The organism is Streptomyces sp. NPDC057474 (assembly GCF_042802555.1).
Classification (GTDB): Bacteria; Actinomycetota; Actinomycetes; order Streptomycetales; family Streptomycetaceae; genus Streptomyces.
In genome coordinates this window covers 1-42,037 of sequence record NZ_JBHVDX010000071.1, presented here as the reverse complement: position 1 = coordinate 42,037, position 42,037 = coordinate 1, and the positions used below count along the sequence as shown (strand labels likewise).

The window sequence follows — 42,037 nt, the reverse complement described above, 5'->3', positions numbered from 1 at the left end:
CCCGGTGTACACCGGGCGCCCCCTCTCCGTGTGCGCTGCTTACGCGATGTGGTCCTCTTCCAGCTCCGCCGTGTGGCGGTTGGTGAAACGGTTGACCATGCGCTTCGACTCCTCGGCGGGGAGGGTGACGCGGAACTCGGCCTGCACGTTGTCGATGAACTCGCGCGGCGTCGGATAGCTGCCGTTTATCGACTTCTTGAAGACCTGGTAGTACGACTCCTCGTCCGGGGCGGCCGGTTCGGGGATGCCGCCGCCGTCGCCCAGCTCACGGGTGCGGCCCGGGCCGGCCGGGATGGGGAAGCTGCCGGTCTCCTCCGGGGAGGGTTCCGGGGCCTGGAGTTCGGGGGCCTCGAACTGTTGCTGCCGGTAGCGGGGGTCCCGGGGGTCCGGCTCGAACTGCTGGTACTGCTCCGGGTCCTGCTCGTCGTACCAGTCCTCGTACTGTTCCTCGGGGTTGTACGAGGGGTCGTAGCCGCCCTGGTAGGGGACCTCTTGGGGGTGCCGGGCGTGTAGCCAGGGGCTTTCGTCCGGGGCGGGGGCCTCGGGCTGCGGTGCCTGTTCCCGGTGCTCGGTGTACTCCGACTGCTGCGTGGGGGTGCTCTCCAGCTGGGGGCGCTGCTCGCTGGGAGGTGCCGCTCTCTGTGGGACGGGTGCCGCCCCAGCGGCACGATTGCCCGCAGCCGGGGCGAGTTCCACCGGAGGCAGTAGCGCCGGTTCTATGCCCGCCGCTGCCAGGCCCGCCGGGGCCGTTTCCGCCAGGGGGACGCCGTAGCGCGCGAGCCTCAGCGGCATCAGGGATTCCACCGGGGCCTTGCGGCGCCAGGATCGGCCGAAGCGGGAGCGGAGGCGGGCCTGGTAGACGAGACGTTCCTGCTCCAGCTTGATGACCTGGTCGTAGGAGCGGAGCTCCCAGAGCTTCATACGGCGCCAGAGCAGGAACGTGGGGACGGGAGAGAGCAGCCAGCGGGTGAGGCGGACGCCTTCCATGTGCTTGTCGGCGGTGATGTCGGCGATGCGGCCGACCGCGTGGCGGGCCGCCTCGACCGAGACGACGAACAGGATCGGGATCACCGAGTGCATGCCGACGCCCAGCGGGTCCGGCCAGGCCGCCGCGCCGTTGAACGCGATCGTCGCCGCCGTCAGCAGCCAGGCCGTCTGACGGAGCAGCGGGAAGGGGATCCTGATCCAGGTCAGGAGGAGGTCCAGGGCCAGCAGGACGCAGATGCCCGCGTCGATGCCGATCGGGAAGACGTACGAGAAGTTCCCGAAGCCCTTCTGGAGGGCCAGCTCCCGTACCGCCGCGTACGAACCCGCGAAGCCGATCCCGGCGATGATGACGGCGCCGAACACGACCACGCCGATGAGAACGCGGTGCATTCGAGTCAGCTGCATTGGCGCGGCCACCCGTACTCCCCTCCCCTTGCGTGTTGTTGCGCGCAACAGAGTGGCACATGTGTACGGCAAACGGGTTGCCGGAGGGCACCGGGCCCGGCCCTCACGGGGACCGGGCTCGGTCGAAACACCAGGTGAAGTGGAACTACGACTTGCGCTTCCTGCTGCCGGACGTGGAGGAGCCCGAGTCCGAATCGGTATCCGAGTCGGAACTCACGTCCGCGCCCGAACCACCCGACGACGACGCCTTCGTCGGGGCCTTCGACGGCGTCTTGGAGGCGCTCTTCGACGGGGACGCCGACGCGTCCGTACCGTCGTTCGCGTCCTCGACCGCCTCCACGGCCTCCTTGGCGACGGACTTCGCGGACTTCAGCAGCGCGGCCGCGTCCGGCGTCTTCTCACCGGCCAGACCGGCCCCGTTGTAGTCGAGCGTGATGACCACGTTCTCCGTGCGCACCACGATCGTCTGCTGCTTGAAGGTGTCCCCGTCCTTCTTCAGGTCGTACGTGACCACCGTCGCCTGGTCGCCCGTGCCGGTCACCGGCTCCGTCTTGACGCTCTTCGCCCCGTCCACGGCCTTCGCCGCGGTCACCTTCGTCTCGTACGCCTTGGCCGCGCGGTCCTCGCCGGGGCCGTTCGCCGCGTTCGAGGCCAGCAGGTGCAGGGACACGCTCAGCCAGCGGTACTGGGAGCCGTCCACACCGTTGTTGTCGAGGCTGATCCAGCGGCAGTCGCCGGTCACGTTCTCCTCGGCCTTGTTGATCGCCTTCCCGGACTTCACACCCTCCGGTACCACCGACTTCAGCGTCTTGTCGGAGAACACCTCGCACGCGTCCGGCAGCGACGCGTACTTCGCCGCGACCACCTCCGGCGTGGGGCTCTCCTCCGCCGCCTCGTTCAGGCCCGCCGGCGTCTCGTCACCGGAGGCACTGTCGGAGCCGGAGTCCGACGAACAGCCGACCGCCAGCAGCATCACCGGCACGACCGCCGCGCCCACGAGAACCCGGGCCCGGCCCGGACGCCCGAGACGCCCGACGCGCGCCACCCGCGGCGAACGCGCGACGCGCGGCGACTGATGCTGATCTGACTCTGCGGCTCGTTGCATGGTTCCTTCACTCATGACGCTCATCACGCTCGCGGTTCCTGCGGTCTGCTTGCGGTGTTCCTGCGGGCTTCCTGCGTACTTCCTGTGGCATTCCTGCGATCGGATCGGGTCCGAGGGGCCACGGTACGCGGTGATGAAGAAGTGCGGTCCTGACTGAGGGGGTTCACGCGGACGCCCGAACCGCCCCCGAGCGCCCCTCAGTCGTCGAACGCCTCGGCCAGCCGCTCCGCCAGATTCCGGGCCCTGTCCTGCAGTTCCGCACTGTCCGGCACCACCGTCGTGGTCGTCGGCTGCTCCTCGTACTCCACGGTCACGATCACGTTCGACGTGCGGAACACCACAGTCACCGTCCGCTGCTTGCTCGTCCCGAGGGCGTCGTCGAGGAACGCCTCGTCGCCGAGATCGCCGAGCGTGCGGGGCTGGAGAGAGGCGGGGGTCCCGGACGCGGTCGCGGACGGCGACGAGCCGGAGGGGGTGGAGGAGCCGGAGGGCGATACCGAGCGGGACGCGGAGGTCGAGGGACTCGCCGACGGATCGGCGGTGGCCCCTCCCGTCTCCTCCGGCTCGTCCGTCGCCTCGTCCGTCGCCTCGCTCTCCTCCTCGGAGACCGTCGGCGTCGGCTCCGGGAGGTCCGCCGCCTCGACCTTGCCGCCGTACACCTCCTGCGCCTTGCTGTCGTCGCTGACCGCGTTGTCGTAGGACACGACACGCTCGAAGTCGACGAACAGATAGTGGGTGGCGTCCGTGGACTCCACCTTCCAGCGGCAGCCGGCCTTGCGGTCCGTGTCGTACGTCTGCGTCGCCTCGCCCTCGTACGCCTGCTCGCGCTGGGTCGCGTCGGTGAGCTGCCTGATGCCGGGGAGGAGGGTGTCGAGGGTGCCCTGGTCGACCGAGCCGCAGGGTACGGGGAGCGTGTCGTAGCGGCCGGGCTGGGCGACGGTGGCCGACGTGGTGGCCTCGCCCGGGCGGGGGTCGTCGGTCGAACCGCTGTCGTCCGATCCCGTGCACGCGGTCAGCAGTGCCGCGAGGAGCACGGCGACGCCGGGTACGTACGCCTTCCGCTGCACGGTGGGGCTCCTCTCGACGGGGTCCCTCGGGACGCCTGCGCTGTCCTGCCTGTGGTTATTCACTTGCCGCCGGGGGGTGACCCCCGGGCACCATGTGTATCGCACGCACTGCCGTGGACGCCGGTCCGGCATCCCTTTCCTTGGCCTTGGCGCCGGTTTTGCGTTTTGAGACTTTTATCTGTTCTTCGGGGGAATGAGGGCGTTATGTCGTACGTCGAGATACCGGGCGCGAAGGTACCCATCCGTATGTGGACCGACCCCGCGTCGGTCGAGGAGGGGGCCCTGCAGCAGCTCCGCAACGTGGCGACCCTGCCGTGGATCAAGGGTCTGGCCGTCATGCCGGACGTGCATTACGGCAAGGGCGCGACGGTCGGGTCAGTCATCGCGATGCAGGGGGCTGTCTGTCCCGCGGCGGTGGGCGTCGATATCGGGTGCGGGATGTCGGCGGTGAAGACCTCGCTGACGGCGAATGACCTGCCGGGGGATCTGTCGCGGCTGCGGTCGAAGGTTGAGCAGGCGATTCCGGTGGGGCGGGGGATGCATGGCGACCCCGTCGATCCGGGGCGGCTGCACGGGTTCGCCGCCGCAGGGTGGGACGGGTTCTGGGGGCGGTTCGACGGGGTTGCGGAGGCGGTTAAGTTTCGGCGGGGGCGGGCGGCTCAGCAGATGGGAACGCTGGGGGGCGGGAACCACTTTGTCGAGATCTGCACTGATTCGACCGGTTTCATCTGGCTGATGCTGCACTCCGGTTCCCGGAACATCGGCAAGGAACTGGCGGAGCATCACATCGGCATCGCCCAGAAGCTCCCGCACAACCAGGGCCTGGTCGACCGTGACCTCGCCGTCTTCGTCGCGGACACCCCGCAGATGGCGGCGTACCGCAACGATCTGTTCTGGGCGCAGGAGTACGCGAAGTACAACCGCTCGATCATGATGGCGCTCCTGAAGGACGTCGTCCGTAAGGAGTTCAAGAAGGCGAAGCCGACCTTCGAGCCCGAGATCAGCGCGCACCACAACTATGTGGCCGAGGAGCGCTACGACGGCATGGACCTGCTGGTGACCCGTAAGGGCGCGATCCGTGCGGGCTCCGGCGAGTACGGGATCATCCCGGGCTCGATGGGCACCGGCTCGTACATCGTGAAGGGCCTCGGCAACGAGAAGGCCTTCAACTCCGCGTCGCACGGCGCCGGTCGGCGCATGAGCCGGACGGCGGCGAAGCGGCGCTTCTCGACGAAGGACCTGGAGGAGCAGACGCGGGGCGTGGAGTGCCGCAAGGACTCCGGCGTCGTGGACGAGATTCCGGGTGCCTACAAGCCGATCGAGCAGGTCATCGACCAGCAGCGGGACCTGGTGCAGGTCGTGGCGAAGCTCAAGCAGGTGGTGTGCGTGAAGGGTTGACGCCCGAGGCCCCCCGGTGGAGACCGGGGGGCAGTGTCGGCCGCTAGAAGAAGTACGCGTCGCCCGTGTCCAGGGCCAGGACGCGTTGGGGGTCGTCTGGGTGGTGGCGGTCGGCGGGGGTGTCGCTGCGCCAGATGGTGTCGAGTTGGAGGACTACTTCGGAGGGCGTGCCCTGCAGACGGACGTGGAGGGCGAGGGCGTCGCCGGGGGCGTCGGCGGGCAGGGGGCCGGTTTCGCAGATCAGGGCGCGGGTGCCCGAGCGGGCGCAGGACGGGGGGAGTTCCTGGCGGTCGGTGAGCGGGGCCGACCAGCGCAGGCGCAGGGTCGCGGCGGTGACCGGGTGCGGGCCGTGGTTGCGCGGGGTGAGGTGGACGTCGACGCGGCCGGCGGTCATGGCGACCGAGCCGTGGTAGGCGAGGCCGTCCTCTGAGGGCGGTGCCGACGCGGCGGCGGGCGGGGCGATGCCGACGAGGAGGGCTGTGCCCAGTACACCTGGCGTCCGCAACGACAACCACCTCCTCCTACTCATTGGCACGACAATCACTTGTCCTACTCATCCGGTCGTCCTATGAGGCGCATGCCTCCGTGGGTCACCGCATGTATCCCACGTGAGCGCCCGCTCAGGCGTCCCGTCCGGCAAGAGCCCCCGCCCGGAGCACCGTGCGAGGCTGGGGGCCATGGTCATCGCCCGTTCCGCCGCCCTGTTCGTGCTCGCCGCGCTGTTCGAGATCGGTGGGGCCTGGCTGGTGTGGCAGGGGGTGCGGGAGCACCGGGGGTGGGTGTGGATCGGGGCGGGGGTCGTGGCGCTGGGGGCGTACGGGTTCGTGGCGACGTTCCAGCCGGACGCGCACTTCGGGCGGATCCTCGCCGCGTACGGCGGGATCTTCGTCGCCGGGTCGATCGCCTGGGGGATGGTCGCGGACGGCTACCGGCCCGACCGCTGGGACGTGACGGGCGCGCTGATCTGCCTCGCGGGCATGGCGGTGATCATGTACGCGCCGCGCGGTGGGTGACTGCGGCTGCCGCTACGAAGGCTGGGCCAGTTCCTCCGGCAGCAGGCCGAGCTGGTTCAGGAAGTCCAGCTGGTCGAAGTAGAGCCGGTAGCTGGCGATCTGGCCGTCCCGGACGGTGGCGAAGTCCACGCCGCGCATCCTGATGTCCTTCTGGGTGGCGGGGATCGACGTTCCGTCGGGGAACGCCAGCGGGCCGGTGTTCCTGCCGCTGAAGACGCCCTCGTCGATGGCGGTGTCGCCGACCTCGAACGAGGCGAGCGACTCGTACCTGGCCTCGGGCACGGCGTCCGTCATCTGCCGCCAGTACTCGGCGATGTCGTCCCGGCCGTGGAGCTCTCCGCCGTCGGGGGTGTAGGCGACCGCGTCCTCCGCGAAGAGGTTCGCGATGGTCTTGGGGTCCTGGTGTGTGGTGAGCGCCTCGGTGAGCTGGTCCATCAGCTCGCGCGCCTGTCCCATGATCCACCTCCTGTGCAGGGGATCACCCGTCTCATTGTCTCACCGCCCGCCTATCCTGGCCGGGCAGAGACCGACGTTCGATTCCGTACCGCCTCAGGAGCAGCTCATGGCCACCGCCGTACCGTCCGCCGCCTCCCGCATCGCCATCGTCACCGGTGCGAGCAGCGGGATCGGCGCCGCCACGGCCCGGCAGCTCGCCGCTGCGGGGTATCGCGTCGTGCTGACCGCCCGCCGCAAGGACCGTATCGAGGCGCTGGCCGAGGAGATCAACGGCGGTGGCGGGCAGGCCGCGGCGTACGCCCTGGACGTCACGGACCGCGCGGCGGTCGACGAGTTCGCATCCGCCTTCAAGACGATCGGTGTGCTGGTCAACAACGCGGGCGGCGCGCTCGGCGCCGACCCGGTCGCGACCGGCGACCCGGCCGACTGGCGCACGATGTACGAGACGAATGTCATCGGCACGCTCAACATCACCCAGGCCCTGCTGCCCGCGCTGACCGCGAGCGGTGACGGCACGGTGGTCGTGGTGTCGTCGACGGCCGGGCACGGGACGTACGAGGGTGGCGCGGGCTATGTCGCCGCCAAGCACGGCACGCACGTCCTCGCCGAGACACTGCGGCTGGAGATCGTCGGCACGCCGGTCCGGGTCATCGAGGTCGCGCCCGGCATGGTGAAGACGGACGAGTTCGCCCTGACCCGTTTCGGCGGCGACGCGGACCGGGCGGCGAGTGTCTACGAGGGCGTCGCGGAGCCCCTGACCGCCGACGACGTCGCCGACACGATCACCTGGGCGGTCACCCGGCCCAGCCACGTCAACGTCGACCTCCTCGTCCTGCGCCCCCGCGCCCAGGCCTCCAACACCAAGGTCCATCGGGAGCTGTGATGGCGGAGGCGGACGGCCCATCGCCCGGAGGCGAGCTGACGCCCGAGAAGCGCCGCCTCGCCGAGGAGAAGAAGAACGAGCGGTATGTGTGGTGGTACCTCGCCTACTTCCTCTTCGGTATCCACATCGTGGCGTTCGTGATGATCTACGCGGTCATGCACGCGAAGTAGGCGGAGACGGGACCGACACCGCTTCCGCGTACGCCGTCGGCGGTACCCCCACCGTTGCCGTGAAGTCGCGGACGAGGTGGGCCTGGTCGGCGTAGCCGAGGTCGGCGGCGAGGGCGGCCCAGTCGATCGCCCGGTCGGTCTCGGCGCGTTCCAGGGCCTCGTGGATGCGGTAGCGGAGGATCACCCACTTGGGGCCGACGCCCACGTACGCGGAGAACAGGCGCTGCAGGAGCCGTACGGACATGCCCTCGGCGCGGGCGAAGTCGGTGACGCGGCGGATCGTGCGGTCGGTGCGGATGCGGTCGACGAGGGCCATGGCGAGGTGGGCCTGGGGGTCGGGGCGGGGGGCGAGCCCCGTCAGGAACGCGTCGAGAGCGGCGACGCGGGCGTCCTCGTCGTCGGGGGCGAGGATCGCGGCCGGGTCCGTGGCGCGGAAGGCCTCGGGGAACGCCTCGGGCTGTCGTACGCGGCGGCCGGTCCAGGTGGTCGCGGGGTGGGACGGGGTGAAGGGGCGGAAGCCGCCGGGGCGGAACTGGATGCCGCAGACCCGGCCCCTGCCCTCCAGTTTCTGGGTGAAGAGGCCGAGGCCGATGCCGGAGATCTCGGCGAAGGGCTCCTGTCCCTCGTACCGCTGGAAGACGACGTTCACCGAGGGGTGCGGGACGACCTGGGAGACGAACGGCTCGGGCAGGTCCCAGTCGATCAGCCAGTAGTGCTCCAGATATGGGCGCAGCGGCTCGGCGGGTTCGCGGCGGCGGAAGCGGACCCGGGCGAAGAGCTCCGGGGCGTCGACGATGCCTCGGGTGTCACGGCGTGGGGCGGCCATGAGGAGATCGTAAGGACGACCACTGACACCGGAGGAATAGTGGGGAGGGGGCCCTCGTTCATGGGTATAGTTGAATCGTGAACAACCTGGGAGGGTGGCAGCGATGATGCAGTTCGGGATCTTCAGCGTCGGAGATGTGACGCCGGACCCCACCACGGGCCGGACGCCGACCGAGCGCGAGCGCATCAAGGCGATGGTCGAGATCGCGCTGAAGGCGGAGGAGGTCGGGCTCGACGTCTTCGCCACCGGTGAGCACCACAACCCGCCGTTCGTGCCGTCGTCGCCGACCACGATGCTCGGTTACGTCGCCGCGCGGACCCAGAAGCTGGTCCTCTCCACCGCGACCACCCTCATCACCACCAACGATCCGGTGAAGATCGCCGAGGACTTCGCGATGCTTCAGCACCTGGCCGACGGGCGGGTGGACCTGATGATGGGGCGCGGCAACACCGGGCCCGTCTACCCCTGGTTCGGGCAGGACATCCGGCAGGGCATCAACCTCGCCATCGAGAACTACGCGCTGCTGCACCGCCTGTGGCGCGAGGACGTCGTGAACTGGGAGGGCAAGTTCCGCTCGCCCCTCCAGGGCTTCACCTCCACGCCCCGCCCGCTGGACGACGTACCGCCGTTCGTCTGGCACGGCTCCATCCGCTCGCCCGAGATCGCCGAGCAGGCCGCGTACTACGGCGACGGCTTCTTCCACAACAACATCTTCTGGCCGGCCGAGCACACCCAGCGGATGGTCGAGCTGTACCGGCAGCGGTACGCGCACTACGGGCACGGCACGCCCGAGCAGGCGATCGTGGGGCTCGGCGGGCATGTGTTCATGCGGAAGAACTCGCAGGCCGCGGTGCGGGAGTTCCGGCCGTACTTCGATGTCGCGCCGGTGTACGGCAACGGGCCGTCCCTGGAGGACTTCGCCGACCAGACGCCGCTGACCGTCGGTTCGCCGCAGCAGGTGATCGAGAAGACCCTGGCGTTCCGGGAGTACGCCGGTGACTACCAGCGGCAGCTGTTCCTCGTCGACCACGCGGGGCTGCCCCTGAAGACCGTCCTGGAGCAGATCGACATGCTCGGCGAGGAGGTCGTGCCGGTGCTGCGGGAGGAGTTCGCCAAGGGGCGGCCGACGGATGTGCCGGACGCGCCGACGCACGGGTCCCTGCGGGCCGCGGCGGAGAAGGAGAGCGTGGCATGAAGCTTGTCGTGGTCTCGGCCGGGCTGAGTGTGCCCTCGTCCACGCGGCTGTTGGGGGACCGGCTGGCCGCGGCGGTGGTGGGTGTCGACGCCTCGGTGGAGGTTCAGGTCGTCGAACTGCGGGACCTCGCCGTGGAGATCGCGCACGCCTTCGCCAGCGGGTTTCCGGGGCGAAAGCTGGCCGCGGCGATGGAGGCGGTGGCCGGGGCTGATGGGCTGGTTGTGGTGACGCCGGTGTTCTCGGCGTCGTACAGCGGGCTTTTCAAGTCCTTCTTCGACGTGCTCGAACGCGATGCGCTGGTGGGGAAGCCGGTGTTGATCGCCGCTACCGGGGGGTCGGCTCGGCATTCGCTGGTGCTGGAGCATGCGATGCGGCCGTTGTTCGCGTATCTGCGGGCTGTGGTGGTGCCTACGGGTGTTTACGCCGCGTCCGAGGACTGGGGTGCGGAGGGGCTGGCCGGGCGGATCGAGCGGGCGGCGTCGGAGTTGGCCGGGTTGATGGGCGGGCTCTCTCGGAGGGTGGCCGCGCCGGTCGAGCCCGAGGGGTTCGTTGTAGTTCCCTTCGAGGAACAGTTGGCGGCGTTGAGAGGCTGAGAACGGCCGTCGGGGGTGCGGAGGGGCGTCAGGCCGCGGGCTGTTTGTGGTTGCCCGCGCAGTTTCCCGCACCCCTGGAAATCGATGCTGCCCCAGCCCGAGTGCGCACCCTCTTGCGCAGCCAGGTCCTCGCCCTCGTCGACTCTCGTTCCCACGTGCGCTGGAGCCTTGTCGTGCGCAGGTCGGCGAACAAGTGCTCGTACCTGGTGACGATCGGGGCCGGGTCGTAGCGGTGGGCGCTTGCCAGGGCGGCTCGGCCCATGGCGCGGCGTAGGGCCGGGTCGGCGGTGAGTTCGAGGATGGCGTCGGCGAGGGCGTGGGGGTCGTCGACGGGGACGAGGCGGCCGTCGGTGCCGTCGGTGATGATCTCGGCGGGGCCGAGCGGGCAGTCGGTGCTGACTACCGGGACGCCACAGCGCATGGCCTCGACGAGGGTCATGCCGAAGGACTCGGCCTCGGAGGCGCTGACGACGATCGAGGCGCGCGCGAACTCCTCCTCGATGGGAGTGTGCGGGCCCATCAGATGGGCCCGGTCGGTGAGACGGAGGTCCTCGATGAGGGTCTCCAGACGGTCCTTCTGCTTGCCGCCGCCGTAGATGCGCAACTGCCAGTCCGGTTCCTTCGCGGCGACCTTCGCGAACGCCTCAAGGAGGAGGTCGAAGCGTTTGCCGCGGGCGAGGCGGCCGGCGGCCGCGATGACGGGAGCCGTGCCGTCCGACGGGGTGACCCCGGCCGCCGGGACGATGTTGGGCACCGACATCACCCGAACGCCCGGCAGTTTCATCCGTGCGCGGTACACCGCCGCGTCCGCCGCCGTGGTCGTGACGACCGCGTCCAGGGTGCGGTAGTGGCGGGCGAGGACCTTGCGGAGCTGCTTGGTGTGGGCGTCGTGGCGCAGGTGCTCCTGGCCGATGCGCAGGGCGCGGCGGGGTGCGAAGCGGGAGACGTAGACGTTGATGCCGGGGCGGGTGCCGATGACGACGTCCGCGCCGCAGCGGGCCAGATAGGCGCGGACCCGGAGGTCGGTGAGGCGGCTGTACTGGCGGTGCCGCTTGTCCTCCGCCGGGAAGTCCGTCGCGGGCTGCACCTGGGCCGGATCGCACAGGTCGGGGCTGTACGGGCGGATGTCCACCAGGGGGACGAGCGTGACTCTCGGGTCGACCGTGAAGCGCGGTTCGTCCAGGTGACGGGACATCGAGGCGATCTCCACGTCGTGGTGGTCCGCCAGCGCCGACGCCAGGTTCAGCGTCGTACGGACGGTGCCGCCGATGGCGTACGCGTTGTGCAGCAGGAACACGATCTTCATGCGGCGGCTCAAGGCCCTACCTTCCCGACGGCGTGAGCGGTGCGGTGACGCGGTGATGCAGTTGTACGGGTGATGCAGTCGTGCGGATGACGCAGTTGTACGGATGGCGCAGTTGTACGGATGACGCAGTGGTGCGGGTGACGCAAGTGGTGCGGGTGACGCAAGTGGTGCGGATGGCGCAGTGTCCGGTGATGCGGGTGGTGGTGACGGTTTGACTGGTTCGGACCCTTTGTACTCCATCTGCTCGCTCTGCCCGGGTTCCCGTGCGGACAGGTGTCACACGGACACGCTGCTCCGGAGTGGTAAGCCCGACGCGCGGCCGGGGTGAGAGGCCGGTAAGAAGGGCGGCCCGGTGCTCCTGAGGTGGTGGTGGGCGCCCGCGACCTTGGCAGACTGGTGGGGTGCCCCAGAACGTGCTGCTCGCCGAGGACGACCGCGCCATCCGCCATGCCCTGGAACGCGCGCTGACCCTGGAGGGGTACGAGGTCACGGCGGTAGCCGACGGCGTCGAGGCGCTCGCCCAGGCGCACCGCACCCAGCCCGACGTGCTCGTGCTCGACGTGATGATGCCCGGCATAGACGGCCTCCAGGTCTGCCGGGTGTTGCGCGCGGAGGGCGACCGGACGCCGATCCTGATGCTCACCGCGCTCGTGGAGACCGCCGACCGGATCGCCGGCCTCGACGCCGGAGCGGACGACTACGTCGTCAAACCGTTCGACGTGGAGGAGGTGTTCGCGCGCTTGCGGGCGCTGCTGCGGCGGACGGGCAACTCGGACGGATTCGCGAAGCCGCTCCCGTCGGCGGCCGGGGCGTCCCCCGCCGCCGGAGGGGCCGCGGGCCAGGACGCCGGTGGACTGCTCACGGCCGCCGGGCTGCGGATGGACGTACAGGCGCGGCGGGCGTGGCGCGGGGTGCGTGAACTGGAGCTGACGCGGACCGAGTTCGACCTGCTCGAACTGCTCGTCCGCAACGCGGGCATCGTCCTCGACCACGCGACGATCTACGACCGCATCTGGGGCTACGACTTCGGCCCCGGCTCCAAGAACCTCGCCGTCTACGTCGGTTATCTGCGCCGCAAGCTCGACGAGCCCGGGGCGCCGGCGCTGATCCACACCGTGCGGGGTGTGGGGTACGCGCTGCGGGAAGACTGAGGGCGGCGCGCGGTGCCGCCGCCCCGTCTCGTCCGGGTGTTGTCCCGGCTGCTCTCCCGGCTGAAGCCGGTCCCCTCGCTGCGGGCGACCTTCACCGTGTCGTTCGCGGCGGTGGCGTGTGTCGTCACCGTCCTCGTCGGGATCCTCAGCTACAGCGCGGCCGCGCGGCTGGTGCGGGTCGACGAGCAGACCGTGTTCGCCGAGGTCGTTCGTGATCTGCGGGAGCTGGTCGAGCAGGACCCGCTGGCGCCGGAGGACTTCGCGCCCAGCGGCAGCGGTGGCCCGCGCGACGACCTGATCCGCTCCGGCCGTACGGACGTCCAGGTGCTCGGCCCGAACGGGGAGATCCTCGACAAGGGTGCTCCCGGCCTGCCCGTACGGGAGGCGGACCGTCGTACGGCCGGCGCGGCCCTGGCCGGTGTGATGGTCGAGCACGGCGAGGTCGAGGTCGGCGACGACCGCTACCGGGTGGTGACCGTCGCGCTCGGCGGCGGTCGGGGTGCCGTGCAGGTCGCGCAGGAGTTCAGCGACACGGAGGACCTGCTGCGTGAGCTGCAGCAGCGGACCCTGTTGTTCGTCTCCGGCATCGTCATCTCGGCCGGGTTGTTCGGGTGGTGGCTGGCGCGGCGGCAGACCCGGCGGCTCGTGCAGTTGGCGGGGGCGGCGGAGGACGTGGCCCGGACCGGGCATCTGGGCATCCAGGTGCCGGTCGCGGGCCGGGACGAGGTGGGGCGGCTCGGCCGCTCCTTCGACCGCATGCTGGTCCGCCTCGCCCAGTCCGAGGAGGACCAGCGGCGGCTGGTCCAGGACGCCGGACACGAACTCCGCACCCCCCTCACCTCCCTCCGCACGAACATCTCGCTCCTCCGGCGCATCGACGAGCTGCCGCCGCGCATGCGCGAGGAACTCGTCGACGACCTCTCCCAGGAGGCCCTCGAACTGACCGACCTGGTCAACGAGTTGGTCGACCTCGCGGCCGGGCAGTCGAGCACCGAGCCCGTGCAGCGGGTGGAACTGGCCGACCTCGCGGAGGACGTCGCGGGGACCGCCCGCCGGCGCACCGGGCGCGAGGTCGCCGTACGGGTGGCCGGCGACACGACCGTCGAGGGGAGGGCCGGAGCCCTCCAGCGGGCCATCTCCAACCTGGTGGAGAACGCGGCGAAGTTCGACCGCGGCGGATCGGGAGCGATCGTGGTCGTGGTCGCGCGGGGGCCTGCGGGAACCCTGGGAGAGCTGGGAGAGCTGGGAGAGCTGGGCGAACTGGGGGTGCTGGGCGGAGACCTCGGCGAACCGGCGGAGGGCCCGGACGTCGTCCGGGTCGAGGTGTTGGACCGGGGGCCCGGAGTCCCCGACTGCGACCTGGAGCGGATCTTCGACCGCTTCTACCGGGCCCCTGACGCGCGCAGCCTGCCCGGGTCCGGGCTGGGGCTGTCGATCGTCCGCGCGGTGGCGGCCGCACACGGCGGGGCACCGTTCGCGTTCCGGCGGGCGGGCGGGGGGTTGGTCACCGGGTTCACGGTGCGCGGGGTTGCGGGGTGACTGAGCCGGTCACGGGTGAGTGCCGGGGCAGGAGTGAGCGCGGCACGTGTGAATTCGAACGACTCAGTGGGTCAATCGAGGGCCGTGTACTCGGCCGGTGGGTCGGCCAGTTCGGGGTGTTCCCTCGTGTAGCAGGTGCCGTGGAGCGTCAGCATCGCCCAGTGCCATGCCTCGTCGTGGAAGGCGAGCCCGCGGCACGGCTGGTCGGCGGGCTCGTACGGGTAGGAGTCCAGTGCCGCTGCCCAGGACTCCGTGAGCGTCAGGCCCCCGTAGCGCCGCATGACCCACGCGTAGCGGCGCCGCTCGCCCTGGAGGAGGTCAAGGTACTTGTCCTCGGCCTCCCACCAGGGGTTATCTGTCATGCGGCGGTGCGGGACGCCCCCGCGCTCCAGCGGCCGAGTACCGGTTCGGTGAGGGTGCGGGCGGTCCAGCAGAGGGTCTGGCCGTGGCGTGCGAAGAGGTCGTCGCGGTCGTCGAAGTGGCCGAGGTCGGCGACGACCTGGGCGGAGAGGTCGCACGCGGTGCCGGGCGCGGTGCCGCAGGTGTCCCACCGGACGCCGGTACGGGCGACCGCGTCGAAGAGGGTCTCGCCGCCCTTGTTGGCGAAGCCGCCGGGTTCGGGGGCGTCGAAGAGTTCGCCGATCGGGACCCACGCGCCGCTGATCCTGAACTCGGGCCAGGCCAGCAGGACCTGCTCCGGCACGAACGGCTTCAGCCGCGGAAACCGTGGATACCAGAAGGTCCCGTCCACGAGCAGCCCGCGCACCCGCGTCCGTACGCGGACGGCCCGGGCGACCGCCTCCAGTGCCGCCATCCGCTGACTGCACGAGCCGCGCCCGAGCCGCAGCGTCCGCGACACGCGCCGGCGGTCCTCGACCGAGTACACCGGCCGTACGTCTCGCGCGATGAGCCGGTGCGCGGTCCGCAGCGCGTCACGCGGCGTCGCCTCACTCAGCACCCGGCGCGCGACCGCCCCGACCAGCGGGTCATCGTGGTCCAGGATCGCCGTGGCCCGCGTGGACCCGACCACGTCCTCCGCCTCCCGGGCCGGCACGCCGGCCCGTTTGGCCTGTGCGTCGTACGACATGAGCAACCGACTGGTCATGACAGTTCCGTCCCCGTACCCGTTCTGTTCCCGCTCCCCGGGGGAGCGCCGCCCGTCCCCTGCGGGCACCCTCGGCCCATCATCACACGGCGTGCCGGCGGGCCGCGGGCCACTCAGGGTGAGGGTCGGGCCGAGGCTGCCGGGCGTCCGGCGACGCGCTTTCGTAGTACTTCCACCGACCCCATTGCGGCGGCGCGAACACGCCGACTACGGTCATTCCTGCGCTCACGGAGAGTGCTCAACTGATTACTTATACGCATCTCGCCTGCATCTCGCCTGTATCTCGCCTCGTTCTCAGTCTCGCCGCTCATCCGGAGTCCGTCCGCAGTCCGTCCGCAGTCCGTCCGCAGTCATCCGTAATCCACCCCTGCGTACCGCCAGTTGAAAGCGCGCCCCGGGCCGTCGACACCCGAGGAGGAGCCACCGACGCGGTAGGGACCCGAGCAATCCCTTCTCGTCGCAATGGAGTTGATCACCCATGACCGAAACTGCCCGTGACCTTCCCTCCCCAACCCCAACCCCAACCCCAACCCCGACCGCGATCCCGGCATCGGCCCCGATCCCGAGCCGCGTCCCCTGGCTCTCGCCCACGGCGACGACGTACACCCTCTTCTGTCCGCCCCTCGACTCCTCCCCGCACATCGCCCGCGACTTCGTCACCAGCGTCCTGCGCGCGCTCGACCTCGATGCCCTCGTCGACGCGGCCGCCCTGTGCACATCCGAGCTGGTCACGAACGCCTGTGTGCACGCCAAGGGTGGAGGGTCGGTTCTCTGGCTGGCGGTGGAGGCCTGGCGGGTCAGGGTGATCGTCTACGACGGTGACGAGAACCCGCCGGTCATAAGGGAGTTGACCCCGGACGGGTGGGAGGAGGGCGGACGCGGCCTCTACCTCGTGGACGCCCTCACCGAGGGGCACTGGGGAACCGCCGCCGCCCTCCCGAACGGCGGTGGCCTCGTCCACCCCGACGGCAAGGCGGTCTGGTTCGACCTGGCGGCGCCGAGCGGATCGATGTCGAGGTGACGGTGTGGGGCCTCGGCAGAGGGCGTGGGGCGTGGGGCGTGAGGGCATGAAGGCTGGGAGGGTCACTCCGTGGTGCGTACGGCGTGGTGCCAGGCCGTGTCGCGGGCCTGGCAGGCGGCGAGGACCTCGGCCGGGTCCTCGGTGACGTACACCCCGAGTGCGATGTCCTCGTCGTCGAAGGCGAGCCGGGCCAGGATCTTCGAGTCGAAGAGCCAGAAGTCGTGGGCCGGGAGGCCCAGTTGCTCGGCGGCGGCACGGGTGAGGGTCCGGATGTCCTCGCCGTCGGTGATGTGCGCGGGCGCGACCGCGCGCAGGAACTCCTGCCCCGGCGTGGGCGGTTCGTCGACGATCCGTACGCGCTCGACCCGCTTCCCCTGACCGGTCTGCGCACGCACGTTCTCCCGCCACGCGTTCGGCCGCCCCCGCGCGATGTCCTCACCCGCCAGAAACCGGGGCCACTTCGCACTGTTCCGGTCGGCCGCGTATCCCCTACGCGTCTCCAGCCGCCACGCCGTGTGCCTGAACTCCTCGAAGAGGTGCGTGATCGAGGCGAACGGTCGGAGCCCGGGCGCCGCGCTCCTGGGCGAGTACCGGGCCAGCAGGTCACGCGGAACCCGTACGAAGCCCGCGGACTCCCTGACGTCACACAGCCGACCGAGGTGCGTCGGGTCGACCTCCCGCTCACCCCGTACGAGGATCTCGTCCGTCCCCTCGATCTCGTACAGGGAGGAGCGGGAGCGGCCGTCGTCGTCGGTCGTCCCGATGAGCCTGAGCGTCACGTCGTCCTCCGGCTGGGTCTTCACCGCCGCCCCGCTCGGGCTCGGCGGCGAGCGGTCGTGGATGTGGCTGCTGCTGGTGTGCACCTTCGCCGGCGGGGTCGGCATCACCATGGGCACGCCCATCATGAGCGCCGTCGCCGTCGCCGTCCCTGTACAACCCGTTTGTGTCCCCCCGCTCTCGCGTATTACATGCCGGGGACGATTGCCTTCGAAGGACCGTGGGCCGACCGGAAGGTGACTACATGCGGAGCAGGGCCGACTTCGTCGCGCAGGCGTATGGCCTGGGCAGTGGGGCGTGGGACATGGTGCCCGTCGCCCGGGGTGCGCTCGGGCAGATCTGGAGGCTCTCGGCCGGGGACGGCGCCGGGAGGGCGTGGGCGGTGAAGGAGCTGCTGTTCGGGTGTGATGAGCGGCAGGTGGGGTGGGAGGCGGCGTTGCGGAACGCCGCGGAGGCAGTGGGGATTTCGGCGCCACGGTTCTTTGCGGACCGTGACGGGGCGTACGTTTCGCGGTTGCCCTCGTCGTTGGGCGGGTCGTACGTGAAGTTGTACGACTGGGTCGACGGGAGCGAGGCGGATCCGACCGATCCGGAGATTCTGGGGTGGTGCGGGCGGACGCTCGCTCTGCTGCACCGGGCCGGGGAGGGGGCGGAGGAGACGCCGGGCGACTGGTACGAGCGGTGTCCCGGGGTGGGTGACTGGGCGGAGTTGTGCGAGGGGGTGCGGCGGGCCGGGGTGCCGTGGGCGGATGCGCTGGGGCGGTTCGCTGTTACTTCGGCGGTGGAGTTGGCGGGGCATGTCACCCCGTCCGGGGGCGGTGACGTGGTGACCTCCCATCTCGACATGCGGCCGCAGAACGTGCTGGTGGGGCGGTCCGGTCCGGCTCTCCTCGACTGGGACAACGCCGGGCCCGTATCGGCGGAGCGTGAACTCGCTCGTGCCGTTTATGTGTGGGCCGGTGGCAATGACTTCTGTGCGGATTCTGCCCGGCGGTTGGTGCGCGGCTATCTGGATGCCGGGGGGCGCGCGGTCATCAAGGGGGTCGAGTCGTTCTCCATGCTCTTCGCGACGGATCTGAACTATGTGCGGGTGCAGGCCGAGTGTGCGATCGATCCGAACGTGACCGACCCGCAGAGGGAGTTCGCGAGCGAGCAGGTGGTTGCCACTCTGGGGCTTCTGCCGGATCCGGCCGCCGTCTCCCGGTTGGTGGAGGCCCTGGCCGTGGAGTGGTGATCGGGTGGATGCCGACTTGAGGGCTCCTACGCCGGATACGCGTGGGTCTGCGTCGCCTTCACCGTCGCCCATACCGCGGTTCCCGTGTGGAGTCCGAGTTCGGCGGCGGCCACGGTCGTGAGGTCGGCGGTGAGGGGGAGTTCGCCCGTGAGGTCGGCACGGATCTGGTCGCCGTGGACCTCCAGGCCGGCCACCTCGCACCGCCAGAGATTGCGGGCGCTGGAGCCGGTGGGCCGGTCCCGGTGGAGGGTCACGGCGCTCGGGGGGAAGGCGACGAAGACGGGGCCGGTGAGGTCCTCGGTGGTCGTGACCACCGCCGGGTTCGGGCCCGTGCCGCGCGCGTCCGCGCCCGTGCCCTCCGCGTCGAGTCGTACGACGTGGCCCTCGGCCCGACCCCGGTACAGGTTCAGGCCGACCAGGTGGGCGATGTAGTCCGTGCGGGGATGGCGGGCGATGTCGCCCGGGGTGCCCTCCTGGACCACTCGGCCGTGTTCGACGACGACGAGCCGGTCGGCCAGGACCATGGCGTCGAGGGGGTCGTGGGTGACGAGTACGGCGACGGCCTCGAACTCGGCGAGATGGCGCCGGAGTTGGGCCCGTACATCGAGGCGGGTGCGGGCGTCCAGGGCGGCGAGGGGTTCGTCGAGGAGCAACAGGCGGGGGCGGGTGGCCAGGGCGCGGGCGAGGGCGACGCGCTGGGCCTGGCCGCCGGAGAGGCGACGCGGTTTGGTGCCGGCGTACTCGGCGAGGCCCATCCGTTCCAGCCACTCGGCGGCCTGTGCCCGGGCCGCCGCCTTGCCCAGGCCCTGGCAGCGGGGGCCGAAGGCGATGTTGTCGAGGGCGGTGAGGTGCGGGAAGAGGAGGTAGTCCTGGAAGACGACGCCGACCGGGCGGGACTCGGGCGCCGTACGCTCCAACGCGGCTCCGTCCAGCCGTAGATGGCCACCGGTGAGGGGGGTCAGACCGGCCAGGGCGCGCAGCGCGGTGGTCTTTCCGGCGCCGTTGGGGCCGAGCAGGGCCACCACGTCACCGGGGGCGGCCGTCAGGGAGACGTCCAGGCGGAAGTCACCACGCCGGACGACGAGGTGGGCGTCCAGACCGTCGGCGTTCTCGGTGCCGTCGGCGCCTTCGGCGGGGGCCGACTCGGCGGCCATCGGCACGTCACTCATCGGCACGTCGCTCACTCGCCACCCTGCTTGCTCGGCATGTCATCACCCACCGCCGCTTCGCCTGCTCGGCACCGTGTTTCCCGGCGCGGGGCTTCCCGGTACCGCGTTCCCCGGCGCGGGGCTTCCCGGCACCGTGTTTCCCGGCTCCGGGCTTCCCGGTACCGCGTTCCCCGGCGCGGGGCTTCCCGGTACCGCGTTCCCCGGCGCGGGGCTTCCCGGTACCGCGTTCCCCGGCGCGGGGCTTCCCGGCACCGTGTTTCCCGGCGCGGGGCTTCCCGGCACCGTGTTCCCCGGCTCCGGGCTTCCCCGTACCGTGTTCCCCGGCGCGGGGCTTCCCCGCATGGTGCCTGCGGCCTGGCCCACCGGGCGCCTCATTCGCTGGGCGTTCCACTCTCACGACGCCGTCATCCAACGGTCCCGCAACCCCGCCAGCACCGCCACCGACACCGCGAGCAGGACCAGGCTGAGGGAGATCGCGGCGGCCGGGTCGCTCTGAAGGGCGAGGTAGACGGCCAGGGGCATGGTCTGGGTGCGGCCGGGGAAGTTGCCGGCGAAGGTGATCGTCGCGCCGAACTCGCCCAGCGCCCGTGCCCAGGCGAGGACCGCGCCGGCGGCGACACCGGGCGCGATCAGCGGCAGCGTCACCCGGCGGAACGCGGTGAACCGGGAAGCCCCCAGCGTGGTCGCGGCCTCCTCGTAGCGCGGGTCGGCGGCCCGGAGCGTGCCCTCGACGCTGATGACGAGGAACGGCATCGCCACGAACGCCTCCGCGATCACGACCCCGGCGGTGGTGAAGGGCAGGGTGAGCCCGAACCATTCGTCCAGCAGGCGTCCGACGACCCCGTTGCGGCCGAGCGCCATCAGCAGGGCCACACCGCCGACCACCGGGGGCAGCACGAGGGGGAGGGTGACGAGGGCCCGTACGAGACCACGGCCCGGGAAGTCGACCCGGGCCAGCAGCCACGCCAACGGCACGCCGAGCACCAGGCTCACGGCCGTGGCCAGCGTCGCGCACACCAACGACAGCCGCAGCGCCTCCCACACCGCCACGCTGGTCAGCTGCTCCGGCAGGCTCGACCACGGGGTGCGTACGAGCAGCGCGACCAGCGGCAGCACCAGGAAGACGAGCCCGAGCAGGGCGGGCAGGAGCAGGGGGACGGGGACGGAGCCGCGTAGCCGCCGTACCCGCTGTGCCCGTCGGACCCCGCCCCTCGCGGTGTCGTCCGCCACGGTGTCGCCCGTCGCGGTGTCGCCCGACGTGGCGGAGCCACGGCTGCCGGAGGGCGGGCTGCCGGAGGGCTTCGTCACGGCTTCAGGAACCCGGCCCCGGTCAGGACCTGCTGGCCCCCGGCGGACCGCACCAGCTCGATGAAGGCCTTGGCTGCGTCGGCGTTGGGCGCGTCCTCGAGGAGGGCGATCGGGTAGTCGTTGACGGCGTCGGCCGACTCGGGGAAGTCCACGCCCTCCACCTTGTCACCCGCGGCCTTCACATCGGTCTTGTAGACGACCGCCGCGTCGGCCTCGTTCAGCTCCACCTTCGTCAGCGCGCTCTTGACGTCCTGCTCGTACGACACCGGCGTGAGCTTCAGCCCGCTCGCCTCCAGGGCCTTCTGCGCGGCGGCGCCGCACGGCACCTCCTTGTCGCACAGCACGACCTTGAACCCGGACTTGGTGAGGTCCTTCAGGGAGGCGATCTTGTCGGGGTTGCCCGGCAGGGTCGCGATCTCCAGCTGGTTGCGGACGAAGGTGGCGGGTGTGCCGGAGGCGTCGCCCGCGTCCGTCACGATCGCCATCGTCCTGGGGCTGGCGGAGGCGAAGACATCCGCCGGGGCGCCGCCGGTGATGCTCGCGGCGAGGGAGTCGCTGCCGCCGAAGTTGAAGGTCACCTTCGTACCGGGGTGATTTTCCTCGAACTGCTTCCCCAGCGTCGTGAAGCTCTCCTTCAGCGAGGCGGCGGCGAAGACGGTCACCGTGCCGGAGAGCTTCGTGGAGGAGCCGGAGGCGGAGGGCGACGCCTCGTCGGAGGAGGAGCAGGCGCTCAGGGTCACCAGCAGCGCGGCGGCACCCACGCCGGCGACCAGACGCGCGGAACGGATCATCACGATCTCCCTACCTGCTCCCTCGGAGCCGACCTGCCAGGCAGGCCGGACGCTACGCCGACCATCCTGACGCATATGCGAGGGGTAAGTCTTCTGTCGCATCGCATGAGCCATGTCACCGGGGGGTGGGGGCGCGCATGTGCGTTTCCGTGAGAAGGCTGTTCAGGTCCGGTCGATGTGCACGTTCGTGGACTTCACCCGGGCTGTGGCCTCCATGCCGACCTCCAGGCCCAGTTCCTCCACGGCTTCCCGGGTGAGCAGGGAGACCAGGCGGTGCGGGCCCGCCTGGATCTCGACCTGGGCCGCCACGTCACCGAGCTTCACGGCGGTGACGATGCCGGGGAAGGCGTTGCGTGCCGAGGTGTACGGGACGTCGGCCTCGTCGGCGGTGTCCGAGGCCAGCTCCACCGAGAAGGCCGCGAGGTCCTTTCCGTCGATGAGCCGGCGCCCGCTCTCGTCGCGCCGCGTCGGCACCCGGCCCGCGTCCGCCCATCGCCGCGCGGTGTCGGGGCTGACCCCGAGCAGCCGTGCGGCCTGACCGATTGTGTAGGACTGCATGAACGCCAAGATATGCGCCGCCGGGCGCCCTCTCGGCTCCGTGTCCGCCGGCAAACCTCCGAGTGCCCGCGAACGCCACGGTGTACGGCCTGGGCCTGAGCGTCCGGACGGCCGATCCCGGCCGGGGGTTGCCCTCGCCCGCCGGGTCACCAGCGGGGCCGCCTTCGTCGACGCGGTCGTCGCCGCCGACCCGCGCCTCCCCTTCGGCGGCACCATGCGCAGTGGCTACGGCCGTGAACTGGCCGCCGCGGGCGTCCGTGAGTTCACGAGCGTAGGAGAGCGAGGAGGCAGGAGCGAGGCCCAGGACGTACACCCGAGCGGTGACCCGACCGGGCGCCGAGTCGGACGAGCACGCTGTCGCCCTTATGACGTGAGTGCCCCCGCCACCAGCCCTGCGGCTCTGGCCACCAGCGGGTTGTCCGTGGGCCCTGCGGGGTCGTGCTTGGTCGACAGGACGGACAGGACGAGAGGCGGGCGGACGGGTGGCCAGACGACGCCCACGTCGTTGGCGACCCCGTACGGTGTCCCGCCGCCGGTCTTGTCCGCGAGCGTCCAGTCGGCGGGGAGACCGGCGCGGAAGCGGTACGTGTTGGTCGTGTTGGCGATCAGCCAATCCGTCAGCAGTTCCCGGTCCGCGTCCGGCAGGGCCCGGCCGAGGACGAGTCGCGCGTAGGTCCTCCCGATCGCCCGGGGGCTGGTGGTGTCGGTCTTCCGCCACGGTTCCGCCGAGTTCAACTCGGGCTCCCAGCGGTCGAGCCGGGTCGTCCGGTCGCCGAGCGAGCGGCAGAAGCGCGTGACCGCGGTCGGTCCGCCCAACTCGCGCAGCAGCAGGTTCGCCGCCCCGTTGTCGCTGTGCGAGACGGTCGCGGCGCACAGTTCCCCGACGGTCATGCCGCCCGCGACGTTCTCGGCCTTGACGGTGATCGGGCAGTAGCCCGCCGCCGTGACGTACTCCTTCGTGTAGTGGATCCGCTTGGCGAGGTACTCACCGTCGCGGTCGAGGTCCCGTAAGACCGCTCCCGCGGCCAGCGTCTTGAACACCGAGCAGATGGGGAACCGCTCGTCCGCGCGGTACGCCACCGTGCGTCCCGTGGCCGTGTCGTGGGCGAAGATCCCCAGCCGCGCGGAGTACTCCCGCTCCAGCTCACCCAGTTGCCGGGAGAGTCCCGCGTCGGCGTGAGACGAGGCGTGCGCCGTGCCCGGCCCGTCGGCCGCGTGCGCCGTCCCGGAACCAAAAGTGCCGAGAGTGCCGAGAGCACCGACAGCGCCCAAGCCGCCCAGGCCGAGCACCGTGCGACGGCGGGGGTGAGGGCGTGATCCCGTGGTTTCCAAGGTCTTCTCCGTACCTGGTCGTGATCTCTGTTCAGCTCTCAAGACGTCACCCCAGGAACACCGGTTGCTCACCTGTCGGGCGATCGCCCCGGCGGTCGCCGTTCACAGCAGCGCCGGCGCGTGGAACTCCCCGAGGCCCGAGCCGAGGTCGCGGTCGAGCCAGTAGCGGCGGGGCTCCGCGAGCATCACGTCGACGCTGGCCGTGAGGAACCGGGGATCCCGGCCAGTTCGTGGTCGATGAAGGAGGCCAGGGCGGAGCGGTCGGTGACCAGGCCGGTGGCGAGGACGGACATGTCGCTGGCGACGTGGGCGGCGAGGCGGGTCTGCGGAAGCCGGTCGATGCGGCGCATGACGTCGGGGGTCTCGCCGGGGGCGACCCGCAGCCGGAGGATCGGCTCCCCAGCCTCCCGCCCGGTGATCGAGGAGACCGCCAAGAAGGTCGACGCGACGTTGGTGCTGGAGCCGACCGCGCACGGCGCGGTGAAGACCGCCCGCAAGGGCACTGGGATCTTCAAGGTCACGGCCACCGGCGTCGAGTCACACGCCGGGCTCGCGCCGCAGGACGGGGCGAGCGCGATCCTGGCGCTGTCCGAGTTCGTGATCGCCGCCGCGGCCGTCGCCGCCCCCGAGCGGGGTACGACGATCAACACCGGCCTCGTCAGCGGCGGTTCGGCCGTCAACGTGGTCGCGGGATCGGCCACCGCGGGCATCGACATCAGGGTCGCCAGCGAGGCTGAACAGGCCCGCGTGGACGCTGAGTTCGCCGCCATCGAGGTCACCGACCCCCGCGTACGCATCGAGGTCGACCACGACTGGAACCGTCCCCCGATGACCCTCAACGCCGCCTCCGCCCCTCTTCTCGACCTCGCCCGCGAGGTCGCCCGCGACCAGGGCCGCGCCCACCTCCCCGACGCCGCCGTCGGCGGCGCCAGCGACGCCAACTTCATCGCCGCCCTCGGCCTCCCCGTCCTCTGCGGCATGGGCGCGGTGGGCGACGGCGCGCACGCCCAGGGCGAGTACATCCACCCGGACACCGTCCCCGCCCAGACGGCCCTGGTCGCCGGGCTGCTGGCCCGCCTCACACAGCCGCTGCGCGGCTGAGCGGCGGCCGGACGCGGGGATTGGCGGATGCGGGGAGGCCGGGTGCGAGCAGGACGGATGTGGGGGAGGCGGACTCAGGACAGAAGTACCGCGTCACCCAGGGCCATGGTGAAGTAGGACTTCCCCTCGGAGCCGCTCTTCGTCATGACGCAGGTGATCTGCACCTGGTCCTGGCCGGAGATGTCGACCGAGAGGGTGCGGACCGCGCTCGACCGCGTCTCCACGGGCTGTCCGATGCGGTTGCCCGCCGCGCTGCTCACCCAGACGTCGCCGACCGACTTGATGGCGTTGTAGGAGTCGGCGGCGATCCCCACTTCGGCCCGCAGGGTCTTGTAGCCGCTCACGTTGTACACGACGCTCTTGCCGGTCTCGTTGCAGTTGAGCCGGACCGCCTTCGGGTAGTTCTGCCCGAGCATGGTGGCGGGGGCGGAGACCGCGTCACCGCCGCCGGTGACCTCGTCCAGGTCCGCGAGATAGGTCTGCCGTCCCTCCCCGGCCGACTCGACGTCTCCGCCCGAGGAGTCGTCCGTCGAGTCGTCCGCCGAGTCGTCCGTCGGTGTCTCGGTCGCGCTCTGGACGTCCGGCGACGGTGTCACGGTCACCGTGGCCGTGGCGGTCACCGTGGGCGCGGACACGGGCTTGTCGTCGCCCGAGCCCCGGTCGACGACCACCACCTGGCCGCCGAAGAAGCCGCCGACCGCGGTCGCGGCCAGGACGAGCAGTTCGACCCACCGCGGAATGCCCCAGGAGCGGCGCGGAGCCGACGGCGGCTCCGGACCGCTGCCGTCGGGCTGTCGCTGTTTGTCGAGATTCATGGGCGTTCCTCTGCGAGCACCGGAATGTGACGATCACGCTAGTCACGCCGGATATGGCGTGACGGCACAGTCGTCGCTTTGGTCCCGGGCAGCGGGAGCGCGCGCACAAGAGGGGGCGCGCTCCCGACCTGGAGTGCGCCGTCGCACTCCTGCTGTCAGCCGGGTGTCAGCCGGGTGTCATCCGGGGTCCGGAAGGGACGGGGTGGTAGCCCCTGACACCAGACGCCGCATGTCCTGCTGGGCGACCGCGAAATCAGCGCGGTCCGACGACTGGAACGGGCGGAAGAACCAGTTGGGCACTCGGGTCTGCCGCAGCCGCGTGGACAGCAGGACGTCCTGGATCTGCCGTGCCAGGAACAGGAGTTGGGGTACGTCGGCCGCGGGTGCGCCCCGGGACGCGTAGGTGTGGATCCGCTCCAGGAGCACCGCCTGCGTGTGCTCCCTGGCCGTCGCCGTGTCCCGCTGGGTGATGACGATGTCCATACCGGTCAGCAGCAGCCCCAGTGACGGGACGAACCACTGCAGGAGCAGTTCCGCCACGGACATGCTCCGGGCCGCGGCGACGCCCACGCCCGTGGCGCTCCACACGGCCAGGAAGGCCAGCACCGTGGCGGCGTAGCGACGGCGTACCCGGGCTCCCCAGCCCAGGTTCTGCAGTTGGCACGCGAGGACATCGAGGGGATGGTCGAGCTCGTCCATCTCGTCGATCTCGTAGTAGTCGTACAACCGCGACTCGGCGCCCCGGTACCGGCGGGCGACCCGGCTCACCTCGTGGCCCGGCGGCGGGGATCCCGCCAGTACCTGGTTCCACTCGATGCCGAAGAGCCGTACGTCGAACATCTCCTGGACCAGGGCCGCCCGGCGCAGCTCCGGGGCGGTCCAGGCGGGAGCCCCGACGACGTGGACGACGGCCCAGACGAAGCCGGCGAGCGTGACGGGCGTCTGCATGGCCGGAACGAAGACACCGAGCGTCGCCGTGCCCGCCAGCAGGACCGAGACGGCCAGGTGGGCCGAGACCAGACGCTGGGCGCGCCGGTGCGACGTGGTCGCCGCCCTCAGGAGCAGCAGCATCTCGGGACTGTTCTGCCGTGTCAGGATCGACGCGGCCGGTGTGCCCCTCACATCGCCCCCCAGGGATGGTTCAAGGCCGGCCGGATCCGAACGGGAAACCACCGCTTTGGCAGTGATGCGCCCGCCGTCCGGAGGCACACGCGTACGGTGTCGGCCTACGTCTTCGCCTACGTCTTCGCCTACGTCTTCGCCTACGTCTTCGCCTACGTCTTCGTCAGGTCTCCCAGACGCTCAGCCCGCCCTCGCTGTCGAGCAGGGCGGCCAGCCGTCCGTCCCGGGACAGGGCGAAGTCGTTGTAGTAGCCGGACTGTTGGAGCTGCGTTCCGGCCGGCCCGGTGGTCGGGCAGACGAGCCGGCCGCGCTTCAGCCAGAGCAGGGTGCCCGTGTCCGTGCACACCAGACGCATCTGCGCCGCGCCCAGCCCTTCGAAGCTCTGCCGGTTGCCCAGGGGACTGCGGTAGACCTCCCTGCCGTCGGCCACGCTCCACACGACCACCTCCTCGAAGGTGACGCACCCCACGTGGCTGCCGGACGGAGAGACCGCGAGCCAGCATCCGGGATCCGGCAGCACGGCCTTGAACCAGGGGAGTCTCAGATACGGCAGGCTGTTCTCGGTCTCCTTCTTGAGAACCGTGCCGCCGCGCCGGTGGATCTGGACGCTCCTGGAGGTGGCCAGGGCGATCACCGAGCCGTCGGTGCTGATGGCACTGGCCGCGAGCCCGGACGGACAGGGGACCGACGCGATGGGCGCCCCGTCCTCGAAGCCGCGCACCGTCAGCTGTTTCCTGTCGTGCGTCGCGAGGACGTCCCCGCCGCTGGTGATCAGGAAGTGGTCGGCGGCGAGCCGGACGGGCGCCACCCGCTCCACACCGCCCTCCTGGGGGAAGCGCAGGATGTCCAGTTCGTCCGGGCGTGCCACGACGACGCTGTGGGTCAGGGACGACGCCAGAGCCTGGTGGCCGAGCCGGAGACCGCGCGCCTTCCCTCCCGCGCCGGGCAACTCGCTGCCCGAGACGGTCCACCGCTTGACGCCGCCTCGGCCGTCCACGACGACGACGGTGTGGTCCGGCCCGAACCCCACGACGGCCTCGGGGTCCCGTACCCCCGTCGGCGTCGTCCACAGCTGTCGGCGAGGGGCCTGGTCCGGGACGAACGTCGCGGGAGCGGCCGTACTCGGGGCGGCGAACACGGGATCGGCGAAGGAGTCCCGCTCCGGCTGCCGGAACGCGGCGTCCGGCCCGGTGCTCGCGGCGGTGCGCTTCAGCAACTCCCCGCCGGCATGGGCCGCCAGCCGCGCGAACCAGGCACGGCCCGCCTCCGGGATGGCGCTGTACGACGTGAACAGCAGGGCCCGTGCCTGGAGGCAGGCCAGGAACTGCGTCTCCCACTGGTCGCCCCAGTGCCGCTCCCGCATGATCCGCAGCGCCGTGTCCCGTACGGCGGTCACCCGTTCCACGGCCCCCGGGACGATGTTCGCGCGGTGGGTGACGGACGGGTCGACGAGGAACCGCAGCAGCGCGTGCCGCTGCTCCGGGGGCAGCGGCTCCTTCACGTAGGGCACGAGGGAGGCCAGCAGCAGGGTGGCGATGTCGATGCCGAGCGCGGACGACTCCGAGAAGGTGCACACGTCGATGAGGCGGTACTCGTCCGGCCGGGGTTCGCCCTCCCGGCTGGGCACCAGGATGTTGTCCAGGTGCAGATCGCCGTGGTTCCGTCCGGGAAGGATCCGCACCTCGGGGTCCGGCAGCCCCGGGTGGCCGCCGAACACCATCAAGTAGGGGTTGGGCAGGGGGAGTCCGTCGCTGTAGATCCACGGTGGCGACGGGTCGAGGAGGTGCAGGTCCCGGCCCCAGGTCTGGATCGTTCCGCCACTGGTCCAGGCGTCGTCGAGGTCCGCGCGCAGGAAGTCCGAGACGCGCACCGGTCGCGGGACCGTGCCGTGCTCCCGCTCCAGGGCCGGGCCGTTCCACTCCGTGAGCAGACCGCCGACGACCTTGCCCAACACCTGGTTCAGCGCCTCGTCGTCCAGAGCGCTCGCGGGGCGGCTGCCGCGCAGACTGTGACCGGCGGGCTCCTGGAACATCACGGTCCGGCCGTCGGGGAGGTCGCGCGGATCGTCCGGCTGCCCGACCAGATGCCGCCGGGAGAAGTCGGGCACGGCGTCCCACGCCCTGCCGAGGGCGGCGGGTTCGCGGCCGGACGGCCCTTTCGGCAGCACCTTGACGACGACCACCCGGGCCGGGGGCGCGACCTCCGCCGCGAGGAGGACCGCGCCGGTGTACCCCTTGCCCGGCACGCTCCACAGCGGGCGCGGCAGGGACAGCTCCCCGGCCCCCGCTTCCCGCGCCCAGGTGGTGAGTTCGGCCAGTGTGTCCGCCCCGCACTCCCGCTTGATGATCGTCGCGTCTTCCTCCGGGATACGAACCACAGGGAAACTCCTCGGCGGGACGAAAGGGTTGCGGAAGTCGCCCAGAGCACACGATGCGTCGGGTCAGTGACACAGAGTGGCACGAACGCCGCGCATACACACAGAAAATCGGCCTGGTTCACCCGCAAGTCCGCCGTCGGTCCCGACAGATGACGAGGGCGGAGCCCGAAAGCTCCGCCCGCACACCATGAAACCCCAGGTCAGGGCCAGACCAGGCAGTACGGCTGGTGTCCCGCCTCGTGCAGCCGGTGGCTGAAGTCCTGCCACTCGTGGAGGAGTTGGTAGACGTTGAAGGCGTCACGGGGGCCGCCGCGGTCCGGCACCGTCGACCAGATGAAGGCGGCCGCGCCGACCGCTTCCTCGCCGATGCCCCTGAGAGGGTCGACGACGGTCATCGGGAGCTTCACGACGGCGTAGTCGGGGTGGAGGACGACCAGTTCGAGCGGGGGCACCTTGTGGAGGGGGACGCCTTCGATGCCGGTCAGCACCATCGCGGCCATCGTCTCCGGCTTGATCTTGGTGAACATGCCGTTCATGCCGAGTTCGTCGCCGCCGAGTTCCTCGGGGCGCATCGAGATCGGGACACGGGCCGCGGTCGCGCCGTCGGGCGCGCCGAAGTATTTGTACGTCACCCCCACCCGACCACCATTCCCGCTCCCCGCCCGGAGCCGGTTGACCACGTGGTCCAGGCCGTCCACACGGTCCGCGCGGTCCGCACTCTCGATGCGGTCCGTACGGTCCTTGCGGTCCGCGCGGCTCCTGCGTTCCGCGCGACTGCTGCGATCCACCAGGTCGGGCCGGTCCATCCGGTCCGTCTGATCCATTCCGTCCACACGATTGACACGATCCACATGATCGGCACGATCCATACGGTCCATACCGTCCATACGGCTGCGCCGCCCGATCCGCTCAGGGCCACCGCTCTGGATCCGGTCGGAACCGTTGGACTGGACCCGGTCGGAACCGCTCTGGACACGGTCGCCGCCGGTCTCGGTCCGGCCGGTACCCGCTTCCGTGCGGTCCGTGCGGTCGGCGCGGTCAGTACGGTCGGCATCGCCCTGCGAACCGTGTGAGCCGTGTGAGTCGTGTGTGCCGTGTGCACTCTGCGGACCGTACACGCCCGGCTGACCCTGCGGGGCGTACGGGGGCTGTGACCCCGGCGACCCCGAGGGCGCGGGTGGTACTGGCGACCCCGACGGCGTGGGTGGTACGGACGGAACCGGCGGCACGGGTGGCACCGGCGGCGGCGCCGGCAACGAACTCTGCGGCCCCGGCCCGGTCGACCCGCTCAGCTCGCCCGGTGCGCTCCGCTCCGCGGGCGCACCGCGGTCCGTGGACCCGCCCCGGTCGGTCGACCCGCTTCGCTCCTGCCGGGTCTCCGCGGCCTCCTCCGCCTCGCGCCGGTGCCTGCCCCGCCGGGCACGACGAGGACCGAGGTCACCGGTCCCCTCGCCCAGTCCGCCACCGCGATGCATATCTCCACCCGAACGCATTTCTGGGCCGCGTGACCCCCGCCGCGCAACCCGATCATCGTGTCAGTGACCTCCCCCGCGACCGCCCGCCGAAACGTGCGCGCAAACACCAGTCGGCAGGATCTTCGGAGCCTCTGACACCATGGCCTGTGTGAGCTATCCGTACGAAGCCCCAGTTTCGCAGACTCTCTTCGAGCGCGCGGCGGCCGTCACGCCCGGCGGCGTGAACTCTCCCGTGCGCGCCTTCCGTGCCGTGGGCGGTACGCCCCGGTTCATGGTGTCCGGTACCGGTCCTTATCTCACCGACGCCGATGGTCGCGAGTATGTCGATCTTGTGTGTTCGTGGGGTCCCATGATCCTCGGGCACTCCCGTCCCGAGGTCATCGCCGCCGTCCAGGAGGCCGTCTCGCGCGGCACCTCCTTCGGTACGCCCGGTGAGGGCGAGGTCGCACTCGCCGAGGAGATGGTGGCCCGCGTCGGGCCGCTGGAGCAGGTGCGGCTCGTGTCCAGCGGGACCGAGGCCACCATGTCCGCGATCCGGCTCGCCCGCGGCTTCACCGGCCGTGCCAAGGTGGTGAAGTTCGCCGGGTGTTACCACGGTCACGTCGACTCGCTCCTCGCCGCCGCCGGGTCCGGCCTCGCCACCTTCGCGCTGCCCGACACCCCGGGTGTCACCGGCGCCCAGGCCGGCGACACCATCGTGCTGCCCTACAACGACCTCGACGCCGTACGGGCCGCCTTCGCCGCCCACCCCGGCGAGATCGCCTGCGTCATCACCGAGGCATCCCCGGGCAACATGGGCGTCGTACCGCCGCTGCCGGGCTTCAACCAGGGCCTCAAGGACGCCTGCGCGGAGAACGGCGCCCTCTACATCTCCGACGAGGTCATGACCGGGTTCCGTACCAGCCGGGCCGGTTGGTTCGGGATCGACGGAGTCGTGCCCGATCTCATGACCTTCGGCAAGGTCATGGGTGGTGGCTTCCCGGCCGCGGCCTTCGGCGGTCGCGCCGACGTCATGGCGCGCCTCGCGCCCGCCGGGCCCGTCTACCAGGCCGGCACGCTGTCCGGGAACCCGGTCGCGACCGCCGCCGGGCTCGCCCAGCTGCGGCTGCTGGACGACGCGGCGTACGCCGTCGTCGATGCCGTGTCTCGGCAGATCCAGGGGCTCGTCACGGACGCGCTCACCAAGGAAGGCGTCGCGCACACGCTGCAGAACGCCTCCAACATGTTCTCCGTGTTCTTCACGGACACGCCCGTGCGGAACTACGAGGAGGCCAAGGCGCAGGAGTCGTACCGCTTCAACGCCTTCTTCCACTCGATGTTGTCGCAGGGCGTCTACTTGCCGCCGTCGTCGTTCGAGTCGTGGTTCGTGTCGACCGCGCACGACGAGCGGGCGGTTCAGCGGATCGCCGACGCCCTTCCGGCGGCGGCGCGGGCAGCAGCGGAGGCCACAGCGGCATGAGTGACATCACCGTCGTCCACCTGATGCGACACGGAGAGGTCGCCAACCCGGACGGGATCCTGTACGGACGGCTCACCGGGTACCACCTCTCCGACCTCGGACGCCGTATGGCCGACCGGGTCGCCGAACAGCTGACGCCTCGGGACGTCACGTACGTCGTCGCCTCCCCGCTGGAGCGGGCGCAGGAGACGGCGACGCCGATCGCCAAGGCGCACGGGCTCGACCTCGCCACCGACGCGCGGCTCATCGAGGCGGACAACGTCTTCCAGGGCAAGACCTTCGGCGTCGGTGACGGCGCGCTGAAGCGCCCCGAGAACTGGAAGCATCTGGTCAACCCGTTCAAGCCGTCGTGGGGCGAGCCGTACGTCGACCAGGTCGTCCGGATGATGGGGGCGCTCGACGCGGCGAAGGACGCGGCGCGCGGGCACGAGGCCGTGCTCGTCTCCCACCAGCTGCCGATCTGGATCGTGCGGTCGTACGTGGAGCGCCGCCGCCTCTGGCACGACCCGCGCCGGCGTCAGTGCACCCTCGCCTCCCTGACCACGTTCACGTACCAGGGCGACAAGATCGTCTCCGTCGGCTACAGCGAGCCGGCGCGGGATCTGGTCCCGCCTCATCTCCTGGCCGGGGCCAAGCCGGTCAAGGGCAAGGACAAGGCGTTCGGGGCGTGAACGCTCCGCTGGAGAGCCGGGTGATCGAGGTCGTCGGGGAACTGCGGGCCGGTCGTGGTTGCTCGCGCAGTTCCCCGCGCCCCTGAAAAGATCTGCGCTCGCCGGCGATCAAAAGGAACCTTCGGGGCCGTACGTCTCTCTCACAGACGTACGGCCCCGTCCCGTGTGCCACGCATCTGGGAGTATTCAGTCAAAGAGTCCTAAATATGTGCTAGCTACGCGGAACCCCCGAGTTTCCCGGCCCCTCTAAAACGGTGTGCTTCACGTGAACAGGTGCGTGAATTGACCGTGGGGGAAGTGGGGAAGTAATGCGCGACATATCGCGAAGGGGGATGCTCGGGCTCGGCGCGGGCGCGGCCGCGGGGCTGGGGCTGGCCGGGTGCGGTACGGGGCTCGGGGGCAAACCGAGCGAGGCCGGTGGGTCCGGCGGTGGCGGCAAAAGCCTGGGGAAGAACGGGAAACCGGGGAAGACGGCGAAGCTGCTGGGTGACGGGTCGACCTCGTACACGGGGAAGCAGCCGAACCAGCCGGGGAAGCCGCAGCCGTTGGTGCCCGGCGAGACGCCGCCGCAGTTCGTGGTGTTCTCCTGGGACGGGGCCGGGGATGTCGGCAACGGTCTTTTCGAGCGGTTCCTGAAGGCCGGGCGGGATCACGACGCCCATATGACGTTCTTCCTCTCCGGGATCTATCTCCTCCCGGAGTCGAAAAAGCGCGTGTACCTGCCGCCGAACAACGCGCCGGGCGCCTCCGACATCGGTTATCTGACGGACGAGCACATCAAGTCGACGCTGGGGCATGTGCGCACGGCGTGGCTCGACGGGCACGAGATGGGCACCCACTTCAACGGCCACTTCTGCGGTGGCAGCGGCTCGGTCGGGAACTGGACGCCGAAGCAGTGGCGCAGCGAGATCGACCAGGCGAAGGCGTTCGTCAAGGAGTGGAGGACCAACAGCGGCTGGACCGACGTCGAACCCCTGCCGTTCGACTACGACAAGGAGCTGATCGGCGGCCGGGCGCCGTGTCTGCTGGGGCAGGAGAACCTGCTGCCCACCGCGCGCGAGCTCGGCTGGCGCTACGACTCCTCCTCGCCCGGCGGCCTCCAGGTCTGGCCCGGCAAGAAGCAGGGCATATGGGATCTTCCGTTGCAGTCCGTGCCGTTCCCGGGCCGCAGCTTCGAGGTCCTCTCGATGGACTACAACATCATGTACAACCAGTCCCAGAACTCCACCCAGGCCCCGCCGGCCAACTACCCGGCCTACCGCACCCAGGCGACCGGCGCGTACGTCGCCGGCTTCCAGCGCGCGTACGAGACGAACCGGGCGCCGCTGTTCATCGGCAACCACTTCGAGGAGTGGAACGGCGGGGTCTACATGGACGCCGTCGAGGAGGCCCTCAAGCACATCGCGCGGGCCAAGGAGAAGGCCAGGGACGGGGACATACGGATCGTCTCCTTCCGGCAGTTCGTGGACTGGATGGACGCGCAGACGCCGGACGTCCTGGCCAAGCTCCAGACCCTCGGGGTGGGGCAGCGGCCGACGGGTGGGTGGAAGGAGTTCCTGAGGGCCGGATCGGCCGCCTGACCTCGCCGTACGACGGCGGCTGACCCCGCCGTAAGCCCGCGAAACGGGCATGCGAAACTTTTCACATGAGTGTCCGTACGAGCCGCAGTCGTGCCGCTTTGCTCTCCGTCGGGGCCGTTGCCCTGGCGCTGGTGCTGTCCGCCTGTGCGGGCGGAGGCATCGAGGGCGGTGGCGGCGGGACCGGGTTCATCACCGGCTCCGACGGGATCGCGACGGTGAAGAAGGGGGATCGGGACGACGCGCCCGAGCTCTCCGGGAAGACCATCGACGGCGACCGGCTCGACGTCTCGTCCGCCTACAAGGGCAAGATCATCGTCCTGAACGTGTGGGGCTCCTGGTGCGCGCCGTGCCGCGCCGAGGCGCCCAACCTGGCGAAGGTCTCCACGGACCTCGCCGACCAGGGCGTGCAGTTCGTCGGCATCAACACGCGGGACACCAGCACACGGCCCGCGGTCGCCTTCGAGGAGGAGTACAAGGTCGACTACCCGAGCCTGTACGACCCCACCGGCAAGCTGCTGCTGCGCTTCGAGAAGGGCTCGCTCAACCCGCAGCTGATCCCCTCCACGCTGGTCGTCGACCGGGACGGGAAGCTCGCGGCGCGTACCCAGCAGGCGCTGAGCGAGGAGAAGCTGCGCAAGATGCTCAAGCCGATCCTCGCGGAGAAGTGACGTGCCGGGGATGTCCGCGCTCACCGCGACCACCGAGCTGACCACGACTCACGCGCTCACCACGACCGCCGCCGAGATGAACGAGACCGTCTTCAACGGGGCCCTGCTGCTCGCCCTGCCGATCGCCGTTCTCGGCGGGCTCGTCTCCTTCTTCTCGCCCTGCGTCCTGCCCCTCGTGCCCGGCTATCTGTCGTACGTCACCGGAGTCGGCGGCACCGACCTGGCCGACGCCCGCAAGGGGCGGATGGCGGCCGGGGCCGTGCTGTTCGTACTCGGGTTCACCTTCGTGTTCGTCTCCAGCGGCGCGCTCTTCGGGTACTTCGGCCGGACCCTGCTGGAGCACCAGGACATCCTGACCAAGGTGCTCGGCGGCCTCATGATCGCCATGGGCCTCTTCTTCATGGGGCTGATGCCCTGGTTCACCCAGCGGGAGTTCCGCTTCCACACCAGGCCGGCCACCGGGCTCGTGGGCGCCCCGATACTCGGCGCGCTCTTCGGCATCGGCTGGGTGCCCTGCATCGGCCCGACCCTCGCCTCGGTCAACGCCCTCGCCCTCGAACAGGCCAGCGCCGGCCGCGGGGCCCTGCTGATGGTGGCGTACTGTCTGGGGCTGGGCCTGCCCTTCGTGCTCGCCGCGGTGGCCTTCCGCAAGGCGCTCGGCGCCTTCGCCTGGGTCAAGCGGCACTACGCGTGGGTGCTGCGCATCGGCGGCGGCATGATGATCACGATCGGACTGCTCATGCTGACCGGCGCCTGGGACCGCATCATTCAGGAGATGCAGGTCTGGTCCGCCGGCTTCACCCCTGGGATCTGAGCCAATGACGACGACCGACTCCGGCAACCGCGAGAACACCGCCCGGCGCGGAAGCGGGGCCCCCGACGACAACGACCTCGGGGCCGCCGGCTCGCAGCTCTCCACCGCCCCCCAGGAGGACGCGCCCAACCTGCCCTCGCTGGGCGTGATCGGCTGGGCCCGCTGGTTCTGGCGGCAGCTGACGTCCATGCGGGTCGCGCTGCTGCTGCTGTTCATGCTGTCGCTCGCGGCGATCCCCGGCTCGCTGATCCCGCAGTCGGGGCAGGACGCGGCCCGGGTCGCCGACTTCATGAAGCGGCACGACACGCTGGGGCCGCTCTACGAGAAGCTCGGGCTGTTCCACGTCTACGGCTCGGTGTGGTTCTCGGCGATCTACATCCTTCTCTTCGTCTCGCTCATCGGCTGCATCGTGCCCCGCACCTGGCAGTTCGTCGGCCAGCTGCGCGGCCGCCCGCCGGGCGCGCCCAAGCGGCTGACCCGGCTGCCCGCGTACGCGACCTGGCGCACGGAGGCCGCGCCGGAGCAGGTGCGCGAGGCCGCGCTGAAGGCGCTGAAGAAGCGCCGGTTCCGCGCCCACCTCGTCGGGGACGCCGTCGCCGCCGAGAAGGGCTATCTCCGGGAGGCGGGCAACCTCGCCTTCCATATCGCCCTGATCGTGATGCTCGTCGCCTTCGCCTGGGGCCAGCTCTACCGGTCCGAGGGCAACAAACTGATCGTCGAGGGCGACGGCTTCGCCAACACCCTCACGCAGTACGACGACTTCAAGTCCGGCAACCTCTTCACCGCCGAGGACCTCAACCCCTTCAGCTTCGACCTCAAGAGCTTCCGGGGCACGTACGAGACGAACGGCCCCAACAAGGGCACGCCGCGCATCTACGAGGCCTCCATCGACTACGCCGTCGGCTCCGACGGCAAGGAGCGGGCGACCAAGATCGAGGTCAACAAGCCCCTGGAGATCGGCGACTCGAAGGTCTACCTCGTCAGCCACGGGTACGCCCCCGTCGTCACCATCAAGGACGGCCGGGGCAAGGTCGTCTTCCAGGACGCCGCGCCGCTGCTGCCGCTGGACTCCAATGTCACCTCCACCGGTGCGATCAAGGTCATGGACGGTTACCGGGACGCCGAGAACAAGTGGGACCAGCTCGGCATCCAGGCCTTCTTCCTGCCGACGTACGGCGGCAAGAACACCGCCGTCGTCTCGCAGTTCCCCGCGCTGCTGAACCCCGTGCTCAACCTGGAGCCGTACCACGGTGATCTCCGGGTCAACGCGGGCATCCCGCAGAGCGTGTACCAGCTCGACAAGTCGAAGCTGAAGGGGTTCAAGGACTCCAAGGGCGCGCAGGTGCGGGAGAACCTGAAGATCGGCGAGTCCATGACGCTGCCGAACGGCGCGGGCACGATCACCTTCGACGGGGTCAAGGAGTGGGCCGGGTTCCAGGTCACCCAGCAGCCGGGTAGTGGGTGGGCCCTGGGTGGAGCGATCACCGCCATTCTCGGTCTTGCCGGGTCGCTGTTCATCCAGCGGCGGCGGGTGTGGGTGCGGGCGGTGGCCGGCCCGGACGGGGTGACCGTCGTGGAGATGGCCGGGCTGGGGCGCAGTGAGTCGGCGAAGGTGCCGGAGGAGCTGGGTGACTTGGCCGCCGCTGTGCACGAAGTGGCCCCGACTGTTGCTGAGCCCGAGTCTGACAGCGAACCGTCCGCCGCTGCTGAGGCCCGGGGCGGTGACGCTTACCGGCGCTCGCCGGGTGCCGCTGCGCCCACCCTCCCCCACTCTCGGCTTCGCTCGAGCGGGGGGACCCCCATCGCCCCAGCGGCACGATTGCCCGCAGACAGTCCGGGCCCGGATTCCCCCACCCCCAAACCCCCAGCCGTACCCTCCGAAGGGGCTGAGCAGTGACTCTCGCCGCCACCAACGAAAACCTCGCGAACATCAGCAACACGCTGATCTACTCCGCGATGGCCGTGTACACCCTGGCCTTCTTCGCGTACATCGCCGAATGGCTCTTCGGGAGCCGGAGCAAGGTGGGCCGTACGGCTGCCGCGCTCACCGCCGATGCCGGTGCCGGCGCGGCGAAGAAGGCGGACGCCCCTGCGGTGACGGTGAAGACGGCCGGCGGGACCGGTGTGCTGGAGCGGCCGAAGGTGGTCGTGCGGGCCGCCGCCGGTGCCCGGGACGTGCCGGACGGGCCCGGCGCGCACGGCGGGGACGAGCAGGGCGACCTCTACGGCCGTATCGCCGTGTCCCTCACCGCGCTGGCCTTCCTCGTGGAGTTCGGCGGGGTGCTCACGCGGGCCCTCTCGGTGCAGCGGGCGCCGTGGGGCAACATGTACGAGTTCAACATCACCTTCTCCACCGTGGCCGTCGGTGTGTACCTCTCGCTGCTCGCGCTGAAGAAGAACGTCCGTTGGCTCGGGCTTCCGCTCATCACGACGGTCCTCCTCGATCTCGGTCTCGCCGTCACTGTCTTGTACACCGCCAGCGACCAGTTGGTTCCCGCCCTCCACTCGTACTGGCTGTACATCCACGTCTCCACCGCGATCTTCTGCGGCGCGGTCTTCTACGTGGGCGCGGTCGGCACGATCCTGTACCTGTTCAAGGACTCCTACGAGAACAAGCTCGTGAGCGGCGGCAGGCCCGGCCGGTTCGCGACCTCCGTCATGGAGCGGCTGCCCGCCTCGGCCTCCCTCGACAAGTTCTCGTACCGCGTCAACGCCGCCGTCTTCCCGCTGTACACGTTCACGATCATCGCGGGCGCCATCTGGGCGGGCGACGCGTGGGGCCGCTACTGGGGCTGGGACCCCAAGGAGACCTGGTCGTTCATCACCTGGGTCGCCTACGCCTGCTACCTGCACGCCCGCGCCACGGCCGGCTGGAAGGGCCGCAAGGCCGCGTACATCGCGATCGTCGCCTTCGCCTGCTGGCTGTTCAACTACTACGGCGTCAACATCTTCGTCAGCGGCAAGCACTCGTACGCGGACGTCGGCCTCGCCGTGCTGCAGTCGGTCGGAGCCTGACGGTCCGCCTCCCGTACAACTTCCGTACATCGACGAAGGCCGGTTCTCTTTTGGCTGCTCCCCTCCGTGGAGGGAAGGGATTCCTGGCTCAGGCTGCCTCCTGGAGCGGCGCTCCAGGAGGTCTTGTGCCCTCGACACCAGCCGGGTTCAGACCAGCCCGGAGGAGCATCACGCGGGCGGAGTTCTTGTCCCTGGGGGATGTGGCTCCGCATGTGGTGCAGGTGTAGGTGCGTTCGGACAGCGGCAGTGCGTGCTTGGTTCTCGCTCCGCACGATGCGCAGTCCATGGTGGTGTGCGCGGGGTGTACGAGGCGCACGTCGCGCCCGTGCTTGCGTCCCATCTCGATCAGGGCCTGTTTGGTGGCGCCGATGGCGGCGTCCGCCGCTTTGCGGGCCATGGTGGTCTGGGCCAGGAACTTTGGGCGGAAGTCCTCGACGGCGATGGCGTCATGGTCGGTCACTACACGCTTGGCCCATTTGCGGGCTGTGTCCTGCCGCTGACGGGCGATCTCCTGGTAGGTCTGCGCCCGCCACTTCTTCGCCTCGCGGTAGCCGTTCGAGGCCGCCTGCCCTTTCTTGGGTTTGCGGCGGGCCATCATGCGGTCGTACCGGGTCAGTTCGGCCTGCGCTTTCCTGCCGTGCTGGGGGTGGGGCAGGTCGTGGGCGTCCGAGGTGGTGGTGGCGGTCTCCTTCACGCCCCAGTCAACGCCGAGCACGCGGCCGGTGGCGAGCAGCGACTGGACTTCGGCGGGGACGACGAACGAGGCGTACCAGTGGCCGATGCTGTCCTGGTACACGCGCACGCTGGTGGGGTCGGCGGGCAAGTCCCGCGACCACACCACGGTCAGCACGATGTTCCCGGCCAGATGCAGGCGTCCGTCCTTGAGGCGGAAGCCGCGCCGGGTGTAGTTCAGCGTCGCCAGCGTCTCGCGTTTCTTCTTGTACCTGGGCATTCCGGCCCGTTGATGGACCGGCTTGCGGTCCTTGATGTCCTTCAGAGCCTTGGCGCGGGATTTGCCGAAGTCCCGGATGAGTTGCTGCTGCGGCACTGAGGACCCCTCTGCGAGCCACGGGGTGCGGGCGCGGGCCTCGGTCAGCATCTTGTCCAGCGCGGCGGGGCCGCATTTCTCTCCGTCCGCGTGGGCCTTCTTCGAGCGGGCCACGCACTCGTTCCAGATCCACCGGCACCGCGCCCACTCGGCTTCCAGGCCAGTGAGGGCGGTCGACGACACGCGGAGCCGGTAGGTGTACCGGGCGTGCCCGGCGCCGTCGGCATCCCGTGGCGTCTTCATGATGCCAAAATAATGCCGTGATCCGTTTCTCTCTCCGAATCCCCGAAGACCTCCACGAACGAGTGACGGCCCGTGCGGCAGCAGACCGGCGGTCCCTCAACTCCGAGATCCTCCACCTCTTGGACATCGCCCTCAGCTCTCCTGAAGCGACCGCCGGATTGCACAGCGGCGATCTGGCTGTCCCTGCCTCTCTACGCGGGAAACCCGATTCATCCCCGGGCTGAAGGCAGGGGCATCCCCCGTAGTTCCAGTGACGTGGGTCACGGGAACCGGCCTTCGGTGTACGGACAGGGGGAGGACGTGGAGACGAATGACGGGGACACGGGGGACCGGAGTGCGCTGCGCGCCCGGATCAGAGACGGGGACGCGGGGGCCTTCGGGGAGGTCTTCGACGCGTACGCGCGTTCCGTCTACAACCATGCCTTCCGGCTGACGGGGGACTGGTCGACGGCCGAGGACGTGGTGTCGCTGACCTTTCTGGAGGCGTGGCGGCTGCGGGGGCGGCTGGACGCGGAGGGGGGTTCGCCGCGTCCGTGGCTGCTCGGTATCGCCACCAACGTGGCCCGCAACACGCGTCGGGCCGGGCGGCGCCATGCCGCCGCCGTCGCGCGGCTGCCGAGGCCCGAGTCCGTGCGGGACTTCGCCGACGAGGTCGCCGGGAACCTCGACGACCAGGCGTATCTGCGGGCCGTACGTACGGCGGTGGAACGGCTGCGGCGGCCCGAGCGTGAGGTGCTCGCGTTGTGCGCCTGGGGTGGTCTCGACTACGTGGCGGCCGCGGAGGCCCTCGGTGTTCCCGTCGGCACGGTGCGTTCCCGTCTCTCCCGGGCCAGAGCCAAGCTCGCCGCGCAACTGAGAGCGCGGGAACCCGACGCCGACCGCGGACAGACAAGAGACGGCCACACCCCCGTGGCCGGGCCCATCCAGGAGGGGAACCCGTGAACGACAACCCGTCCCCCCGCGACAACCCGTCCCCCCGCGACGAGCCGTCCCCCCGCGACGAGCCGTCCCCTCGCGACGAGCCGTCCGCCGAGGACATGGCGTCCAGCGGGGCCGCCGCCCCGTCTGCCGGGGGCGTGCCGTCCGGTGAAGGTGTTCCGGACGCCGCGGAACGGGAGCTTCCGCCGGGCCGTCACCGCGTGCTGAGGGAGCGGCTGATGCGTGAGATCGAGAGTGCGAAGAGCGCCGGGAGCAGGAGACCGGTCTGGCGGCGGCCCGCCGTTGTCGTGCCCGCCGTGGCCGCCGTGCTGACCGCCGCGGTCGTGGTGGGGGCGGCGGTGACGCAGCAGGCGGCCGTGCCGCCGACGACGCAGGCGGACAGTTCGGAGGGCCGGGGGCAGAGCGATGCGGACGCGACGCGGAGTGACCAGAGTGCCGCCGTGCTGCTGGAGCGGATCGCGAGGGCGGCTGAGAAGCGGACGTTGCCCGAGGTGAGGGACGACCAGTTCGTCTACACCGAGCAGGACGACTACCACTGGAAGACGGACCCCGAGAGGCCCCGCACCGACTGTCCCTCGACCGACGAGGGGCATGCCTTCGGTGTCCGCGAGGTCTGGTGGTCGGTCGACGGGCAGCACGTCGGGTTGTCCCGGGAGCACCGGGACGGCGGCAAGGTGGTCGAACGGTCCGTCGCCAAGCAACTGCCCGACAAGAACGGCGTCAGCTTCTTCCGGGAGGTGGAGGAGGAGCTGCCGACGGATGCCGACGCGATGTACCGGTACCTGTACGGGCTGAAGGGCGATGCGACGCGGCCTTCCGGAGCGAAGTCGGCCGACCGGAACGCCTTCGAGAAGGCTTCCGCGCTGCTCAGCGGACAGCTGTTGCCGCCGAAGGTGGAGGCCGCGCTGTATCGGGCCGTCGCGCGGATTCCTGGGCTGACCGTGTACGAGGGGTCAAAGGACGCGGCGGGGCGTACGGGTGTCTCCGTCGGCCTTGAGGGCAGCTGGCCCGGTGACTTCGGGCAGGGGCCCGCCCGTCACGAGCTTCTCTTCGACGGTCGGACGTCGGGCTTCCTGGCCCGGAACTCCGTCAACCTCGACCCTCCCGGCGACGCCTGTCAGGTTCTCGAACCCGGTGACCTCGTCTCGTCCGTGGCGATCCTGGAACGCGGGGTGGTCGACCGGACCGGTGAACGGCCTTAGTCGCCCCCGCCGCCCCTACCCGTCCCGTCCCCAGGGGCTGCGCTCCTTCGCCCCCATCTGCGGGTGGGTGGGGCTGCTCGCGCAGTTCCCCGCGCCCCTGAAAAAGGCAGGGGGCTGCG

42 protein-coding genes and 2 pseudogenes are annotated in these 42,037 nt (G+C 70.6%); 23 read left to right on the top strand and 21 right to left on the bottom strand.

Translation table 11 applies throughout. The features are described 5' to 3' along the window. Positions 1 to 39 precede the first annotated feature (39 nt). The 3 genes from ACFU53_RS21235 to ACFU53_RS21225 all read right to left on the bottom strand — a co-directional run bounded on the left by ACFU53_RS21235 (position 40) and on the right by ACFU53_RS21225 (position 3,564). Positions 40 to 1,377, bottom strand: a complete 1,338-nt coding sequence (locus tag ACFU53_RS21235) for a DUF2637 domain-containing protein (RefSeq protein WP_383994468.1) — start codon at positions 1,375 to 1,377, stop codon at positions 40 to 42. 160 nt (positions 1,378 to 1,537) lie between these two features. Continuing rightward, positions 1,538 to 2,497, bottom strand: a complete 960-nt coding sequence (locus tag ACFU53_RS21230) for a hypothetical protein (RefSeq protein WP_383994447.1) — start codon at positions 2,495 to 2,497, stop codon at positions 1,538 to 1,540. 197 nt (positions 2,498 to 2,694) lie between these two features. Continuing rightward, entirely contained in the window at positions 2,695 to 3,564 is an 870-nt protein-coding gene (locus ACFU53_RS21225; RefSeq protein WP_383994444.1) for a DUF3558 domain-containing protein, read from the bottom strand. Between the two features lie 204 nt (positions 3,565 to 3,768). Here ACFU53_RS21225 and ACFU53_RS21220 point away from each other — a divergent pair, with 204 nt between their 5' ends. Then, positions 3,769 to 4,962, top strand: coding sequence for an RtcB family protein (locus ACFU53_RS21220; RefSeq protein ID WP_383994441.1), 1,194 nt, complete (start codon positions 3,769 to 3,771; stop codon positions 4,960 to 4,962). Positions 4,963 to 5,005: 43 nt separating this feature from the next. Here the strand turns inward: ACFU53_RS21220 and ACFU53_RS21215 are convergent, their stop codons facing one another. After that, positions 5,006 to 5,467, bottom strand: a complete 462-nt coding sequence (locus ACFU53_RS21215) for a hypothetical protein (RefSeq protein WP_383994438.1) — start codon at positions 5,465 to 5,467, stop codon at positions 5,006 to 5,008. 172 nt (positions 5,468 to 5,639) lie between these two features. Here ACFU53_RS21215 and ACFU53_RS21210 point away from each other — a divergent pair, with 172 nt between their 5' ends. Beyond that, a complete protein-coding gene (locus ACFU53_RS21210) occupies positions 5,640 to 5,975 on the top strand; it encodes a YnfA family protein (protein ID WP_220647133.1) in 336 nt (111 codons plus the stop codon). A gap of 12 nt (positions 5,976 to 5,987) precedes the next feature. Here the strand turns inward: ACFU53_RS21210 and ACFU53_RS21205 are convergent, their stop codons facing one another. Beyond that, positions 5,988 to 6,431, bottom strand: a complete 444-nt coding sequence (locus ACFU53_RS21205) for an ester cyclase (RefSeq protein WP_383994435.1) — start codon at positions 6,429 to 6,431, stop codon at positions 5,988 to 5,990. Between the two features lie 106 nt (positions 6,432 to 6,537). Here ACFU53_RS21205 and ACFU53_RS21200 point away from each other — a divergent pair, with 106 nt between their 5' ends. Both ACFU53_RS21200 and ACFU53_RS21195 read left to right on the top strand, forming a co-directional pair. Then, positions 6,538 to 7,314 carry an SDR family NAD(P)-dependent oxidoreductase gene (locus ACFU53_RS21200; protein ID WP_383994433.1) on the top strand — a complete coding sequence of 259 codons (777 nt, stop codon included), beginning with the start codon at positions 6,538 to 6,540 and terminating at the stop codon, positions 7,312 to 7,314. Continuing rightward, positions 7,314 to 7,484 (top strand): hypothetical protein, encoded by a 171-nt coding sequence (locus ACFU53_RS21195; RefSeq protein WP_383994430.1) that lies wholly within the window; start codon positions 7,314 to 7,316, stop codon positions 7,482 to 7,484. The genes ACFU53_RS21200 and ACFU53_RS21195 overlap by 1 nt, the downstream gene beginning before the upstream one ends. Here ACFU53_RS21195 and ACFU53_RS21190 read toward each other — a convergent pair. Continuing rightward, positions 7,468 to 8,310 carry a DUF6597 domain-containing transcriptional factor gene (locus ACFU53_RS21190; RefSeq protein WP_383994427.1) on the bottom strand — a complete coding sequence of 281 codons (843 nt, stop codon included), beginning with the start codon at positions 8,308 to 8,310 and terminating at the stop codon, positions 7,468 to 7,470. The genes ACFU53_RS21195 and ACFU53_RS21190 overlap by 17 nt on opposite strands. Before the next feature lie 106 nt (positions 8,311 to 8,416). Here ACFU53_RS21190 and ACFU53_RS21185 point away from each other — a divergent pair, with 106 nt between their 5' ends. Together ACFU53_RS21185 and ACFU53_RS21180 are read left to right on the top strand one after the other, a co-directional pair. Beyond that, positions 8,417 to 9,505, top strand: a complete 1,089-nt coding sequence (locus ACFU53_RS21185) for an LLM class flavin-dependent oxidoreductase (RefSeq protein ID WP_383994465.1) — start codon at positions 8,417 to 8,419, stop codon at positions 9,503 to 9,505. Next, positions 9,502 to 10,098, top strand: a complete 597-nt coding sequence (locus ACFU53_RS21180) for an FMN reductase (protein WP_383994424.1) — start codon at positions 9,502 to 9,504, stop codon at positions 10,096 to 10,098. The genes ACFU53_RS21185 and ACFU53_RS21180 overlap by 4 nt, the downstream gene beginning before the upstream one ends. A gap of 28 nt (positions 10,099 to 10,126) precedes the next feature. Here ACFU53_RS21180 and ACFU53_RS21175 read toward each other — a convergent pair whose 3' ends face one another. Further along, the gene (locus tag ACFU53_RS21175) at positions 10,127 to 11,404 is read right to left on the bottom strand and encodes a glycosyltransferase family 4 protein (RefSeq protein ID WP_383994462.1); all 1,278 of its coding nucleotides are present in this window, start codon (positions 11,402 to 11,404) and stop codon (positions 10,127 to 10,129) included. Between the two features lie 86 nt (positions 11,405 to 11,490). Here ACFU53_RS21175 and ACFU53_RS21170 point away from each other — a divergent pair, with 86 nt between their 5' ends. The 3 genes from ACFU53_RS21170 (at position 11,491) to ACFU53_RS21160 (ending at position 14,094) form a co-directional block, all read left to right on the top strand. Further along, positions 11,491 to 11,619 (top strand): hypothetical protein, encoded by a 129-nt coding sequence (locus ACFU53_RS21170; RefSeq protein WP_383994421.1) that lies wholly within the window; start codon positions 11,491 to 11,493, stop codon positions 11,617 to 11,619. Between the two features lie 186 nt (positions 11,620 to 11,805). Continuing rightward, positions 11,806 to 12,555: a response regulator transcription factor gene (locus ACFU53_RS21165; RefSeq protein ID WP_383994418.1), complete on the top strand. Its 750-nt coding sequence runs from the start codon at positions 11,806 to 11,808 to the stop codon at positions 12,553 to 12,555. Positions 12,556 to 12,567: 12 nt separating this feature from the next. Further along, entirely contained in the window at positions 12,568 to 14,094 is a 1,527-nt protein-coding gene (locus ACFU53_RS21160) for an ATP-binding protein (RefSeq protein WP_383994415.1), read from the top strand. A gap of 71 nt (positions 14,095 to 14,165) precedes the next feature. Here ACFU53_RS21160 and ACFU53_RS21155 read toward each other — a convergent pair whose 3' ends face one another. Continuing rightward, positions 14,166 to 14,456 carry a hypothetical protein gene (locus tag ACFU53_RS21155; RefSeq protein WP_383994412.1) on the bottom strand — a complete coding sequence of 97 codons (291 nt, stop codon included), beginning with the start codon at positions 14,454 to 14,456 and terminating at the stop codon, positions 14,166 to 14,168. Next, a complete protein-coding gene (locus ACFU53_RS21150) occupies positions 14,453 to 15,199 on the bottom strand; it encodes a transglutaminase domain-containing protein (RefSeq protein ID WP_383994409.1) in 747 nt (248 codons plus the stop codon). Before ACFU53_RS21150 ends, ACFU53_RS21155 begins: the two co-directional genes overlap by 4 nt. Positions 15,200 to 15,677: 478 nt before the next feature. On the opposite strand from ACFU53_RS21150, the gene ACFU53_RS21145 reads away from it, so the two are divergent. Beyond that, the gene (locus ACFU53_RS21145; protein ID WP_383994406.1) at positions 15,678 to 16,220 is read left to right on the top strand and encodes an ATP-binding protein; all 543 of its coding nucleotides are present in this window, start codon (positions 15,678 to 15,680) and stop codon (positions 16,218 to 16,220) included. 62 nt (positions 16,221 to 16,282) lie between these two features. On the opposite strand, the gene ACFU53_RS21140 is transcribed toward ACFU53_RS21145, so the two are convergent. Next, on the bottom strand, positions 16,283 to 17,110 hold the full coding sequence (locus ACFU53_RS21140; protein WP_383994403.1) for a DUF6879 family protein: 828 nt from the start codon (positions 17,108 to 17,110) through the stop codon (positions 16,283 to 16,285). A 131-nt stretch (positions 17,111 to 17,241) separates the two neighbouring features. On the opposite strand from ACFU53_RS21140, the gene ACFU53_RS21135 reads away from it, so the two are divergent. Continuing rightward, on the top strand, positions 17,242 to 18,231 hold the full coding sequence (locus ACFU53_RS21135) for a phosphotransferase enzyme family protein (protein WP_383994400.1): 990 nt from the start codon (positions 17,242 to 17,244) through the stop codon (positions 18,229 to 18,231). Between the two features lie 26 nt (positions 18,232 to 18,257). Here ACFU53_RS21135 and ACFU53_RS21130 read toward each other — a convergent pair whose 3' ends face one another. The 6 genes and pseudogenes from ACFU53_RS21130 to ACFU53_RS21105 all read right to left on the bottom strand — a co-directional run. Continuing rightward, a complete protein-coding gene (locus tag ACFU53_RS21130) occupies positions 18,258 to 19,385 on the bottom strand; it encodes an ABC transporter ATP-binding protein (RefSeq protein WP_383994459.1) in 1,128 nt (375 codons plus the stop codon). A gap of 408 nt (positions 19,386 to 19,793) precedes the next feature. Next, positions 19,794 to 20,630, bottom strand: a complete 837-nt coding sequence (gene modB, locus ACFU53_RS21125; protein ID WP_383994456.1) for a molybdate ABC transporter permease subunit — start codon at positions 20,628 to 20,630, stop codon at positions 19,794 to 19,796. 74 nt (positions 20,631 to 20,704) lie between these two features. Further along, positions 20,705 to 21,499, bottom strand: a complete 795-nt coding sequence (modA, locus tag ACFU53_RS21120; protein ID WP_383994398.1) for a molybdate ABC transporter substrate-binding protein — start codon at positions 21,497 to 21,499, stop codon at positions 20,705 to 20,707. 162 nt (positions 21,500 to 21,661) lie between these two features. Continuing rightward, the gene (locus ACFU53_RS21115) at positions 21,662 to 22,057 is read right to left on the bottom strand and encodes a molybdopterin-binding protein (RefSeq protein WP_383994395.1); all 396 of its coding nucleotides are present in this window, start codon (positions 22,055 to 22,057) and stop codon (positions 21,662 to 21,664) included. 363 nt (positions 22,058 to 22,420) lie between these two features. Continuing rightward, positions 22,421 to 23,347: a class A beta-lactamase gene (bla, locus tag ACFU53_RS21110; RefSeq protein ID WP_383994453.1), complete on the bottom strand. Its 927-nt coding sequence runs from the start codon at positions 23,345 to 23,347 to the stop codon at positions 22,421 to 22,423. A 144-nt stretch (positions 23,348 to 23,491) separates the two neighbouring features. Continuing rightward, positions 23,492 to 23,781, bottom strand: a pseudogene (locus ACFU53_RS21105) (Lrp/AsnC family transcriptional regulator); the annotation flags it as partial. Here ACFU53_RS21105 and ACFU53_RS21100 point away from each other — a divergent pair. Further along, a pseudogene (locus ACFU53_RS21100) lies at positions 23,780 to 24,490 on the top strand (M20/M25/M40 family metallo-hydrolase); the annotation flags it as partial. The pseudogenes ACFU53_RS21105 and ACFU53_RS21100 sit on opposite strands and share 2 nt — an antisense overlap. Before the next feature lie 74 nt (positions 24,491 to 24,564). Here the strand turns inward: ACFU53_RS21100 and ACFU53_RS21095 are convergent. From ACFU53_RS21095 to ACFU53_RS21080, 4 genes are all read right to left on the bottom strand, one after another. Beyond that, positions 24,565 to 25,305 carry a hypothetical protein gene (locus ACFU53_RS21095; RefSeq protein ID WP_383994392.1) on the bottom strand — a complete coding sequence of 247 codons (741 nt, stop codon included), beginning with the start codon at positions 25,303 to 25,305 and terminating at the stop codon, positions 24,565 to 24,567. A gap of 177 nt (positions 25,306 to 25,482) precedes the next feature. Next, positions 25,483 to 26,427 carry an S-4TM family putative pore-forming effector gene (locus tag ACFU53_RS21090; RefSeq protein ID WP_383994390.1) on the bottom strand — a complete coding sequence of 315 codons (945 nt, stop codon included), beginning with the start codon at positions 26,425 to 26,427 and terminating at the stop codon, positions 25,483 to 25,485. A gap of 163 nt (positions 26,428 to 26,590) precedes the next feature. Continuing rightward, entirely contained in the window at positions 26,591 to 28,804 is a 2,214-nt protein-coding gene (locus ACFU53_RS21085; protein ID WP_383994387.1) for a hypothetical protein, read from the bottom strand. A 200-nt stretch (positions 28,805 to 29,004) separates the two neighbouring features. Beyond that, positions 29,005 to 29,442 (bottom strand): hypothetical protein, encoded by a 438-nt coding sequence (locus ACFU53_RS21080; protein ID WP_003974483.1) that lies wholly within the window; start codon positions 29,440 to 29,442, stop codon positions 29,005 to 29,007. Positions 29,443 to 29,655: 213 nt separating this feature from the next. Here ACFU53_RS21080 and ACFU53_RS21075 point away from each other — a divergent pair, with 213 nt between their 5' ends. From ACFU53_RS21075 to ccsB, 8 genes are all read left to right on the top strand, one after another. Next, positions 29,656 to 29,877 carry a hypothetical protein gene (locus tag ACFU53_RS21075; RefSeq protein WP_383994384.1) on the top strand — a complete coding sequence of 74 codons (222 nt, stop codon included), beginning with the start codon at positions 29,656 to 29,658 and terminating at the stop codon, positions 29,875 to 29,877. 541 nt (positions 29,878 to 30,418) lie between these two features. Continuing rightward, positions 30,419 to 31,738: a glutamate-1-semialdehyde 2,1-aminomutase gene (gene hemL / locus ACFU53_RS21070; RefSeq protein WP_383994381.1), complete on the top strand. Its 1,320-nt coding sequence runs from the start codon at positions 30,419 to 30,421 to the stop codon at positions 31,736 to 31,738. Next, the gene (locus ACFU53_RS21065; RefSeq protein ID WP_383994378.1) at positions 31,735 to 32,409 is read left to right on the top strand and encodes a histidine phosphatase family protein; all 675 of its coding nucleotides are present in this window, start codon (positions 31,735 to 31,737) and stop codon (positions 32,407 to 32,409) included. The genes hemL and ACFU53_RS21065 overlap by 4 nt, the downstream gene beginning before the upstream one ends. 308 nt (positions 32,410 to 32,717) lie before the next feature. Beyond that, positions 32,718 to 33,989 carry a hypothetical protein gene (locus tag ACFU53_RS21060; protein WP_383994376.1) on the top strand — a complete coding sequence of 424 codons (1,272 nt, stop codon included), beginning with the start codon at positions 32,718 to 32,720 and terminating at the stop codon, positions 33,987 to 33,989. A gap of 65 nt (positions 33,990 to 34,054) precedes the next feature. Beyond that, positions 34,055 to 34,657, top strand: a complete 603-nt coding sequence (locus tag ACFU53_RS21055; protein WP_383994373.1) for a TlpA family protein disulfide reductase — start codon at positions 34,055 to 34,057, stop codon at positions 34,655 to 34,657. 10 nt (positions 34,658 to 34,667) lie between these two features. After that, the gene (locus ACFU53_RS21050; RefSeq protein WP_383994450.1) at positions 34,668 to 35,471 is read left to right on the top strand and encodes a cytochrome c biogenesis CcdA family protein; all 804 of its coding nucleotides are present in this window, start codon (positions 34,668 to 34,670) and stop codon (positions 35,469 to 35,471) included. 4 nt (positions 35,472 to 35,475) lie between these two features. After that, positions 35,476 to 37,368: a cytochrome c biogenesis protein ResB gene (locus tag ACFU53_RS21045; protein ID WP_383994370.1), complete on the top strand. Its 1,893-nt coding sequence runs from the start codon at positions 35,476 to 35,478 to the stop codon at positions 37,366 to 37,368. Beyond that, entirely contained in the window at positions 37,365 to 38,486 is a 1,122-nt protein-coding gene (gene ccsB / locus ACFU53_RS21040) for a c-type cytochrome biogenesis protein CcsB (RefSeq protein ID WP_383994367.1), read from the top strand. The genes ACFU53_RS21045 and ccsB overlap by 4 nt, the downstream gene beginning before the upstream one ends. Before the next feature lie 88 nt (positions 38,487 to 38,574). Here ccsB and ACFU53_RS21035 read toward each other — a convergent pair whose 3' ends face one another. After that, a complete protein-coding gene (locus tag ACFU53_RS21035; RefSeq protein ID WP_383994364.1) occupies positions 38,575 to 39,777 on the bottom strand; it encodes an RNA-guided endonuclease InsQ/TnpB family protein in 1,203 nt (400 codons plus the stop codon). A gap of 17 nt (positions 39,778 to 39,794) precedes the next feature. On the opposite strand from ACFU53_RS21035, the gene ACFU53_RS21030 reads away from it, so the two are divergent. From ACFU53_RS21030 to ACFU53_RS21020, 3 genes are all read left to right on the top strand, one after another. Continuing rightward, positions 39,795 to 40,001 (top strand): Arc family DNA-binding protein, encoded by a 207-nt coding sequence (locus ACFU53_RS21030; RefSeq protein ID WP_383994361.1) that lies wholly within the window; start codon positions 39,795 to 39,797, stop codon positions 39,999 to 40,001. A 76-nt stretch (positions 40,002 to 40,077) separates the two neighbouring features. Beyond that, positions 40,078 to 40,719, top strand: coding sequence for an RNA polymerase sigma factor (locus tag ACFU53_RS21025; RefSeq protein ID WP_383994358.1), 642 nt, complete (start codon positions 40,078 to 40,080; stop codon positions 40,717 to 40,719). Next, complete coding sequence (locus ACFU53_RS21020) at positions 40,716 to 41,918, top strand: CU044_5270 family protein (RefSeq protein ID WP_383994355.1); 1,203 nt, start codon at positions 40,716 to 40,718, stop codon at positions 41,916 to 41,918. Before ACFU53_RS21025 ends, ACFU53_RS21020 begins: the two co-directional genes overlap by 4 nt. The last annotated feature ends 119 nt before the right edge of the window (positions 41,919 to 42,037 follow it).

Coding starts and splice junctions, on each gene's coding strand:
- ACFU53_RS21205 (WP_383994435.1), bottom strand. CDS start 6,431: ATGGGACAGGCGCGCGAGCTGATGGACCAGCTCACCGAGGCGCTCACC.
- ACFU53_RS21155 (WP_383994412.1), bottom strand. CDS start 14,456: ATGACAGATAACCCCTGGTGGGAGGCCGAGGACAAGTACCTTGACCTC.
- ACFU53_RS21060 (WP_383994376.1), top strand. CDS start 32,718: ATGCGCGACATATCGCGAAGGGGGATGCTCGGGCTCGGCGCGGGCGCG.
- ACFU53_RS21065 (WP_383994378.1), top strand. CDS start 31,735: ATGAGTGACATCACCGTCGTCCACCTGATGCGACACGGAGAGGTCGCC.
- ACFU53_RS21075 (WP_383994384.1), top strand. CDS start 29,656: ATGATCGGCACGATCCATACGGTCCATACCGTCCATACGGCTGCGCCG.
- hemL (WP_383994381.1), top strand. CDS start 30,419: ATGGCCTGTGTGAGCTATCCGTACGAAGCCCCAGTTTCGCAGACTCTC.
- ACFU53_RS21130 (WP_383994459.1), bottom strand. CDS start 19,385: ATGGCCGCCGAGTCGGCCCCCGCCGAAGGCGCCGACGGCACCGAGAAC.
- ACFU53_RS21035 (WP_383994364.1), bottom strand. CDS start 39,777: ATGAAGACGCCACGGGATGCCGACGGCGCCGGGCACGCCCGGTACACC.
- ACFU53_RS21190 (WP_383994427.1), bottom strand. CDS start 8,310: ATGGCCGCCCCACGCCGTGACACCCGAGGCATCGTCGACGCCCCGGAG.
- ACFU53_RS21200 (WP_383994433.1), top strand. CDS start 6,538: ATGGCCACCGCCGTACCGTCCGCCGCCTCCCGCATCGCCATCGTCACC.
- ACFU53_RS21220 (WP_383994441.1), top strand. CDS start 3,769: ATGTCGTACGTCGAGATACCGGGCGCGAAGGTACCCATCCGTATGTGG.
- ACFU53_RS21050 (WP_383994450.1), top strand. CDS start 34,668: ATGTCCGCGCTCACCGCGACCACCGAGCTGACCACGACTCACGCGCTC.
- ACFU53_RS21095 (WP_383994392.1), bottom strand. CDS start 25,305: ATGAATCTCGACAAACAGCGACAGCCCGACGGCAGCGGTCCGGAGCCG.
- ACFU53_RS21180 (WP_383994424.1), top strand. CDS start 9,502: ATGAAGCTTGTCGTGGTCTCGGCCGGGCTGAGTGTGCCCTCGTCCACG.
- ACFU53_RS21185 (WP_383994465.1), top strand. CDS start 8,417: ATGCAGTTCGGGATCTTCAGCGTCGGAGATGTGACGCCGGACCCCACC.
- ACFU53_RS21045 (WP_383994370.1), top strand. CDS start 35,476: ATGACGACGACCGACTCCGGCAACCGCGAGAACACCGCCCGGCGCGGA.
- ACFU53_RS21195 (WP_383994430.1), top strand. CDS start 7,314: ATGGCGGAGGCGGACGGCCCATCGCCCGGAGGCGAGCTGACGCCCGAG.
- ACFU53_RS21150 (WP_383994409.1), bottom strand. CDS start 15,199: ATGACCAGTCGGTTGCTCATGTCGTACGACGCACAGGCCAAACGGGCC.
- modA (WP_383994398.1), bottom strand. CDS start 21,499: ATGATCCGTTCCGCGCGTCTGGTCGCCGGCGTGGGTGCCGCCGCGCTG.
- ACFU53_RS21055 (WP_383994373.1), top strand. CDS start 34,055: ATGAGTGTCCGTACGAGCCGCAGTCGTGCCGCTTTGCTCTCCGTCGGG.
- ACFU53_RS21235 (WP_383994468.1), bottom strand. CDS start 1,377: ATGCACCGCGTTCTCATCGGCGTGGTCGTGTTCGGCGCCGTCATCATC.
- ACFU53_RS21135 (WP_383994400.1), top strand. CDS start 17,242: ATGCGGAGCAGGGCCGACTTCGTCGCGCAGGCGTATGGCCTGGGCAGT.
- ACFU53_RS21140 (WP_383994403.1), bottom strand. CDS start 17,110: ATGGTGATGCCGACCCCGCCGGCGAAGGTGCACACCAGCAGCAGCCAC.
- ACFU53_RS21115 (WP_383994395.1), bottom strand. CDS start 22,057: ATGCAGTCCTACACAATCGGTCAGGCCGCACGGCTGCTCGGGGTCAGC.
- ACFU53_RS21210 (WP_220647133.1), top strand. CDS start 5,640: ATGGTCATCGCCCGTTCCGCCGCCCTGTTCGTGCTCGCCGCGCTGTTC.
- ACFU53_RS21145 (WP_383994406.1), top strand. CDS start 15,678: ATGACCGAAACTGCCCGTGACCTTCCCTCCCCAACCCCAACCCCAACC.
- ACFU53_RS21170 (WP_383994421.1), top strand. CDS start 11,491: ATGACGCAGTTGTACGGATGGCGCAGTTGTACGGATGACGCAGTGGTG.
- ACFU53_RS21175 (WP_383994462.1), bottom strand. CDS start 11,404: ATGAAGATCGTGTTCCTGCTGCACAACGCGTACGCCATCGGCGGCACC.
- ACFU53_RS21230 (WP_383994447.1), bottom strand. CDS start 2,497: ATGCAACGAGCCGCAGAGTCAGATCAGCATCAGTCGCCGCGCGTCGCG.